Annotated in this window: 52 protein-coding genes, 1 tRNA gene and 1 pseudogene (2 of these 54 only partly in view); 26 read left to right on the plus strand and 28 right to left on the minus strand. The window is 71.1% G+C overall.

The window, feature by feature from the left end; all coding sequences use genetic code 11:
• From ASE25_RS22865 to ASE25_RS23715, 5 genes are all read left to right on the plus strand, one after another.
• Positions 1-374, plus strand: partial view of a hypothetical protein gene (locus tag ASE25_RS22865; protein WP_157623463.1) — the end only. 2284 nt of this gene lie to the left of the window's left edge; only the last 374 of its 2658 coding nucleotides appear in the window; its start codon lies beyond the left edge, outside the window; it ends in the stop codon at positions 372-374.
• 143 nt (positions 375-517) lie between these two features.
• Entirely contained in the window at positions 518-1069 is a 552-nt protein-coding gene (locus tag ASE25_RS15875) for a phage holin family protein (protein ID WP_056826560.1), read from the plus strand.
• Between the two features lie 22 nt (positions 1070-1091).
• Complete coding sequence (locus tag ASE25_RS15880; protein ID WP_056826561.1) at positions 1092-2003, plus strand: alpha/beta fold hydrolase; 912 nt, start codon at positions 1092-1094, stop codon at positions 2001-2003.
• A 1-nt stretch (position 2004) separates the two neighbouring features.
• Positions 2005-2832: a serine hydrolase gene (locus tag ASE25_RS15885; RefSeq protein WP_056826563.1), complete on the plus strand. Its 828-nt coding sequence runs from the start codon at positions 2005-2007 to the stop codon at positions 2830-2832.
• 313 nt (positions 2833-3145) lie between these two features.
• Complete coding sequence (locus tag ASE25_RS23715) at positions 3146-10048, plus strand: PxKF domain-containing protein (protein ID WP_157623464.1); 6903 nt, start codon at positions 3146-3148, stop codon at positions 10046-10048.
• Positions 10049-10136: 88 nt separating this feature from the next.
• Here the strand turns inward: ASE25_RS23715 and ASE25_RS15895 are convergent, their stop codons facing one another.
• Both ASE25_RS15895 and ASE25_RS15900 read right to left on the minus strand, forming a co-directional pair.
• Positions 10137-11324, minus strand: coding sequence for a sensor histidine kinase KdpD (locus ASE25_RS15895; RefSeq protein ID WP_235508708.1), 1188 nt, complete (start codon positions 11322-11324; stop codon positions 10137-10139).
• Between the two features lie 62 nt (positions 11325-11386).
• On the minus strand, positions 11387-12058 hold the full coding sequence (locus tag ASE25_RS15900) for a response regulator transcription factor (protein ID WP_056826568.1): 672 nt from the start codon (positions 12056-12058) through the stop codon (positions 11387-11389).
• A 61-nt stretch (positions 12059-12119) separates the two neighbouring features.
• Between ASE25_RS15900 and ASE25_RS15905 the strand changes: the two genes are divergently transcribed.
• The 3 genes from ASE25_RS15905 to ASE25_RS15915 all read left to right on the plus strand — a co-directional run bounded on the left by ASE25_RS15905 (position 12120) and on the right by ASE25_RS15915 (position 18010).
• Positions 12120-13580 carry a ferric reductase-like transmembrane domain-containing protein gene (locus ASE25_RS15905; RefSeq protein WP_056774003.1) on the plus strand — a complete coding sequence of 487 codons (1461 nt, stop codon included), beginning with the start codon at positions 12120-12122 and terminating at the stop codon, positions 13578-13580.
• A complete protein-coding gene (locus ASE25_RS15910; protein ID WP_056826570.1) occupies positions 13577-14125 on the plus strand; it encodes an FMN-binding protein in 549 nt (182 codons plus the stop codon). The genes ASE25_RS15905 and ASE25_RS15910 overlap by 4 nt, the downstream gene beginning before the upstream one ends.
• Positions 14126-14395: 270 nt before the next feature.
• Positions 14396-18010 carry a S8 family serine peptidase gene (locus tag ASE25_RS15915; protein ID WP_056826572.1) on the plus strand — a complete coding sequence of 1205 codons (3615 nt, stop codon included), beginning with the start codon at positions 14396-14398 and terminating at the stop codon, positions 18008-18010.
• A gap of 168 nt (positions 18011-18178) precedes the next feature.
• On the opposite strand, the gene ASE25_RS15920 is transcribed toward ASE25_RS15915, so the two are convergent.
• Both ASE25_RS15920 and ASE25_RS15925 read right to left on the minus strand, forming a co-directional pair.
• Positions 18179-18850 carry a response regulator gene (locus tag ASE25_RS15920; RefSeq protein WP_056826573.1) on the minus strand — a complete coding sequence of 224 codons (672 nt, stop codon included), beginning with the start codon at positions 18848-18850 and terminating at the stop codon, positions 18179-18181.
• Positions 18847-20625, minus strand: coding sequence for an ATP-binding protein (locus tag ASE25_RS15925; protein WP_157623465.1), 1779 nt, complete (start codon positions 20623-20625; stop codon positions 18847-18849). Before ASE25_RS15925 ends, ASE25_RS15920 begins: the two co-directional genes overlap by 4 nt.
• Before the next feature lie 102 nt (positions 20626-20727).
• On the opposite strand from ASE25_RS15925, the gene ASE25_RS15930 reads away from it, so the two are divergent.
• The 4 genes from ASE25_RS15930 to ASE25_RS15945 are packed head-to-tail and all read left to right on the plus strand — an operon-like array spanning position 20728 to position 24285.
• On the plus strand, positions 20728-21753 hold the full coding sequence (locus tag ASE25_RS15930; protein ID WP_056774014.1) for a tripartite tricarboxylate transporter substrate binding protein: 1026 nt from the start codon (positions 20728-20730) through the stop codon (positions 21751-21753).
• A 2-nt stretch (positions 21754-21755) separates the two neighbouring features.
• Positions 21756-22343 (plus strand): tripartite tricarboxylate transporter TctB family protein, encoded by a 588-nt coding sequence (locus ASE25_RS15935; RefSeq protein ID WP_200959135.1) that lies wholly within the window; start codon positions 21756-21758, stop codon positions 22341-22343.
• The gene (locus ASE25_RS15940; protein WP_056826575.1) at positions 22343-23896 is read left to right on the plus strand and encodes a tripartite tricarboxylate transporter permease; all 1554 of its coding nucleotides are present in this window, start codon (positions 22343-22345) and stop codon (positions 23894-23896) included. Before ASE25_RS15935 ends, ASE25_RS15940 begins: the two co-directional genes overlap by 1 nt.
• A complete protein-coding gene (locus tag ASE25_RS15945) occupies positions 23893-24285 on the plus strand; it encodes a universal stress protein (protein WP_056774018.1) in 393 nt (130 codons plus the stop codon). The genes ASE25_RS15940 and ASE25_RS15945 overlap by 4 nt, the downstream gene beginning before the upstream one ends.
• Positions 24286-24429: 144 nt before the next feature.
• Here ASE25_RS15945 and ASE25_RS15950 read toward each other — a convergent pair whose 3' ends face one another.
• The 4 genes from ASE25_RS15950 to nth form a co-directional block, all read right to left on the minus strand.
• A complete protein-coding gene (locus ASE25_RS15950) occupies positions 24430-25209 on the minus strand; it encodes a GNAT family N-acetyltransferase (protein ID WP_056774021.1) in 780 nt (259 codons plus the stop codon).
• 73 nt (positions 25210-25282) lie between these two features.
• A complete protein-coding gene (locus ASE25_RS15955; RefSeq protein WP_056826576.1) occupies positions 25283-26485 on the minus strand; it encodes a MarP family serine protease in 1203 nt (400 codons plus the stop codon).
• Entirely contained in the window at positions 26482-27225 is a 744-nt protein-coding gene (locus ASE25_RS15960) for a CoA pyrophosphatase (RefSeq protein ID WP_056774027.1), read from the minus strand. The genes ASE25_RS15955 and ASE25_RS15960 overlap by 4 nt, the downstream gene beginning before the upstream one ends.
• Positions 27222-27881 carry an endonuclease III gene (nth, locus tag ASE25_RS15965; protein WP_235508717.1) on the minus strand — a complete coding sequence of 220 codons (660 nt, stop codon included), beginning with the start codon at positions 27879-27881 and terminating at the stop codon, positions 27222-27224. Before nth ends, ASE25_RS15960 begins: the two co-directional genes overlap by 4 nt.
• A gap of 235 nt (positions 27882-28116) precedes the next feature.
• On the opposite strand from nth, the gene gntA reads away from it, so the two are divergent.
• From gntA to ASE25_RS15980, 3 genes are all read left to right on the plus strand, one after another.
• On the plus strand, positions 28117-28893 hold the full coding sequence (gntA, locus tag ASE25_RS15970; RefSeq protein ID WP_082622915.1) for a guanitoxin biosynthesis heme-dependent pre-guanitoxin N-hydroxylase GntA: 777 nt from the start codon (positions 28117-28119) through the stop codon (positions 28891-28893).
• Between the two features lie 59 nt (positions 28894-28952).
• Positions 28953-29636: a DUF1989 domain-containing protein gene (locus ASE25_RS15975; RefSeq protein WP_082619605.1), complete on the plus strand. Its 684-nt coding sequence runs from the start codon at positions 28953-28955 to the stop codon at positions 29634-29636.
• Positions 29637-29701: 65 nt separating this feature from the next.
• The gene (locus ASE25_RS15980; protein WP_020145792.1) at positions 29702-30379 is read left to right on the plus strand and encodes a Crp/Fnr family transcriptional regulator; all 678 of its coding nucleotides are present in this window, start codon (positions 29702-29704) and stop codon (positions 30377-30379) included.
• Positions 30380-30435: 56 nt separating this feature from the next.
• On the opposite strand, the gene ASE25_RS15985 is transcribed toward ASE25_RS15980, so the two are convergent.
• From ASE25_RS15985 to ASE25_RS22870, 5 genes are read right to left on the minus strand one after another with little or no spacing between them, the layout of a single operon-like run.
• Complete coding sequence (locus ASE25_RS15985) at positions 30436-31089, minus strand: nucleoside/nucleotide kinase family protein (protein ID WP_056826580.1); 654 nt, start codon at positions 31087-31089, stop codon at positions 30436-30438.
• A gap of 20 nt (positions 31090-31109) precedes the next feature.
• The gene (locus tag ASE25_RS15990) at positions 31110-31907 is read right to left on the minus strand and encodes an MBL fold metallo-hydrolase (RefSeq protein WP_056826582.1); all 798 of its coding nucleotides are present in this window, start codon (positions 31905-31907) and stop codon (positions 31110-31112) included.
• 40 nt (positions 31908-31947) lie between these two features.
• The gene (locus tag ASE25_RS15995) at positions 31948-32838 is read right to left on the minus strand and encodes an NUDIX hydrolase (RefSeq protein WP_235508709.1); all 891 of its coding nucleotides are present in this window, start codon (positions 32836-32838) and stop codon (positions 31948-31950) included.
• Positions 32839-32855: 17 nt separating this feature from the next.
• On the minus strand, positions 32856-33320 hold the full coding sequence (locus ASE25_RS16000) for a RidA family protein (protein ID WP_020145788.1): 465 nt from the start codon (positions 33318-33320) through the stop codon (positions 32856-32858).
• A 14-nt stretch (positions 33321-33334) separates the two neighbouring features.
• Entirely contained in the window at positions 33335-33490 is a 156-nt protein-coding gene (locus ASE25_RS22870) for a DUF4177 domain-containing protein (RefSeq protein ID WP_142179199.1), read from the minus strand.
• A 73-nt stretch (positions 33491-33563) separates the two neighbouring features.
• Between ASE25_RS22870 and ASE25_RS16005 the strand changes: the two genes are divergently transcribed.
• From ASE25_RS16005 to ASE25_RS16020, 4 genes are all read left to right on the plus strand, one after another.
• The gene (locus tag ASE25_RS16005; protein ID WP_056774041.1) at positions 33564-34334 is read left to right on the plus strand and encodes a S9 family peptidase; all 771 of its coding nucleotides are present in this window, start codon (positions 33564-33566) and stop codon (positions 34332-34334) included.
• A gap of 137 nt (positions 34335-34471) precedes the next feature.
• Positions 34472-35389, plus strand: a complete 918-nt coding sequence (locus ASE25_RS16010; RefSeq protein ID WP_082622924.1) for a hypothetical protein — start codon at positions 34472-34474, stop codon at positions 35387-35389.
• A 70-nt stretch (positions 35390-35459) separates the two neighbouring features.
• The gene (locus tag ASE25_RS16015) at positions 35460-36512 is read left to right on the plus strand and encodes an ArsA-related P-loop ATPase (RefSeq protein WP_056774046.1); all 1053 of its coding nucleotides are present in this window, start codon (positions 35460-35462) and stop codon (positions 36510-36512) included.
• Complete coding sequence (locus tag ASE25_RS16020; RefSeq protein ID WP_056826585.1) at positions 36509-37684, plus strand: ArsA family ATPase; 1176 nt, start codon at positions 36509-36511, stop codon at positions 37682-37684. Before ASE25_RS16015 ends, ASE25_RS16020 begins: the two co-directional genes overlap by 4 nt.
• A gap of 73 nt (positions 37685-37757) precedes the next feature.
• Here ASE25_RS16020 and ASE25_RS16025 read toward each other — a convergent pair whose 3' ends face one another.
• Positions 37758-38063: a WhiB family transcriptional regulator gene (locus ASE25_RS16025; RefSeq protein WP_056774052.1), complete on the minus strand. Its 306-nt coding sequence runs from the start codon at positions 38061-38063 to the stop codon at positions 37758-37760.
• A gap of 286 nt (positions 38064-38349) precedes the next feature.
• On the opposite strand from ASE25_RS16025, the gene ASE25_RS16030 reads away from it, so the two are divergent.
• The gene (locus ASE25_RS16030) at positions 38350-40809 is read left to right on the plus strand and encodes a penicillin-binding protein (protein ID WP_056774054.1); all 2460 of its coding nucleotides are present in this window, start codon (positions 38350-38352) and stop codon (positions 40807-40809) included.
• Between the two features lie 71 nt (positions 40810-40880).
• Here the strand turns inward: ASE25_RS16030 and ASE25_RS16035 are convergent, their stop codons facing one another.
• Positions 40881-41336: a GatB/YqeY domain-containing protein gene (locus ASE25_RS16035; protein ID WP_056774057.1), complete on the minus strand. Its 456-nt coding sequence runs from the start codon at positions 41334-41336 to the stop codon at positions 40881-40883.
• 80 nt (positions 41337-41416) lie between these two features.
• Here ASE25_RS16035 and ASE25_RS16040 point away from each other — a divergent pair, with 80 nt between their 5' ends.
• On the plus strand, positions 41417-42355 hold the full coding sequence (locus ASE25_RS16040) for a metallophosphoesterase (RefSeq protein WP_056826587.1): 939 nt from the start codon (positions 41417-41419) through the stop codon (positions 42353-42355).
• Between the two features lie 113 nt (positions 42356-42468).
• Positions 42469-42545, plus strand: a tRNA-Pro gene (locus ASE25_RS16045).
• A gap of 85 nt (positions 42546-42630) precedes the next feature.
• Here ASE25_RS16045 and ASE25_RS23540 read toward each other — a convergent pair.
• Entirely contained in the window at positions 42631-42882 is a 252-nt protein-coding gene (locus ASE25_RS23540; RefSeq protein ID WP_056826589.1) for a hypothetical protein, read from the minus strand.
• Positions 42883-42970: 88 nt separating this feature from the next.
• On the minus strand, positions 42971-43486 hold the full coding sequence (locus ASE25_RS16055) for a DinB family protein (protein WP_056774067.1): 516 nt from the start codon (positions 43484-43486) through the stop codon (positions 42971-42973).
• A gap of 150 nt (positions 43487-43636) precedes the next feature.
• On the opposite strand from ASE25_RS16055, the gene ASE25_RS16060 reads away from it, so the two are divergent.
• Positions 43637-44392, plus strand: coding sequence for a hypothetical protein (locus ASE25_RS16060; RefSeq protein WP_056826591.1), 756 nt, complete (start codon positions 43637-43639; stop codon positions 44390-44392).
• A gap of 49 nt (positions 44393-44441) precedes the next feature.
• Here ASE25_RS16060 and ASE25_RS16065 read toward each other — a convergent pair whose 3' ends face one another.
• Positions 44442-45563 carry a glutamate--cysteine ligase gene (locus ASE25_RS16065; protein WP_200959137.1) on the minus strand — a complete coding sequence of 374 codons (1122 nt, stop codon included), beginning with the start codon at positions 45561-45563 and terminating at the stop codon, positions 44442-44444.
• 292 nt (positions 45564-45855) lie between these two features.
• Here ASE25_RS16065 and ASE25_RS16070 point away from each other — a divergent pair.
• Positions 45856-47257 (plus strand): annotated as a pseudogene (locus tag ASE25_RS16070) (MDR family MFS transporter).
• 106 nt (positions 47258-47363) lie between these two features.
• Positions 47364-47852, plus strand: coding sequence for a pyridoxamine 5'-phosphate oxidase family protein (locus ASE25_RS16075; RefSeq protein ID WP_056826593.1), 489 nt, complete (start codon positions 47364-47366; stop codon positions 47850-47852).
• A gap of 92 nt (positions 47853-47944) precedes the next feature.
• Here the strand turns inward: ASE25_RS16075 and ASE25_RS16080 are convergent, their stop codons facing one another.
• The 6 genes from ASE25_RS16080 to recR all read right to left on the minus strand — a co-directional run bounded on the left by ASE25_RS16080 (position 47945) and on the right by recR (position 53423).
• On the minus strand, positions 47945-48958 hold the full coding sequence (locus ASE25_RS16080; RefSeq protein ID WP_056826595.1) for a DNA topoisomerase IB: 1014 nt from the start codon (positions 48956-48958) through the stop codon (positions 47945-47947).
• Between the two features lie 120 nt (positions 48959-49078).
• Complete coding sequence (locus tag ASE25_RS16085; protein ID WP_156415499.1) at positions 49079-49291, minus strand: hypothetical protein; 213 nt, start codon at positions 49289-49291, stop codon at positions 49079-49081.
• Positions 49292-49443: 152 nt separating this feature from the next.
• The gene (locus tag ASE25_RS16090) at positions 49444-50547 is read right to left on the minus strand and encodes a hypothetical protein (protein ID WP_056826597.1); all 1104 of its coding nucleotides are present in this window, start codon (positions 50545-50547) and stop codon (positions 49444-49446) included.
• Positions 50548-50586: 39 nt separating this feature from the next.
• Positions 50587-51858: an aspartate kinase gene (locus ASE25_RS16095; RefSeq protein WP_056774091.1), complete on the minus strand. Its 1272-nt coding sequence runs from the start codon at positions 51856-51858 to the stop codon at positions 50587-50589.
• Positions 51859-51988: 130 nt separating this feature from the next.
• Positions 51989-52576 carry a DUF5063 domain-containing protein gene (locus tag ASE25_RS16100; protein WP_056775244.1) on the minus strand — a complete coding sequence of 196 codons (588 nt, stop codon included), beginning with the start codon at positions 52574-52576 and terminating at the stop codon, positions 51989-51991.
• Between the two features lie 247 nt (positions 52577-52823).
• Entirely contained in the window at positions 52824-53423 is a 600-nt protein-coding gene (gene recR, locus ASE25_RS16105) for a recombination mediator RecR (protein ID WP_020145767.1), read from the minus strand.
• A gap of 111 nt (positions 53424-53534) precedes the next feature.
• Here recR and ASE25_RS16110 point away from each other — a divergent pair, with 111 nt between their 5' ends.
• Positions 53535-53903 (plus strand): hypothetical protein, encoded by a 369-nt coding sequence (locus ASE25_RS16110; RefSeq protein ID WP_200959139.1) that lies wholly within the window; start codon positions 53535-53537, stop codon positions 53901-53903.
• Between the two features lie 22 nt (positions 53904-53925).
• On the opposite strand, the gene ASE25_RS16115 is transcribed toward ASE25_RS16110, so the two are convergent.
• The 4 genes from ASE25_RS16115 to ASE25_RS16130 form a co-directional block, all read right to left on the minus strand.
• A complete protein-coding gene (locus tag ASE25_RS16115; RefSeq protein WP_235508710.1) occupies positions 53926-55056 on the minus strand; it encodes a HoxN/HupN/NixA family nickel/cobalt transporter in 1131 nt (376 codons plus the stop codon).
• A 45-nt stretch (positions 55057-55101) separates the two neighbouring features.
• Positions 55102-55776, minus strand: coding sequence for a 1-acyl-sn-glycerol-3-phosphate acyltransferase (locus ASE25_RS16120; protein ID WP_056774096.1), 675 nt, complete (start codon positions 55774-55776; stop codon positions 55102-55104).
• 117 nt (positions 55777-55893) lie between these two features.
• Positions 55894-56652 (minus strand): class I SAM-dependent methyltransferase, encoded by a 759-nt coding sequence (locus tag ASE25_RS16125; protein WP_056774098.1) that lies wholly within the window; start codon positions 56650-56652, stop codon positions 55894-55896.
• Positions 56653-56704: 52 nt separating this feature from the next.
• Positions 56705-57083, minus strand: partial view of a hypothetical protein gene (locus ASE25_RS16130; protein WP_056826601.1) — the final stretch only. 983 nt of this gene lie beyond the right edge of the window; the window shows 379 of its 1362 coding nt (coding positions 984-1362); its start codon lies off the right edge, out of view — the gene reads right to left on this strand; it ends in the stop codon at positions 56705-56707.

Below are 57083 nucleotides of genomic sequence, written 5' to 3' on the forward strand. Positions count from 1 at the left end.
CGCCACGCGCGAACGCCATCAGCGATGTACTGGTTGAGCCGCGCCCCGCCGCGACAAAGACTCGGCAAGTGGGACCACGCATCGATGTACATATTCCGTCACCCTCGCCAGGTGAGCAAGATGACGTACTGACGCTTGACCTGAATTGCGGTAAATGGACCAACGCCGTGCTGACTTGGTATGACCCAGCCAGCCCCACACCCCGTTTCGTCTACGTCGACTTGGGCGGGGGGCGGACAATCGTGCCCATGGGCTCGTTCCCGAGCTTCGCCCTGAGGGTGGTGCCCCTGGATGTCGTAGCTCAGGTCGATGCGCCTAAGGGATGTACCGCGGAGGCACACGCAACGTGGTCGGAGCATTACGTCGCACCATGACGACGTGAGCAGACCCCACAGATCCGACGCACCATTCAGTTCACTGGTGCCTGCCGTGCACGTTCGGGTAGGGACTGCGCAGTAGGGTTGCATCTGGTAGGCGCGACCGCGCAGTCACCGACGATCACCGAGGAAGTGAGCCGATGAGCACGGATCCCCGGCAGGAGCGGACACTCGGCCAGCTGGTCGCGTCCGCGACACAGGACATCTCGACGCTGATCCGCAGCGAGATCGCCCTGGCCAAGGCTGAGGTCTCGGTGCAGGTCAAGAAGGCGGGTGTGGGCGGCGGCCTGCTCGCCGGCGCGGCCGTCATCGCGTTCTACTCCGTCTACTTCCTCTTCACGACGCTCGCCGAAGGCATCCAGGCCCTGGGGCTGCCGCGCTGGGCGAGCTTCCTCATCGTCACCGTCTTCATGCTTCTCGTCGCGGCCGTCCTCGGCCTGCTCGGCGTGAGGAAGATGAAGACGGTCGAACCCACCCCGGCGAAGACCATCGCCGAGGCTCAGGAGACGGTCGAGGCGATCAAGTCGGCGGTAGAGCACCCGGGCACGACGGTGCCGGCCCCGCGCCCCGAGTGGGACCGCCCCGGCCTCCCGGCCACCGTGCCGGCCGACACGACTGCTCCCATCACCCCCGCCGCGCCGCCGAGCAACGGGAGCGTGCCGACCACGCCTGACCCGTCTCGCGACGCCTGACCCGGGACCACCAGCCACACCCATGTCCGTCGACGCTGCCTTCGTCAACATCGACGGTCCGTGGGAACACCGCTACGTCTCCGCTAACGGCGCCCGCTTCCACGTCGCCGAGCTGGGCGACGGCCCGCTGGTGCTGATGCTGCACGGCTTCCCGCAGTTCTGGTACGTGTGGCGCGAACAGATGGTCGCCCTGGCCGACGCCGGCTACCGCGTCGCCGCCATGGATCTCCGCGGCTACGGCGGCTCCGACAAGCCCCCGCGGGGCTATGACACCTACATGGCGACCCTCGACGCCGCCAGCGTCATCCGCGCCCTCGGGGAGAAGGACGCCGTCGTCATGGGTCAGGGCCTCGGCGGCTGGATCGCGTGGTGCATGCCGATCCTTCGACCCGACGTCACCCGCGCCATCGCATCGCTGTCGATGCCACACCCGCGGATCCTGCGGCACGCGATGTGGTCCAACGCCAAGCAACGTCGCGCCTCGTCATGGATCGCCGGCCTGCAAAAGCCGTTCGTGCCGGAGCGCGAGATGGCGAAGTCGCACGACTACGTCGAGGACCTCCTCCGCTCGTGGTCCTCACCCTTCGGCAGCTTCCCGACGCCCGAGGACGTCTCGCGCTACGGCGACGCCATGATGATCCCCTTCGTGGCCCACTCCGCCGCCGAGCACTACCGCTGGCTCGGCAGGTCGGCCGTGCGCCCCGACGGGCCGCTCTTCATGCGCCGCATCCGACACGCGATCCGAGTGCCGGTGCTCCAGCTCCAGGGCAGCGACGACGGCTGCGTCATCGCCGCCGCCACCCACGGGTCGGGCGCCTTCGTGCCCGGCGACTACCGACATGTCAAGGTCCCCGGCGCCGGCCACTTCCTCACCGAGGAAGCCCCCGACGAGGTGAACGCCGCCCTCCTCAAGTGGCTCGGAACCCTTGGCTGACATGGAGCTCGAGCTTCCCGACGCCGGCGGCGTCACGTGGTCGGTGTGCGTCCGTGACGGCTTGGGTATGCCGTTGGCTGCTTCGGGTGCCGACGCGCCGTTGCGCACGGCGTCCGTCGGCAAGGTGCTGCTCCTCGTGGAGACGGCCCGGCTCATCGCCGCCGGCGACCTCTCCCCCGACGAGCCACTCACCCGTTCGGTCGATCTCTGGGTCGGCGACTCCGGACTCTGGCACACGCTCTCGGTCGAGACGCTCCCACTGATCGACGTCGCGGCCCTCGTCGGCGCCGTCTCCGACAACCTCGCGACCAACGTCCTGCTCCGGCGGGTCGGGCTCGCCGAGGTCGCGGCCCGCGCCACCTCCCTCGGCCTGCGTGCAACCGCCCTGCACGATCGCGTCCGAGACGTCCGCGGCGCCGACCACCCCGCCACCCTGTCCACGGGCAGCGCCGCCGAGCTGAGCCGGCTCATGGCCCGACTCGCCTCCGGCACGGCCACTGGGCCAGACGCGGACCGCCTTGTGCGCCAGTGGCTATCGGCCAACGTCGACCAGTCGATGGTCGGCTCGGCTCTCGTCGAGCAGGGCGGTCTCGACCCGATCGCCCACCACGCGTCGCTGGACCTGCCGACGACGTTCTGGAACAAGACCGGGACGGACGCCGGGGTGCGGGCCGACGTCGGCGCCGTGACGTCGGGCGACCGGACGATCACCTGGGCCGCGGTCGCCAACTGGGACCCTTCTCCTGGCACGACGCTCGACCACCTCACGGTCTGGGCCGTTCTGCGCGGGATGCGCCACATCGGCGAGCAGGTCCTCACCCAGCTTTGAGCCACTCCCGCGGCTCGTCACTGCGGGAACCGAAGCAAACGTAGCCAGGCGGGGTCGTCGTGGGGCACATGTCCGCCAACCAGCGCACTGTTGAACGTGCAAGGGTGTGTTCCATTGGCGACCCCATCGCGGGCGGCTTGCCCGCCTTGTCCCGCCCCAAATCACCGCAATTCGGTCACAACGGATTCAACTGTCGGGCAACAGAACTCAGTTTCACGGATTCCGCAGACACGTCGCCAGGGCCGCCCTAGTTTGTGCCTCACGTCGAATCGCGGGGGCGGAGGGTGTCGACGCCTAAAGGGGAGGATTCACCATGTCTGCACGCCGTCATCTTGCTGCCGCGGCGGCGGCCACCACACTTCTTGCTGCCGGGGCCAACATCTCTGTGTCCTACGCCGCATCTGTCACGTCAGCCGCCTTCAGCGGGGGCGCTAACACGTTCACGGCTGCGAACGGAACGGTCTACGCCAAGCAGGGCGCAGCCCTGACGTTGACCCTGAACACCGACGGGAACACCCGCTGCGTCGACGTCATCGACGGCGACGGCAACACCATCGCGACGAAGTCCGGCTCGAACAGCGCCACGTGGAGTTTCAGCGGATCTGCCTATCCCTGGCTCACCGCCGGTTCTGGCAGCGGTGTCGTCCAGTACACGACCAAGGCATGGAGGAACGTGAACGGCCAAGGCAAGTGCGTGGCCAACCAGAACGAGAATTTCGGCACCCAGTCGGCGGCGTACACCCTGGACAACACCTCACCAACCGCCACGGGCGCCATCAGCCCCGCCCCGAACGGAGCGGGCTGGAACAAGGCCGATGTCACCGTGACCTGGTCCGGTGCGGACACGGGCGGCTCGGGCGTGAAGACCGTTTCACCGGCGACCGACACCGTCACGACGGACGGGACGGTCACCAAGAACACCACCGTCACCGACAACGTCGGTAACACGGGCACCGCCTCGGTGCAGGTCAAGCTCGACAAGACTGCTCCGACGATCACCGGCTCCCGCACCCCGGCAGCGAACGCCAACGGCTGGAACGACACCGACGTCACCGTCTCCTTCGCGCCGGCCGACGCCACGTCGGGCGTCAAGTCCTCCTCGGCCCCAACGACGTTCACGACGAGCGCGGCGAACCAGTCGGTCACCGGCACCGTCACGGACAACGCCGACAACACGGCCAGCACGACGGTCAGCGGCATCAACATCGACAAGGTCGCTCCCACCCTCTCCGGCAAGGCGACCACGGAGCCCAACGCCGCCGGTTGGTACAAGGGCGACGTCGCTGTGGCGTGGACCGCCGCCGATGCACTCTCCGGCACCACCAACCCTGCCAACAGCACGATCACGGGTGAAGGCACCGCGCTGACCGCGAGCGCCACCGCGACCGACAAGGCCGGCAACTCGACGAACGCACAGTCTGCTGCCGTGAAGATCGACCGGACCGCACCTAACACCACCGTCACCGCACCGCCCGCCTGGAACAAGAGCGACGTCACGCTGACCCTGGTCCCCAACGACGGCCTGTCCGGCTTCGACAAGACCTTCTACCAGCTCGACGGCGGCGCCCAGACCGCCGGCACGAGCGTCCCGGTAACCGCCGAGGGCAACCACACCCTCAAGTTCTGGAGCACCGACCTCGCCGGCAACACCGAGGCGGCGCACACCGTCAGCTTCGGCATCGACAAGACCTCACCGACGATCGGCCACACCCAGAACCCGGCCGCCAACGCCGACGGCTGGAACAACGCGAACGTCACCGTCACGTTCACCTGCTCAGACGCGCTGTCCGGCGTGGCGAGCTGCACCGGCCCGCAGACGGTGACCACCGAGGGCGAGGCCGAAGGAGTGACCGGCACGGTCACGGACAACGCCGGCAACTCGGCGACGGACCCGGCCGCCGTCAGCATCGACAAGACCAAGCCCGTCATCACCGTCGATTCCCTACCGGCACCGAACGCCAACGGTTGGTACAACGACGACGTCACAGCCACCTACACCGCCTCGGACGCGCTCTCCGGCATCAAGACGCAGGACAAGGCGCACACCTTCGGCGAGGGAGCTGCCCAGACCGACACCGCCACTGCGACCGACGCCGCCGGCAACACCGCCACGGTCACCACCTCCGCAGTGAATGTCGACAGGACCGCCCCCACCATCACGGGCAAGGTCGTCGGTACGCCGAACGCCAAGGGCTGGTTCACCGGCGACGTGACGGTCCACTGGAGCTGCGCGGACAACTTGTCCGGCGTCGTCGCCTGCCCGGCCGACTCAGTCGTCAAGGGCGAAGGCAGCGACCTCTCCGCCTCGGCGAGCGTCAGCGACAAGGCCGGCCACACCGCTTCCGCGACCGTGGACGGCATCAAGGTCGATCGGACCGCTCCGACGACGTCGGCGATCGACGTCCCCGGTGGCTGGGTCAACGCACCGGCCACCGTGGGCCTGTCGGCCAACGACAACCTCTCCGACGTCGACAGCACCTACTACGCCGTCGACGGGGCGACCACCCCCACCAAGGGCGACACCGTCACGGTCGGCGCCGAGGGCGTCCACACGGTCAGCTACTACTCGGTGGACAACGCCGGCAACGCCGAGGCCGCGAAGTCCTTCACCGTCAAGGTGGACCTCTCGTCGCCGAGCATCACGCCCAGCCAGTCGCCCGAGCAGAACGGCAAGGGCTGGAACAACACCGACGTGTCGGTCAGCTTCTCCTGCGCCGACCAGACGACACTGTCAGGCCTGAAGGACTGCACGGCCCCGCAGACCGTGAGCACTGACGGCAAGGCGCAGAAGGTCACGGGCGCGGCGACCGACAACGCCGGCAACAGCGTCACCGGTACCGCCACGGTCAACGTCGACAAGACTGCACCGACGATCACGGGCGGCCCCGACCGGGCGGCCAACGCAGCAGGCTGGTACTCCGACGACGTCACCGTCTCCTTCGACGGCGAGGACGTCCTGTCCGGCATCGACACCGTGACCGGGCCGCAGCACCTCGGCGAGGGCGCTGACCAGAAGGTCGACGGCACCGCCACCGACAACGCCGGCAACACCGCCAGCACGACGGTCAGCGGCATCAACGTCGACAAGACGGCGCCCAACCTGAGCGCCGCCCCGACGACGGGCCCGAACGCCAACGGCTGGTACAACACCAACGTCACGCAGACTTGGTCCGCGGACGACGCCCTGTCCGGCCTAGTTGGCGTCAAGCCCGCCGACTCCATCCTGTCGACCGAGGGCGGGGGCCAAACAGCCTCCACGTCCGTCTCGGACAAGGCCGGCAACACGACCAGCGCCACCAGCGAGCCGGTCAAGATCGACAAGACCGGCCCCAGCACGGACGTCTCCGCCCCCAGCGGCTGGGTCAACAGCAGCGTCGACGTCACCCTGACGCCGCATGACGCGCTGTCCGGCGTTGACGCCACGCACTACACCGCGGATGGCGGCGATCTCCAGACCGGCACCACGGTCAAGCTGACCAGCGAGGGGACGCACACCATCTCCTACGCCAGCATCGACAAGGCCGGCAACGTCGAAAAGTCCAAGACCCTCACGGTGCAGATCGACAAGAGCAACCCGTCCATCACGCACTTGCTGTCGCCGAGGGCAAACGCCAACGGCTGGAACAACGCGGACGTCACTGTGACGTTTACGTGCGACGACCAGGCTGACCTCTCTGGCATCGCAAGCTGCACCGCGCCCCAGACCGTCATGACCGAGGGCAAAGAGCAGCCGGTCACCGGCACCGCCACGGACAACGCCGGTAACACCGCGACCGACCCGGCCACGGTGAGCCTGGACAAGACCAAGCCGACCATCACCGGCAGCCGCAGCCCGGCCGCCAACCCGGCCGGCTGGAACAAGACCGACGTCACAGTTCACTTTGACGGGGACGACGCCCTGTCCGGCATCGACAGCGTCACCCCCGACAAGACGTTCGGTGAGGGCGACGACCAGTCGCTCGAGGGCACTGCACTCGACGCGGCCGGCAACTCGGCAAGCACCACGGTCGGTGGCATCAACGTCGACGAGACCGCACCGACCCTGTCCGGCAAGCCGACTGTCGCCGCGAACGGCAACGGTTGGTACAAGGGCGACGTCACGATCGCCTGGACTGCCACCGACGACCGCTCCGGTGTCGCATCCGCTCCCGCCAACAGCACCATCACCGGCGAGGGCAGCGGCCTCAAGGACACCGCCACGGTGACCGACAAGGCCGGAAACAGCACCACCGAAGACAGCGTCGCGGTCAACATTGACCGCACCGCCCCAACCACGGGCGCAGACGCTGCCGGTGGCTGGAACAACAGCAAGGTCACGGTCAGCCTGGACGCGTCCGACGGCCTGTCAGGGGTCGACGCAACCTACTACCAGGTCGACGACGGCGGCGTCTTCAAGGGCGCGCTGCTGACCATTGACACCGAGGGCATTCACACCCTGAAGTACTGGAGTGTCGACCTCGCAGGCAACACCGAGGCCGCTCAGACGGCCATGGTCAAGATCGACCTCAGCAAGCCGACCGTCGGTCACACCGTCTCCCCCGCCCCGAACGACAAGGGCTGGAACAAGACGCCGGTCACCGTCGCATACCAGTGCGAAGACAAGCTCTCCGGCGTGGCGACCTGCTCGCCCGACGCGAAGGTGAGCACCGACGGGCAGGACCAAGCAGTCCCCGGCACCGCCGTGGACAACGCCGGAAACGCCTTCACGGACAACGCCACCGTCAGCATCGACACCGTGGCGCCGCTGATCGGTGGTCGCCCGGACCGGGCCGCCAACACGAACGGCTGGTACGCCGGTGACGTCACGGTCGGCTTCCGTTGCCGCGACAGCCTGTCCGGCATCGCAAGCTGCCCGGTACCCACCATGCTCGGCGAAGGCGCCGCACAGTCTGTCAACGGAACCGCGACCGACACCGCCGGCAACAGCAAGGGCACCACCGTCGGCCCGGTGAACGTCGACGAGACCGCCCCCACCCTGGGTGGCGCCGCCACCACCGAACCCAACGGGGCTGGTTGGTACCGGGCGGATGTCGCCGTCAAGTGGAGCGCCGCTGACGCCCTGTCGGGCCTCGACGGCGCGGTCCCGGCGGACAGCACCATCGACGGCGAGGGCACCGGCCTAAGCGCCGGCACCTCAGTCCGCGACCTGGCCGGCAACGAGACCTCGGCGACGATCGCCCCGGTCAAGATCGACCGGACTGCGCCCAGCACGACCGTCTCCGACGTCTCGGGCTGGAGCAACAGCGCCGTCACGGTGAAGCTCACCGCCGGTGACAACCTTTCCGGGATCGCGTCGACGCACTACCAACTCGACAAGGAGATGGCCGCCACCGGCACCAGCGTCACGATCGACACCGAGGGCGTCCACACGCTCCAGGTGTGGAGCGTGGACGTCGCCGGCAACGTCGAGGCGCAGAAGAACATCCAAGTGGAGATCGACACGACGGCACCCGGAATCAGCCACAAGCAGTCGCCGGCAGCCAACACGCGGAGCTGGAACAACAGCGACGTCACCGTCACCTTCATCTGCACCGACAGTGGCTCGGGCGTCTCCAGCTGCACCGACCCAGTCACAAAGGGCGAGGGCGCGGCGCAGAAGGTCCAGGGCAACGCCACCGACAAGGCGGGCAACTCAGCGACTGACGAGACCAGCGTCAACGTCGACAAGAGCAAGCCGACCATCACGGGCAGCCTGTCTGCCGAGCCGAACGGCAACGGCTGGTTCAAGGCGGACGTCACGGCGACGTTCACCTGCGCTGACCAGGACGGCCTCTCCGGCGTCTCGTCCTGCCCCACTACCAAGACCTTGGCAGAGGGCGCCAACCAGAGCGCTGGTGGCACTGCCACCGACGCCGCGGACAACGCCAGCGACGACCTCAGTATCACCGGCGTCAACATCGACAAGACCGACCCGACCCTGACCGGCGCCCCCACGGCAGGTCCGAACGGCAACGGCTGGTACAACGGCGATGTCACCGTCAAGTGGACTGCTGCTGACCCCCTCTCCGGCATCGACGGCGCGAACCCGGCCGACAGCACGATCACCAGCGAGGGTGGCGCTCTGTCCACGACCGCCTCGGTGGAGGACAGGGCCGGCAACACTGCCAGCACGACGGTCAAGGGCATCAAGATCGACCGGCACGCCCCGAGCACCGACGCCGCTGCACCCAGCGGCTGGCAGAACAGCGACGTCACCGTGAAGCTCAGCGCGACCGACAGCCTGTCGGGCGTGGCGAGCACCTACTACACGGTCGACGGGGGGGCGCAGCAGGCCGGCACCACGTTCAGCGTCACCAGCGAGGGGACCCACAAGGTCACCTACTGGAGCGTCGACAACGCCGGCAACGTCGAGACGGCCGGCACGGCCACCGTCATGGTGGACAAGACGGCGCCCACGATCACTGGCAAAGCCACCAGCAGCCCGAACGCCGCTGGTTGGTACAACGCTCCCGTGACCGTGCAGTTCGACTGCAAGGACGCGGTCAGCGGGATCGCCAACTGCCAGCCCGATGCCACGCTCGCGGCCCAGGGCGCGAACAGCGCCACCGGCACCGCCGTGGACAACGCGGGGAACAAGGGCACGACCACCGTCGGTGGCATCAACGTCGACACCGTTGCCCCGAGCGTGACCATCGGCGGGGTCAAGGACGGCGCGGTGTACACCATCGGCGCGGTCCCCAGCGCCACGGCGAGCGCCACCGACGGCACGAGCGGACTGGCGGCTCCGGCCACCGGTACGCGGACCGGAGGCACCGCGAACGGCGTCGGCACCTTCACCTACACGGCGACGGCGGCCGACAAGGCCGGCAACGTGGGCACGTCGAAGGTGACCTACACGGTGCTCTACGGCTACGGAACGACCCTGTTCCTGCAGCCAGTCAACGACACCGCGCACCAGACGGGACTGTCCACCAGCGTGTTCAACGCCGGCCAGACCATCCCGATGAAGTTCCAGCTGAAGAACGCTGCGGGCCAGGTCATCCAGGCGGGCACGCCGCCGAAGTGGCTCGCTCCCGTCAAGGGCTCGAGCACAGCGGCGGCGGTCAACGAGACGGCCTACACGGCGGCCGAGACGGTCGGCGGGACGTACACCTGGGACGGCACGCAGTACCAGTACAACTGGAAGACCGACAAGACCCAGGCAGGCTCTTACTACAGGGTCGGCGTGACGCTTGACGACGGCCAGACGTATTTCGTCAACATCGGCCTTCGATGAGCTAGGGGAGGAAGCAGGGGGACCGGACGGGCGCACCACGACGACGTGGTGCGCCCGTTCTCTTGTTCGTGGACGACCTGCACAGCCGTCAGTCGGCGGCGGCAGCCGGGATGAGCAGGCTGAACGTCGCTCCCCCACCGGGTGTCTCGGCGACCTCGAGGCGGCCGCCGTGCGAGCGGACGATCTGGGTCACGAGCGCCAGTCCGAGCCCTACGCGCCGGCCTCCAGACCCGCCGTCACCGCGGGAGAAGCGGCGCGACAGGTTCTCGACATCCGCCGCATCGACACCGTCACCGTGGTCGACGACGTCGACGCGCACCTGACCGTCCTCGACACACGACCGCACCTCGACCTGGGTCCCCTTCTCGGAGTGGGCGATCGCGTTGTCGACGAGCGCCAGCACCGAGCGCCGGAGGCTCGGCCTCACTCCCAGCACGACGCACCCACCAGCAGCGGCCGCCTCGTTGACGAGCGTCACCCCGTGGTCCGCGGCATACGGCATGAGCGACGTGACGACCTCCGAGGCGAGGGCACCCAGGTCGACCCGCTCGGCCACCTCGTCGACGTGCTCGAGCTGCGCCGAGAGCAGCAGGTCGGAGACGACGTCGGCCATGGCCTGCGTGTCGTGGACGAGCTGGTCGACCTCGGCGAGCCGCCGCGCCGCCGCCGAGTCCCCGCCGCCAGCGACCGCAGCGTCCGCGGCGACATGTCGACGCAGCATCTGCGCCCGGGTGCTGATGACGGCCAGAGGAGTGCGCAGCTCGTGCGATGCGTCGGCGACGAACTGGCGCTGCAGCTCCATCGCCTCGCCGAGCGGGCGGACCGCGCGCCGCCCCGCCAACAGCCCGGTCAGCGCAGCCAGGAGCACCCCCACCACTCCGGCCGCCGCGGTCGACACGAGCAACCGCTGCTCCTCCCCGGTGTGCAGGCGGATGTCGTAGACAGCGACGTAGCGCACGCCCTCGCGCTGGTCGACCCACGCCGGCCACGAGCGACCTTCGGCGGCGAGGCTCGTCGCACCCGACACGTCCGGCCCCACGGCAGAGGCCGCGGCGGCCAGCTCGGGAGGCATCGACCGGGTCGCCTCGTGACCGGAGTCGGTCAGTTTGACGAGCCACGTGCCGGGCGGCGCGTCCACGACGTCGTCCGCCGTCCGGGCCGTCGTCTCGGTGCCCCCGCGGATCTCGGCGAGCTGCTGCCGGTCGAAGAGCACGGCCGTGCCGATGATGGCGAGCAGCACGACGAGGGCCGTGGTCGCACCGACGCGCAGAGCCACCGACCGCGATGCCCGTCGCAACGGGTCGCGCTCCCCCACGGCCGCCCGTGAGCGCCTCCCCATCAGGAGGCCCCGAGCCGGTAGCCGACCCCGTGCACGGTCTCGATGACGGACTTCCCGAGCTTGCGGCGCAGGTAGTAGACGTACGTGTCGACGGCGCCAAGCGTGTCGGCGTTGTCGAAGGCCGCGACGAGCAGCTCGTCCCGGGTGAAGACCCGCGTGGGCCGGCGCGCCAGCGTCTCGAGCAGGCGGGCCTCGCGGCCCGACAGCATGACCTCGCCGTCACCGCCGACGAGCCGCTGCTCGGCGACGACGAGCCGTCGCTCACCGACGGCCAGCTCCCCGGCCGCACCACCCATCGGGCGCAGCAGGGCCCGCAGCCGCGCGAGCACCTCGTCGACGTCGAAGGGCTTGACGACGTAGTCCTGCGCCCCCGCGTCGAGACCCTCGACGCGGTCGGCCACGGTCCCACGCGCCGTGAGGAAGAGCACCGGCGCCGTCAGACCCCGCGAGCGCAGGCGCGTCACGAGGTCGACCCCCTCGATGCCCGGCAGCCCGCGGTCGACGACGAGCACGTCCCAGTCGTCGACGAGGCCACGGTGCAGGCCCGCCTGTCCGTCGCGGACGGCCGTGACGGCATACCCCTCCTCGCCGAGCAGCTCGGTGAGCATCTGCGAGAGGTCGGGGTCGTCCTCGACGAGGAGCAGCCGTGGGCGGATCGGCGACGCGGTCATGGCCCGAGCCTCCCTTTCGTGTCTCATAACTTTCTGAGATCGGCTGCCCACCATCGACTGTGTGAGCACCACCATCGCACCACACCGTGGGACCCCGAGCCGGGTCCGTCGAGCCCTGCGTGCCGGCGCGGACTTCCGCCGCTGGCAGGCCCGCACCGGCGACCTCCTCGAGACCCTGGCCATCGCGAGCCTGCTCGCCGTCGTGGCGCAGTTCCTCCTCGGCGGAGGCAGCCACGACCTCGTCGCGGGCACGAGCAGCACCACCCTCATCGCCGTCGGGCGCCTCACCGGCCTCGTCGCGATGGACCTGCTGCTCATCCAGCTGCTCCTCGCCGCCCGCGTGCCGTGGATCGACCGCGTCTACGGGATGGACCGGGCGCTCAAGGCGCACCGCATCCTCGGCCGCGTCACGGTGCCGCTCGTGCTCGTCCACGTCGGCGCCATCGTCATCGGCTACGCGGCGCGCGACGACCTGCACGGCCCGTTCGCTCCGGTCGTCGAGTCGTTCCGGCTCCTCACCGGCGGCAGCGACCTCCTCTTCGCCTTCATCGCCACCGCCCTGCTCGTCGTCATCGCGGTGACGTCGGTCAGCATCGCCCGCCGGCGCCTGTCCTACGAGTGGTGGCACCTCGTGCACCTGACGGCGTATGCCGCCGTCGTCCTCGCGGTGCCGCACGAGCTGTCGATCGGCTCGGACTTCACCGCCTCGCAGTGGGTGCGCACCTACTGGTGGACCCTCTTCGTGATCGTCGCGGCCAGCGTCCTCTGGTGGCGCGTGCTCGTCCCCGTCGCCCGCAGCCTGCGCCACGACCTGCGCGTCACCGACGTCGTCGAGGAGGCCCCCGGCGTCTGGTCCGTGTGGATGAAGGGCCGTCACCTCGACCGGCTCCCGGTCCGCGCGGGGCAGTACCTCAACTGGCGCTTCGTCAGCCCGCGGCTGCTCGCGACCGCCCACCCGTGGTCGATCTCGAGCGCCCCCGACGGCCGCCGCCTGCGCATCACGGTGCGCGAGCTCGGCGACCACTCGAGCCGCCTGGCCCACCTGCGACCCGGCACGCGCGTCCTCTTCGAGGGCCCCTACGGCGCCTTCACCTCCCGCCAGCGCGTCCGCCGTCGCGTCCTGCTCCTCGCCGCCGGCATCGGCGTCACGCCGGTCCGCTCGATCCTCGAGGAGCTCGTGCGCCACGGCCACGCCGGCCCCGGCGACGTCACGGTCGTCTACCGCGCCAACGACGAGTCGCAGCTCGCGCTGCGCGACGAGCTCGAGCACCTGACTGCGGTCGGCGGCCACCAGCTGCTCCTGCTCGTCGGCCCGCCCGTCGGCGGCTCCTGGCTGCCGCCCGACCACTCCGGTGGCCGGCCGGTCCCCGATGCCGAGCGCCTCGCCGAGCTCGTCCCCGACCTGCGCCGGCACGAGGCCTACCTCTGCGGCCCCGGCGGCTGGATGAACCTCGTCCACCGCAGCCTCCTCGAGGGCGGCATCCCCAAGGCCCACATCCACGACGAAAGGTTCTCCTGGTGAGGAAGGCAACGTCTGCCCTCGTCGGCTTGGCCGGCATCGTCACGCTGAGTGCGTCCTGGGCGACCGGGCTCGCACCGAAGCACGCCGCCGTCACGGGCGTCCACATCCTGTCGTCGGCCAAGGCCGGCACGCCCGTCGCCGCTGCGCCGCCGAAGCCGTCCGGCAGCTCGAAGGCCTCCGGCTCCAAGCCGACGGGCGGCTCGAAGACGTCCAGCGGATCGAAGACGTCGGGCGCCGCGCCCAAGGCCACCACTGCGGCACCAGCGTCCGGCACCGTCGACGGCGCCGTCGTCGGGACGCAGTACGGCTCCGTGCAGGTGCGGGTCAGCTTCACGGGCAAGAAGATCACCAACGTCCACGCCCTCCAGCTGACCGACAGCTCGCGCACGTCGGTGTCCATCAGCGCCGGCGCCGCGCCGACCCTGAGGCGCGAGGCGCTGGCGGCGCAGTCGGCGCAGATCGACGTCGTGAGCGGCGCCACCTACACGAGCGAGGCCTACCAGCAGAGCCTCCAGTCGGCGATCGACGCCGCCCACCTGGGCTGACGAGCCCCCACGATCCGCACCCCGAGAGGGTGCCCGCGACGCGGCCCGCCGATCTTCCCCTGTGGTCGGCGGGCCGCACCTTTCCCCGCGTCGGACAGCACCCGGCACACACTCCCGACCGATGGCGTATGCCGGGTGCCGCGGTCCGCGTGCGACGCGGGGTTCGCGAGCCGCTGCGGGTGCGTGCAGATGTCGGTGCATTCGAGGCATCCGGGACCTCGTGCTCTGTCATGATGCGCTCGCACCACCACTTCTCACAGGGGCTCCTCCATGTTCAGACGCCGGCCGTTCGCCGCTGCCCTGACGCTTGCGCTCGTCGCGCCCGTCACGGCCTTCGCCACCTCCCCCGTCGCGTCCGCGGCTCCGACCCCGACGGCGAAGAAGGTCGTGGCCAAGCACCTGCCGCGGCTCTCCCGCACCGGCGGCCACACCCGCGCCCACGACCCGCACACGGTCCTCGTCAAGTTCAAGACGACGGCGTCCAAGGCCAGCCGGGACCTGGCGCTCACGCGTCGAGGAGGACATGCCGGCGCGCAGGTCGGGGGCACGAGCTTCGTCAAGGTCACGACGAACGGTCGCGCCGAGGAGCTCGCGAGCAGGCTCGGCGCCGACCCGTCGGTCGCCGAGGTCACGCTCGACTACGTGCGCTCCGCCGCGGCCACGCCGAACGACCCGGCCTTCGGCTACGACCAGGACTACCTCAAGACCGTCCGCGTGCCGACCGCCTGGGATCGCTCGAAGGGCTCGCTCACCCAGGTCGTCGCCGTCATCGACACCGGCGTCAACGGCAAGCACCCCGACCTCGTCGGCCGCACCGTTGCCGGCTACAACGCCATCAGGAACGTCGGCATCGCCGCCGGTGCCGCGAGCGACGACAACGGCCACGGCTCGATGGTCTCGGGCATCATCGCCGCCGCGACGAACAACGGTGTGGGCATCTCGGGCGTGGCCTGGAACGCCAAGATCATGCCGGTCAAGGTCCTTGACGGCACCGGCAACGGCACCGACTCGGACGTGGCCGAGGGCGTCAACTGGGCCGTCTCCCACGGCGCGAAGATCCTCAACCTCTCGCTCGGCGGAGACGGCGACAACCCGGCACTGCACGACGCCGTGAAGAATGCCGTCGCCAAGGGTGCCGTCGTCATCGTCGCCGCAGGCAACTGGGGTGACGACGTGCCGCAGTACCCCGCGGCCTATCCCGAGGCGATCGCCGTCGGCGCCACCGACTCGACCGGCGCCCTGACGGACTTCAGCAGCTACGGCCCGTGGATCGACGTTGCCGCCCCCGGATGGGGCATCCTGTCGACGCGCCTGGCCGACACGTACTACTTCGGAGACGGCACGTCGTTCTCCGCGCCGATCGTGGCCGGCGTCGCCACCCTGATCCGCACCCAGTCGCCGGCCCTGACGCCGGCGCAGGTGCTCTCGCGGCTCAGGTCCACAGCGCGTGACGCCGGGCCCCGCGGCATCGACCCCTACTACGGTGCCGGCGTCGTCGACGCGACGAACGCGCTCGGCGGCGGCTGGGCCGCCGACTTCGCCCAGCCCGCCCCGTGGATCGGTGAGCCCAACGATGTGCCCGTGCGCGCCAAGACGCTGGACCAGGCCAACTACGGTCTCATCGACGTCGAGGGCGACGTCGACTGGTACCGCTTCACGCCGACGGCCCTGCGGGCGGCGAGCGTCACGGTAGGCCCCTCGTACAACAACGCCGACGACGCCCAGAACCTCGACCCCGTGCTCGCCGTCTACGACAAGAACCTCCGGCTCGTCGGTCAGGTCGACGCCAAGGGACCCGGCGAGAGCGAGACGCTGACGTTCCGACCATCAGGCGACGAGTACTTCTTCACGGTGCGCAACTTCAACGGCAACCGCACCGACGCGTCCTACGTCGTCGGCGTCGACTCCGCCCCCATCGGTGAGTTCGACCCGTCCGTCCTCTTCCCGGTCGCGTCCGTGGCCGGCGGCAACGCGGCACTGGGCGCCACCGCGGTCGGCGACCTCACGGGTGACGGCAGGGTCGACGCCGTGGCCACCGCGGCCGCGCCCGGCACCGGGGCGCAGCTCTACGTCTTCGCCCAGACCAGCTCGGGGACGTTCGGGGCCGCTCGGCCGTACGGGACCGTGGACTCCTCGCTCGCCCACAACGTGGTCGTCGCCGACGTCGACCGTGACGGACGCCGGGACGTCGTCGTCGCGACGGATCTCGGCGTGCAGGTTCTCCTGCAGACGGCAGCCGGCGACCTCGCACCCGCCACCCTCGTGCCTGGTACATCCGGCGTGACCTTCGTCGAGACCGCCGACCTCGACGGCGACGGTCGCACCGACCTCGTCACCTCCTCTCCTGCGGGCGTCACAGCGCTGGTGCAGCAGGTCGACGGGTCGTGGGCCGCCACGGTCGTCTCCGACACTCACGCCACGGAGCTGGAGACCGGTGACCTCGACGGCGACGCACGCCCCGACGTGGCGGCCGTCGCGGCCGACGGCGTCCGCGTGCTGCACAACACGACCACCGGGTGGACGAGCACCACTCCCGTCGCCGTCGCCGGCGCCGTCCACCGCGGCATCGAGGTGGCCGACGTCAACGGCGACTCGCGTGCGGACCTCGTGGTCAGCACCGGCGAGGTCGCACCCTCGTCGCAGATCGTCGTGCTGACGCAGACGAGCACGGGTCAGCTGGCCGACCCCGTCGTACGCAGCACCACCGACTGGCCGACTTCGGTCGAGTCCGGAGACGTCGACGGCAACGGGCGACCTGACGTCATCGCCCTCCACGAGAAGTGGGGCCACGTCACGGTCGAGTTCCAAGGGCAGGACGGCACTCTCGGCGCCACGGGCTACGGGCAGACCGACACGGTCCAGGACTTCGGTCCCGGGGCGCTGGCCGTCGGCGACGTCACCGGCGATGGCAGCCCCGATGCGGTCGTCGCGACCGACAGCGGCCTCCGCCTCGTCCGCAACGGCGGCGCCTCCACGCCGGGGACGACTCAGCTGTGGGTGAGGAGCACGTCGCCCAACGACTTCGGGTCGGGGACGACGCAGACCTACACGCCCACCGTGACGTTCGCCCGCGACGTCGTGCCCTCGAGCGTCACGACGTCGACGGTGCGGATCCTCAACGGCCGCAACGGATCCGCAGTCCCCACCACGGTCAGCTACGACGCCGTGAAGCGCACCGCAACGGTCAGGCCGACGTCGCCGCTCTACGACAACGCCCCCTACCGGCTCACGGTCTCCGGCGTGAAGGACACGTCGGCAACGACGATGACGACGGCATACTCCTCGACGTTCCGCACGGTCGACGTGGCACCGAAGGGCGTCGGGGCGTTCAGGGCGACAGGCGCGCTGCGCGCGGCGACGCTGACCTGGACGGCGCCGGCGGTCAACGACCTCGACCGCTACATCGTCCGGATGGCCACGGGATCCACCCCGCCGGCGAACGTCACGGCCGGCACCGGCGTCTACTCGGGCACGGCGCTGAGCGCGAAGGTCAACCTCGCCCAGGGGACGACGTACAGCTTCCGCATCTGGGCCAAGGACCGCTCGGGCAGGTACAGCCCGGCATCGTCGGTCAAGCTCGTCGGCACCGCGGAGACCATCGGCTCCAGCACGACGTCGCTGACCAAGGGCCGCTTCGTCACGGTGAGCAGCAAGCTGACCCGCCGCGACACCAGTGGTCCGATCTCCGGCGTCCCGGTCCAGCTCTACTGGCGCAAGGTCGGCTCGACGACGTGGAACCTCACGGCCACGCGCACGTCGAGCTCCGTGGGCACGGTCTCCTACGCCCACGCCCCCAGCGCGTCGGTCGACTACATGTGGGTCTACCGCGGGTCGAGCGCCTACGTCGGCTCGAGCAGCGCACTGCGCCGGGTCACCGTCCGCTGACGCGCGGGAGTCCGCCCCGCCCCACTCGAGTGAGCGCCCAGCCCCACTCGAGTGAGCGCCCCGTCCCAGTCGAGTGGCCCCGTTCTCACTGCAGCTGCGTGAGAGCGGGGCCTTTCGACGGTGGGTCAGTGCACGATCGGCCTGGCGGCTCGTGGTCGGCCGGCGCGGTCAGAGCCAGCGGTAGCGGCGCTCCGGGCGACCGGTCGTGCCGTAGCGAAGGGTCACGTCGGCCTGGCCGAACGACACGAAGTGCTCGAGATAGCGACGGGCACTGACCCGCGAGATGCCCACGGCCTCAGCACATTCCGTCGCGGAAAGCGTCTCGCGCGACTCGCGGAGCGCCTTCTCGACGGCCTCCGCCGTCTCGGCGCTGAGGCCCTTCGGCAGCACGGCCACCGGACCGCGGCCGACCGGCTGCGAGGTGAACGCCGCGTCGATCTCCTCCTGCGTCAGGTCGTCGCTCAGGCCGCGGGCCCGCTCGGCGGCATACGTCCGCAGCCGTTGCTCGAGGTCGGCGAAGGCGAAGGGCTTGAGCAGGTAGCCGACGACGCCCTGCCGCACCGCGCCCCGCACCGCGTCGGCCTCCTTGGCCGCGGTGATGACGAGCACGTCGCAGGTGTGCCCGGCCGCGCGCAGGCGGGTGACGACGTCGAGCCCGAACGCGTCGGGGAGGTAGAGGTCGAGGAGCACGAGATCGGGCCGGAGCGACTCGACGAGGGCCACGGCCTCGTCGCCCGTCTGGGCCGTGCCGACGACCTCGAAGCCGTCGATCCGCTCGACGAAGCCACGGTGGATGCGAGCCACCATGAAGTCGTCGTCGACGACGAGCACCGTGGTCATCGCTTCTCCTCCGCGTGCCCGATGGCGGCCTCGACGGTGAGGCGGGCGACGAACTTCGCGCCCGTCGGGGTGTTCTCCACCTCGACCTCGCCGCCCCGACGTTGGCAGATCAGGCGCGTCAGCGCCAGCCCGATGCCACGCTCGCCCGCCCGGGCCGCCTTCGTCGTGTAGCCGTGGGTGAAGACCTCCGTCACGACCTCGGGCGCGATGCCCGGCCCCGAGTCGACGACGCTGACCTCGAGCGAGCTCGCGTCCTGGCGGATCGTCAGCTCGACCCACTTGTCCGGGCCGTCGGACGACGCCGCAGCGTCGATGGCGTTGTCGACGAGGTTGCCGACGACGGCCGCGACGTCGGCCGAGTCGCGCGGGCCGACGCGACCGAGCGACGTGTCGTCGGAGACCCGCAGCTCGACGCGCCGCTCGGTCGCCTGCGCGGCCTTGGCCATGACGAGCGCCGTCACGGCGGTGTCGCGGATGCGCCGCGAGACCGTGAGGTCGAGCTGGGCACGGTGCTCGCTCACGGCGTCGACGTAGCCGACGACCTCGTCGTACTCGCCGAGCTGGATGAGCCCCGAGATCGTGTGCAGCTGGTTGGCGAACTCGTGCGCCTGGGCCCGGAGCAGCTCGGTCGTGCTGCGGAACGAGCCGATCTCGCGCTCGAGGTCGGCGAGCTCGGTGCGGTCGCGCAGGGTCGTCACCGAGCCCAGCGGCCGGCCGTCCTTGCTGACCTCCATGCGGTTCATGACGAGGACCCGGCCGCGGCGCAGGACGACCTGGTCGCGAGGCCTCGTCCGGGCCCTGTCGCCCGCACCGTCGCCCGTGGCGTCATCCGCACCGTCGCCCGTGGCGTCATCCGCCTCGCCACCGTCGTCGGCCCCGACCACGGCATCCGAGGACTCGCTCTCGTCCGTCACCCCCCGGAGCACGTCACGCAGCCGTGGACCGATCGGGAGGTCGTCGAGACGCATCCCCACGGCGTGCTCCGGCAGATCGAGCAGACGCTGGGCGACGTTGTTGACCAAGGTGATCCGCTCGTTCGTGTCGAGCGCCACGACACCCTCGGCGAGTCCGAAGAGCATCGCCTCCCGACTCTCGGCGAGGCCCGTGATCTCGGCCGGCTCGAGCCCGAGCGTCTGCCGCTTGATGCGCCGGGCGAGCAGCCACGAGCCCACGCCTCCGAGCACGAGGGCGATGCCGAGGTAGGTCGGAAGGTACGACGACGCACCTTGGAGGCGGTCGAGGGCGGACGGCATACGCACGGCGACCATGACGGTGCCGAGCTGGGCCCCCACCGGCAGCACAGCGGGGCCAGTCGCGGGCGGGTCGTAGAGAAGTGGGCTCTGCGCGACGAGCATCCGCTCGCCCTGGACGTCCATGACGCCCGTCCAGCTAGCCCCCTCACCGACGGCCGGCGCGCCGAGCGGGATGCGGGTCTTGTCGATCGTCGGGTCCGACGACACCCGGGCGACCTCGTCGGCGTCGGCCAACGTCACCGATGTGACGTCGTACTGGGTCACGACGGACTGGGTGATGGTGGGCAGGACGTTGACGACGCCGCCTGGGCTCATCTCCGCGCGCACGATCGGGGTGCTGGCGACCTGCTCGGCGATAGCCGCGATGCGCCGGCCCTCGGTGCGCGTGAACGTCGACTCCGACTGCGCGAGGGACACCAGTGCGACGGTGACGAGCACACCGAGCAGGATGACCATCTGCACGACGAGCAGCTGCCCGGCGAGGGAGAGGCGACCGAAGCGGCCCGGTCTCTGCGTGACCAAAACGAACTCAACCTTCATTGCTGACACAAGGGCGACACGGCGTCGTGACGCAGGCCACGATCATGCCGTTCCAGCCACAGAACGCGAAAGTAGACCTCAACGATGAGCACTCGTACTCCCGCCCGCAGGTCCGTCCTGCTCGGCGTCACCGTCGGCGTCACCGCCCTGGCCCTCTCGGCCTGCGGCGCCACCGCCAAGAAGGACGACGCCGCCACCGGCGCGGCCGGTGGCTCCCCCGCCAGCAACCTCCAGATCATGGTCCCCAACGCCCCCGGCGGCGGCTACGACACGACCGCCCGCACCGCGGCGAAGGTCATGGAGGCCGCCAAGATCACCAGCGCGATCCAGGTCTTCAACCTCCCGGGCGCCGGCGGCACCGTGGGCCTGCAGCGCACGGTCAACGAGAAGGGCAACGGCAAGCTCGCCATGCAGATGGGGCTCGGCGTCGTCGGCGCGGCCTACACGCAGAAGAGCCAGGCCACGCTCAACGACACCACCCCGATCGCCAAGCTGATCGAGGAGGCCGGCGCGATCGTCGTGCCGAAGGACTCGCCCTACCAGGACGTCAACGCGCTCGTCGCGGCGTGGAAGGCCGACCCGAAGAAGGTCAACGTCGGCGGCGGCTCGTCCCCGGGCGGACCCGACCACCTGCTCCCGATGCAGCTGGCCAAGGCGGTCGGCATCGACCCCAAGACCGTCAGCTACATCGGCTTCGACGGCGGCGGCGAGCTGCTCCCGGCACTCATCGGCAACAAGATCTCCTTCGGTGCCAGCGGCTTCGGCGAGTTCCTCGACCAGGTCAAGGCCGGCCAGGTCAAGGTCCTCGCGGTCACGAGCGAGAAGCGCATCGACGCCCTGCCCGACGTGCCGACCCTCAAGGAGTCCGGCATCGACCTCGTCTTCACCAACTGGCGCGGCATCGTGGCCCCTCCCGGCATCTCCGACGCCGACAAGGCCACGTGGATCGACGCGCTGACGAAGATGCACGCCTCGCAGGGCTGGAAGGACGAGATGGAGAAGCGCGGTTGGACCGACGCCTTCGTCACCGGTGACGCGTTCGGCACCTTCCTCAAGGAGCAGGACGCCTCGGTCGCCGAGATCCTCACCACCCTCGGACTGGCCAGCTGACCATGTCGGACCACACCCCCGACCCCACGCGCGACGCGCCCGCCGGTGCTGTGACCAGCACCGGCGGCACGTCCGCCGTCATGTCCGACGGGGTGGCCGCGCAGGGCCGCGGGGATCGCGCGCAGTACGGCATGTGCGCCTTCCTCGCGGTCCTCGGCGGGCTGCTGCTCTTCGACGCGGCCCGCATCGGCCACGCGACGAGCAGCAACGACCCCGTGGGTCCCCGTCCCGTGCCGATCATCCTCGGCATCCTGCTGCTCGTGACCGCCGTCCTGTATGCCGTCGACGTCTACCGCGGCGGCGTCGGCAGCGCCGAGGAGGGCGAGGACGTCGACCTCTCGACCGGCTCGGACTGGAAGACCCTCGGCCTGCTCGCCGGCTTCTTCGTCCTCAACGCCGTGCTCATCGAGCCGCTCGGCTGGGTCATCAGCGGCACCATCCTCTTCGCCGGCTCGGCCTTCGCCCTCGGCAACCGTCACCACGTGCGCGGTCTGCTCTTCGGCCTGGGCCTCGCGCTCGCCACCTTCTACGCCTTCGCCATCGGGCTCGACGTCAACCTGCCCGCCGGCGTGCTGCAAGGAATCCTCTGATGGACAACTTCGCCAACCTGATCGACGGGTTCGGGCACGTCCTGACCCCGATGAACCTGCTCTTCGCCCTCATCGGCGTCACCATCGGCACCGCCGTCGGCGTCCTCCCCGGCATCGGCCCGGCCATGACCGTCGCGCTGCTCCTGCCCGTCACGTACGGCCTCGAGCCGACCCAGGCCCTCATCATGTTCGCCGGCATCTTCTACGGCGGTATGTACGGCGGCTCGACGACCTCGATCCTGCTCAACACGCCCGGTGAGTCCTCGTCGGTCGTCACGGCCATCGAGGGCAACAAGATGGCCAAGGCCGGCCGGGCCGCGCAGGCGCTCGCGACCGCGGCCATCGGCTCCTTCGTCGCCGGCACGATCGGCACCCTGCTGCTCGCGCTCGTCATGCCGCAGGTCGTGAAGTTCGCGGTCAGCCTCGGCGCCCCTGAGTACTTCGCGATCATGCTGCTGGCCTTCGCCGGTGCGAGCGCGGTGCTCGGCAGCTCACGCATCCGCGGCTTCGCAGCCCTGCTCATCGGCCTCGCCATCGGGCTCATCGGCATCGACAAGGTGACCGGCCAGCAGCGCATGACCTTCGGGACCGCGCAGCTCGCCGACGGCATCGACGTCGTCGTCGTCGCGGTCGGCATCTTCGCCGTCGGCGAGGCGCTCTGGGTCGCGGCCCACCTGCGGCGCAAGGCCGCCGGCGTCATTCCGGTCGGCCGCCCGTGGATGGGACGGGACGACTGGGGCCGCTCGTGGAAGCCGTGGCTGCGCGGCACCGCCTTCGGCTTCCCGTTCGGCGCCCTCCCCGCGGGTGGCGCCGAGATCCCGACCTTCCTGTCCTACATGACCGAGCGCAAGCTCTCGAAGCGACCGGAGGAGTTCGGCAAGGGCGCCATCGAGGGCGTCGCCGGACCCGAGGCCGCCAACAACGCCTCGGCCGCCGGCACCCTGGTCCCGATGCTCGCGCTCGGGCTGCCGACCAACGCGACGGCCGCGATCATGCTCGCCGCGCTGCAGGGCTGGGGCCTCGAGCCGGGGCCGCTGCTCATGGAGAAGCAGCCGGTGCTCGTCTGGACGCTCATCGCGAGCCTCTTCGTCGGCAACACGATGCTGCTGCTGCTCAACCTGCCGCTCGCCCCTGCCTGGGCCAAGCTGCTCCAGATCCCGCGTCCCTACCTCTACGCCGGCATCCTCTTCTTCGCCTCCATGGGGGCGTATGCCGTCAACGCCCAACCGTTCGACCTGCTCCTCCTGCTCGCGCTGGGCATGGTCGGCTTCGCGCTGCGCCGCTTCGGGCTGCCGGTGCTGCCGCTCATCATCGGCGTCATCCTCGGCCCGCTCGCCGAGCTGCAGGGGCGTCGCTCGCTCCAGCTCTCGGGCGGCGACCTCAGCGGTCTCGTCGGCGGCCCCGTCGCCTGGGTCTGCTACGCGATCATCGCGCTCGTCCTGCTGTGGCCGCTCGTCGGCAGGCTGATCGGCCGCGGTCGCGGACGCGGCGGCGACGGTCCCGGCACGGGCGTCGGCCCGAGCGCTCCGGAGACGACGGAGGTCATGGCATGACGATCCTCGTCGGCTACATCCCGACGTCGCAGGGCGAGGCGGCCCTCGCGGCCGCGATCGCCGAGGCGAAGGCGCACGACGAGTCGGTGCTCGTCATCAACATGTCCCGCGACGACAAGCTCGTCGACGCTCACCGCGCCGAGGGCTCGGACCTCGACCGGCTCGACGCCGACCTCGCCGAGTCCGGGGTCACGCACGAGGTGCGTCGCATCGAGCACGGCACCGACCCGGCCGACCAGCTCCTCGAGCTCGTCGACCGGGAGCAGCCCCGGATGCTCGTCATCGGCATCCGGCACCGCAGCGCCGTCGGCAAGCTGCTGCTCGGCTCGACCGCGCAGCGCCTGCTGCTCGACGCCACCTGCCCGGTCCTCGCCGTCAAGGCGAACTGAGCGAGCCGGCATACGCCCCCGTTCGAGGTGATACCGGAGGCCACGGTGCTGCCGGTATCACCTCGACGCGCGCCCGGCCCCTGACGGTTCGAGATGATGGCGGGCGCCCCCTCGGTGCCGTCATCACCTCGAACCGGGGACAGGTCAGGCGGGGGCTCGGGAGACGCCGACGTGGCGGGCGACCTCGGCGAAGCCGGCGCGCTGGTAGAGCCCGATCGCGGGCCCGCCGTCCTCGGCGACGATGACGAGCCGCCCGACGGCCGGGTCCTCGAGCGCCCACTCCCCCGCGGCACGCACGAGCGCCCCGGCGATGCCGCGCCGCCGGTGGCTCTCGAGGGTGACGACGTCCTGGTAGCGGGCGAGGTCGCCGAGCCGCACGATGCCGAGGTTCGCCACGAGCCGGTCGCCGTCGAAGGCCCCGAACCAACCCGCCCGCCCCGACTCGACGAGCCCGCGCTGCGCCGCCGCCCGCCGCCGCTCGAAGACGAGACGCCGGTCGCGCCGGTCCTCGGGGGTGTCGCTCCCGCCGACGTGGGCCGACTGCTCCCAGTCGTCGTCGGACTCGAGCGCCCGGATCCGTATGCCGTCCGGCACCTCCGCTGCCACCGGCACCGACGTCGTGGCGAGGTCGACGTCGACCTCGACGTCCCAGCCCTGGGCGGCCCAGGCCGCGGTGTCGCCGCCGTCGTGCGTGAAGGCGATCGCTCGGTGGTCGGCATCCGGGAGCTCCTCCTCGAAACGTGCGGTCCAGCGCTGGACCTCGTCCGAACGGGCCGCGGAGGGCACGAGCAGGAAGTTGCCCCACCAGAAGGTCGGGTTTGCCTCGGTGCGCACGACGAGGTGGTCGCCGTGTTCGGTCACGGTGGAGCCCTGCAGCCGCAGCAGGTCGAGGTCGGTGGTCAGCCCGGGACTGTCGATGCGCACCCCCCGATCCTTCCACCATCGACAGGCCACGCCGACGAACTTCGGCCCTTCGACGGTGGAGGGGGCAGGCGGGTCAGCCGGCGACGCAGGCGCCGGTGTCGACCTCGGCTCCCGCCGACATGGCCTCGTCGAGCACCGGTTTGGCCTCGGCGAGCGTCAGCGCGTAGCCGGTCGCGTCGTCCTCGAGCGACTTGGCAAAGATGACACCGACGACCCGACCATCGGTGTCGAGCAGGGGCCCGCCGGAGTTGCCCGGCTGCACGGTCGAGGCGAGCGAGTAGATCTCGCGGATGACGCGCTCGCTGCCGTAGATGTCGAGCCCGCGGGCCTCGAGCTGGGCCCGGACGCGGGCGGACACGACCCGGTAGGGGCCGTCGAGCGGAAAGCCGGGGACCGCGGCCGACTCGCCGCGCTTCAGCTCGCCGCCGAGCGGGAGCGCCGGCAGCGCCAGGCCCGGCACGCTGAGCACGGCGAGGTCGCGACGGGAGTCGAAGACGATGACACGCGCCCGGAGCGTCTGGTCGCCGCCCTCGACCCGCACCTCGTCGGCGCCGGCGACGACGTGGGCGTTGGTGACGATGCGGCCCGGGGAGAGCACCCAGCCGGTGCCCTCCTGGCCGCGCTGGCACGACTGGGACTGGGTCGTCACCTTGACGACGGACCGGCCGGCCGCGCGGATCGCCGCCGACTGCGCGACAGCGGGGTCGGGGTCCTGCACCGGCGTGATCGGCTCGGGTGCGAGATCGCCGAACACCTGCGGGAAGCCCTGGCTGGACAGGAAGCCGCGGAAGCTCGCGAAGACCTGGCCGGTCTGCTCGGGGACGACGGAGTTGACGACCTGCAGCACCTTCGAGTCGGCCATCGCCTTGGACAGCGCCGGGTTGCCGGCCGTGCGCAGCGCACCGCCGATGAACCAGATGATGAGGCTGGCGGCGAGCATGACGACGATGCCACCGAGGACCGAGTCGACCTGACGCAGCGAGGTCTGGCCGACGCGGCGCCGGATCCGTGCCCCGAGGAGGCTGCCGAGGTACTGGCCGAGCCACCCGAACGCGACGACACCGAGGATGAGCACGAGCACCCGGGTGCGGTCGTTGTCGGCAACCGACTGCCACCGTGCCAGCATCTCGGGCAGCTGCCACACCGCGAACATCGCGAAGGCGAAGAAGCCGACGAGCGAGAAGACGCTCTGGATCAGCCCCTGCCGGTAGCCGGAGTAGCCGTACGCCAGCAGGAGCAGGACCAGGGCGATGTCGAGCACGACACTGCCGGTCATGACCGCCTCCCTCCGAGGTAGCGCTCGGGGAGCTCGCGCCGGATCTCAGGATCCCACGGCCGGGAGAGTCCGCCGAGCTCGAGGACGCTGCTGACGAGCCCGGCGGTGAAGCCCCACAGGAGCAGGTGGTCGAGGTCGAAGCCCGGTCCGACGTAGCCCGAGGGATGCGTCACCGAGAAGCGGGTGGCCGGGTCGACGAGGTGCGAGACCGGCACCGAGAGCACGTCGTGCACCTCGGCCGGGTCGCGGACCCCGATCGGCGAGGGCTGCGCCCACCAGCCGAGCACCGGCGCGACGACGAACTGGGCCGGCGCGAGGAAGAGCGAGGGCAGCTGGGCGACGACGTCGACCCCCGCCGGGTCGATGCCCGTCTCCTCCTCGGCCTCGCGCAGCGCGGTGGCGACGAGGTCGTCGTCCCCGGGGTCGCGGGAGCCGCCCGGGAAGGCGATCTGGGCCGGCTGGGTGCGCATCGTGTGCGAGCGCTCGATGAGCACGACGTGCTCGCCGTCGTCGTCGGCGCCGGCGGGTGGGGGGCCGAAGAGGATGAGGACCGCCGACTCGCGGCCGCCCTCCTCCGGCGGCAGGAAGCGGGAGAACCACTCGGGCGCGACCTCCTCGAGGCGCACGGCGAGCTCGTCCATCCACGCCGGACGCGGCACGGTCCCCGCCCCGGGCGTCGGGGAGGGCTCGATGGAACCCGACCTGCCGGCATACGCGATCCGGCTGAGCGTGTGGGTCACTTCGGCGCCAGCTCGTACTTCAGGAGCTTCGCCGCCTTGTCGGGGTCGGTCTCGCCGGCGCCGTAGCTGGGGCACCAGCGCGCGACCGGGCACGCCCCGCAGGCCGGCTTCTTCGCGTGGCACGTGCGGCGGCCGTGGAAGATGACGACGTGGCTGAGCATCGTCCAGTCCTTGCGCATGAAGAGCGCGCCGACCTCGTGCTCGACCTTGACCGGGTCCTCCTCCTCGGTCCAGCCGAAGCGGCGTGCGAGGCGGCCGAAGTGGGTGTCGACGGTGATGCCGGGGACGCCGAAGGCGTTGCCGAGCACGACGTTGGCCGTCTTGCGGCCCACACCCGGGAGCGTCACGAGGTCCTTGAGGCGCGGCGGCACCTCGCCGTCGAAACGCTCGACGAGGGCGATCCCGAGCTTGATGAGCGAGTCGGTCTTGGCGCGGTAGAAGCCGGTCGGCTGGATGATCGTCTCGAGCTCGGTGCGGTCGGCGTTCGCGTAGTCAGCGGCCGTCGGGTACTTCGCGAAGACGATCGGCGTCACCTTGTTGACCCCGACGTCGGTGGTCTGCGCCGACAGGATCGTCGCGACGAGCAGCTCGAGGGGCGTGCTGAAGTCGAGCTCACAGTGGGCGTACGGGTAGCGCTCATGGAGGGAGCGGTACATCTTCCGGGCGCGCCGGGTCCGCGCCACAGGGGTCTCGTCGTCGATCACGAGGGCTCGGGGGGACACGGACGACACTGTATGCCGCCGCGCTGTCACCCGCTGTCCGCCTCCGTGGGGCGGTCGGTCGGGTCGCGTTCGTCCAGGGTTTGGTGCGGTTGCGTCCCGGGCGCGTCCAAGGTTGCGCAAGAAGCGAACCCGAGGTGGGTACGTCCTGCGTGCACGGGAGGAGTCCGACATGTCAACGGATACGCGCACCGCAGCACCGACCCCGACCGGAGCCTCCGCGATGGAGGTCCCCGAGGAGCACCACGGGCTCGAGACGACCCTCGACCTGCTGGCCGGGATGGACCTCGCCCACGCGTCCGACGCCGACGTCGTCCGGGCCCTCGAGCTCATGGTCACCCATGCCGAGTTCCCCTGCCTCGGGGCCAAGTCCGTCTTCCGCCGCGGCAGCGTCGCGCACGCCGTCCTCGACGACATGACCGATCCCGACGTCCCCGGCCAGCTGCTCGAGCGCCTCGAGACGTTCGCCCGGGCCATCGAGGGCGAGAGTGGCTTCCACTCCTTCATCGCGACCTTCCGTGGACCCCTGCCGAGCGACGAGTCCGCCTTCGAGTCGGCCCTCTTCGGGCTGCTCCAGCGGCTCCACGACGCCGACGACAGTTCTTGGGCCGACGGGGTGGGCTCGGACCCCAACGACCCGCACTTCGCCTTCTCCGCCGGCGGCACGGCGTACTTCATCGTCGGGCTGCACCCGGCCGCCTCCCGGGTGGCCCGCCGCGCGCCGCTGCCCACGCTCGTCTTCAACCCGCACGCCCAGTTCGAGGAGCTGCGCACCGAGGGCCGCTTCGACGGGATGCGCACGACGATCCGGCGGCGCGACGAGGACCTCCAGGGCTTCGTCAACCCGATGGTCGCCGACCACGGCGACAGCAGCGAGGCCATGCAGTACTCCGGGCGGCATCACCAGGCCGGCTGGGAGCCGCCCCTCGACGTCCACGACGCCGACTAGACGCACGCACGCACGACCCGACGACCCGACACACGACCGAGGACCACAGGGGAGCAAGGATGACGATCTCGCAGGACACCCGACTCATGACCGACCGACTCTTCGGCCCCGGCGGCCCGGTGCTGCAACCGGCCGGCGACTACCGTGACGGCATGGACCTGACCCGGCTCGCCCCCCAGACCGGAGCCGCCTTCGTCCTCAGGGCCGGGCAGCGACTCACCGTCATCGACCCGACCGGCGAGCAGGTCAGCGACTTCTTTGCCGTCATGGACGACGACCGCGACGAGTGGTTCAGCTCGGGCCGCACCATCGACTACGCCAACTCGACCGCCGTGACGACCGGCAGCGTGCTCTACAGCAACCGGAGCCGGCCGATGGCGACCGTCGTCGAGGACACGTGCGGTCACCACGACATCCTGCTGACCCCGTGCTCCCAGCAGACCTTCGACCTGCTCTACCCCGAGTTCGAAGGCGCCTACCACCCGAGCTGCTTCGAGAACCTCGCGACGACCATGGCGGAGTTCGACGTCGAGCCCGACCGCATCTCGACCACGCTCAACATCTTCATGAACGTGTGGACCGAGCGCGACGGCGAGCTGCACATCGACCCGCCGACGTCCACGGCCGGTGACCGTTTCGTCCTGCGGGCCGAGGCCGACCTCGTCGTCGGCCTGACCGCCTGCTCGGCCGAGAAGTCCAACAACGGGGTCTGCAAGCCGATCGACTACCGCATCGACGACTGAGACGCGCGGCCCGAAACCCCTGTGGTGGCAGGGCAACGGTGGAGGCGACGTGGCACACTGACCCCGTGGATCTCGACGTGGTGAGGCGTGCGCCCCTGTTCAAGGCTCTGGACGACGAGGCGGCCTCCGCGCTGCAGTCGGAGATGAGCCGGTCGCACATGGAGCGCGGCGACGTGCTCTTCCACGAGGGAGACCGGGGCGACACGCTCTACGTCATCGCCGAGGGCAAGATCAAGCTCGGCCGCACGAGCCCCGACGGACGCGAGAACCTCGTCGCCATCCTCGGCCCGGGCGAGATGTTCGGCGAGCTCAGCCTCTTCGACCCGGGCCCGCGCACCATGACGGCCACGGCCGTCGCCGAGACGCAGCTCCTCGGCCTCGGCAACGACTCCCTCACGGCGATCCTCACCGGCCGCCCCGAGGTCTCCAAGGCCCTGCTCGCGGCGCTCGCGCAGCGCCTGCGCCGCACCAATGCCCACCTCGCCGACCTCGTCTTCACCGACGTCCCCGGTCGCGTCGCCAAGGCCCTGCTCGACCTGTCCGAGCGCTTCGGCCGCCCCGTCGAGGGCGGCATCATGGTCTCCCACGACCTCACCCAGGAGGAGCTCGCGCAGCTCGTCGGCGCCTCCCGCGAGACGGTCAACAAGGCGCTCGCGGACTTCGCGACGCGTGGCTGGCTGCGGCTCGAGGCGCGCGCCGTGCTCCTGCAGGACGTCGAGCGGCTCAAGCGCCGCGCTCGCTGACTCGCGCCCCCCGCCGGTTGAGGTGGACACGCGGGCAGATCGCCTCGCCGAAAACCTCAACCGCTGAGGGACCAGCCGTGCGGACCGTTGAGCACGACGCGGTCGGCCTCGCCGGTGGCCAGGACGAGCGCTGCGTTGACGTCGTCGTTGCGTGCCACCCAGGCCTCGGCCTCGCCCGGCGCCTTGCCGAACCGGACGTGGCGATCGACGAGCCGCGACCGTCGCAGGTCGTCGTCCCCCGACACGAACCAGACCTCGGCGAGCTGTGCCCTGGCCCGCGCCCACCGCTCCTCGGGGAGCAGCAGGTAGTTGCCCTCGGTGACGACGAGACGGGCGGCCGGGGGCACGACCATGGCCGCCGCGATCGGCTGCTCGAGCGTCCGCTCGAAGCCGGGCGCGTAGACCCACGAGTCGGGCTGCTCGGCGAGACGACGCAACAGGGCGGCATACCCGTCGGCGTCGAAGGTGTCCGGCGCACCCTTGCGCGACCGCGAGCCCAGCCGGTCGAGCTGGGCGTCAGCGAGGTGGAAGCCGTCCATCGGCACGTGGGCGACCCAGTCCGCACCCTTGCGAGCCGCGACGGCCTCGAGCAGCGCCTCCGCGAGGGTCGACTTGCCCGCCCCCGGCGCGCCGGCGATGCCGAGCACGAGCCGGCGGCGGTCGCCCACGAGCGCCACCGCGGCAGCCGCGAGCTCCTCGATGCCGTGCACGGTCGGAGTCTCCCACCTCGTCACGGGTGGGTGCGGAGGTACTCCAGCTGCGCCTGCACCGACAGCTCGGCCGCCGGCCAGACGCTTCGCGGCACGTCGGCGTAGACCTCCTCGACGACCGCGTATGCCGTCTGCGCACCTCGGGCGACCGCGTCGCGCACCTGCCCCAACCGTTCGGCGCGGTGCCTGAGGTAGAAGGTCACGGTGGCGGCCGCGTCGGCGACGAACGGCCCGTGGCCCGGGAGCAGGCTCGTGACGTCCCCGGCCCGGGTCAGCGCCTCGATGCGGTCGAGCGAGGCGAGGTAGGCCTCGAGGCTGCCGTCGGGCCAGGCGACGACGGTCGTGCCGCGCCCGAGGATCGTGTCGCCGGTGAGCAGGGTGTTGTCGGCGGGGAGGACGAACGAGAACGAGTCGCTCGTGTGTCCGGGCGTCTCCACGGCCAGGATCTCGAGCCCGCCGACCGTGATGGTCTCGCCGGCCCACAGGTCGTCGTGCCCGCGCCCGAACGCGCGCACTGGCGCACCGGTCAGCTCGTGGAACCGGTCCGCGCTCTCGGCGTGGTCGTCGTGCCCGTGGGTGAGGAGGGTCAGCGCGACCCGGCGCCCCGTCTCGGCGACCCGCGTCAGCACGTGCTGGAGGTGGCCCTCGTCGAGCGGGCCCGGGTCGACGACGACGACCTCGTCGGAGCCCGGCTCGGCGAGCAACCACGTGTTCGTGCCGTCGAGGGTCATCGGCGACGGGTTGGGGCAGAGCACGCACTCGGCGCGCTCGCTCGTGACGCCGCCGTGCCAGCCGGGGTCGGCCGCGGTGCCGATCACCGCGACACGTCCCGGGGCCGGCCCGACGACGCCACCCGGCTCATCGTTCGACGATCTCCATGGCCGGTCCGCCGGGGCCGTCGACGACCTCCGGCATGATGAGCGGAAGGTGCTCACTGTGCACGACCACGTCTGCGGCAGAAGGCGCGTCGCGGATCTCCTCCACGCACACGACCGTCGGGGGCAGCATGAGAGCCGACCCGGCGGCATACGCCCTCAGCAGCTCGGAAGGCACCACCCACGTGGCCTCGTCGGCCTCGGTCGTCTCACCGTCGGCCACCTGGAGCGGCGGCATGAGAGCGGCGAAGAACCACGTGTCGTAGCGGCGCGGCTCGAAGACCGGGGTCAGCCAGTGCGCCTTGGCGACGATGAGGTCCGAGCGCAGGACGAGGCCCTTGTCGCGGAGCACGTCGCCCAAGGAGAGCCGGCGGTCGACGAGCGCGAGGCGGATGTCGAGCCAGTCGGGGCCGTCGACCATGGCCAGCGGTCCGCTCGCCGACGGGCTCGCGAGGAGCACGCCGCACTCCTCGAAGACCTCGCGGATCGCGGCCGCGACGTACATCTGGGCCTCCGAGGGCGAGCAGCCGAGCCGGTCGGCCCACTCGGACGGAGAGGGACCCGCCCACGGCAGGCCGATCTCGCCGTCGCGGTCGTCGACGGAACCGCCGGGGAAGACCATCATGCTCGGCGCGAACTCCATCTCGGAGACGCGCCGCAGCATGAAGACCTCGGGTCCGTCGACGCCGCCGACACCGCCGACACCGCCGACGCCGTCGCGCACGAGCATCACGGTGCTGGCCCGGCGGGGTTCGGCCTCGTCCCAGCGCTCCCCCGCGAGCCAGCGGGTGGCGGTGTCGGAGATGCCGGGCGTCGTGGTCAGGGGGAACTGGCGCCCCCCGCTGCCGGTCACCTGGCGCTCAGCTGCCGTCATCGTGACGTCACCCGCACTCACCGGGCGACGGAGACGATGACCTCGACCTCGACGGGTGCGTCCAACGGGAGCGCAGCGACACCGACGGCCGAACGGGCATGGATTCCCTTGTCACCAAACGCCTTGACGAGCAGCTCGCTCGCGCCGTTGATGACCCCGGGCTGGCCGGTGAAGCCCGGGTCGGAGGCGACGAAACCGACGACCTTGACGACACGGGTCACCGTGTCGAGGTCGCCGATCTCGGACTTGATGGCCGCGATCGCGTTGAGGGCACACGTCTCGGCGAGGGACTTGGCGGTCTCGGCGTCGACCTCGGCGCCGACCTTGCCGGTCGCGGCGAGGGAACCGTCGACCATGGGCAGCTGACCCGAGGTGAACACGAGGTCGCCCTCACGGACGACGGGGACGTAGGCGGCGACGGGCGGCACGACCTCGGGCACGGTGAGGCCGAGCTCGGACAGGCGGTCTTCGACTGCAGACATGGTGCGGTGACTCCTCAGGACTTCGGGCGCTTAAAGTAGGCGACGAGGCTCGTGCCGTCGGGACCGTTGACGATCTGGACGAGCTCCCACCCGTCCGCCCCGAAGTTGTCGAGGATCTGCTTGGTGTTGTGGATCAGAAGCGGTGCGGTGAGGTATTCCCACTGGGTCATGGCCATCACCCTACTCAGTGTCACCACGGCTCTCTCGGGGTGCGTCGGTGGCGCGGGTGGCACCATGACGCCCATGACGAGCAGCCCCTCGACGACGTCCCCCGCGAGCGCCTCGACGCGCTCCTACGGCAGCGACCCTGCGCAGGTCTACGACGTCATCCCGCCGGCGTCAGGCACGCCTGCGGCGAGGGGCACGGTCGTCGTCGTCCACGGCGGCTTCTGGCGGGCGCAGTACGACCGCGAGCACGCGCTCCCCGAGGCCCGCGCCTTCGCGGCGGCGGGCAACCACGTGGTGCTGGCGGAGTACCGCCGAGTCGGTATGCCGGGTGGCGGCGTCCCCGGGACCCTCGACGACGTGCGCGACCTCGTCGCGTCGGTCGCGTCCCAGCCGGACCTGCCGAAGCCGCTCGTCCTCGTCGGCCACTCCGCCGGCGGGCACCTCGTCGCGTGGGCGGCGGGCCAGCCGTGGGCGTCGGAGCGCGGCATCGCCGGCGTGGTCTCGCTGGCCGGGGTCGTCGACCTCGGCGCGGCGGATCGGCTGCACCTCGGGTCCGACGCCACGCGTGACTTCGTCGGGTCGGGACCGGGCACGGCGGCGTGGACCTCGGCCGACCCGATGTCGACGCTGCCTCCGAAGGTGCCGGTGCGGCTCGTCAACGGGGCCGACGACGACACCGTGCCGCTGGGCGTGGCCGATGACTACGTCGCGAAGGCGAAGGCCGCCGGCGGCGACGTGACGGAGCAGGTCGTGCCCGGAGCCGACCACTTCGCCGTCATCGACCCGACGACGCCGGCCTTCAAGGCCGTCCAGGCGGCAGTAGCCGCCCTCCTCCCACCCGGTTGAGGTAGACCCGCCGCCGTTTCCGCGGCGTGGATACCTCAAACGCGGCGTCGTCCACATCCGGTCGCACCGGCTCGGCGTTGTCCCCAGGCCGGTTCGCCGACCGCCCCCGGCGACCGGCGCGGCTGCAGGGTCGGGTGATGAGATCCACCCGGCGCCGTGAGAGGGCCCGCGTCGTAGACGCCGCAGACCTCGGCGTGGTCTCTCGCGCCTCGCTGCGAGCGCACGGGATCAGTGCCGCCGACGTGCGGGCAGAGGTCAGGGCCGACCGCTGGACGACGCACGGCCTGCAGACGGTGGCCCTGCACACCCGACCACTCGGTCAGGAGGAGCTGCAGTGGCGCGCGGTCTGGGAGACCGGTGCCGACGTCGCGGCCCTCGATGGCGTGACCGCTCTACTCGCGGCCGGGATGAAGGGCTACTGCGACGATCGCATCCATCTCTCCGTCGTCCACTCCCACACGGTCAAGCGACTACCGGGGGTTCGAGTGCACAAGATCACGCGCCGCCACGACCGCGAGCTCGAGCCACACGGCATACCCCGAGTGCGGCCGGCCGTGGCCGCGATCCGGGCCGCTCACTGGGCCGACTCCGATCGGCAGGCCGCCTTGCTGCTGGTCCTGCCGACGCAGCAGGGGCTCGTTCGGGCGTCAGATCTGCTGGAGACGGCGCGGACGATCCGCGGGCGTCGACGGCGCGCCTTCGTGGGTGGAGTCGTCAAGGACATCGCGCTCGGTGCGCAGTCGTTGGGCGAGCTCGACTTCGCCCGACTCTGCCGTGCCCGGGGGCTCCCCGCGCCGGACCGGCAGGTCGTATGCCGAGGACCGAAGGGCCGGATCTACCTCGACGTCCGCTGGCGCTGCGGGGTCGTCGTCGAGATCGACGGCATCCAGCACACGTGGGGCCTGGCACCCGTCCTCGATGCTCTGCGCCAGAACGGCGTGACGCTCTCGCGCGACACGGTGCTGCGCATCCCCAACATCGGGCTGCGCCTGCACGAGAACGCCTTCATGGACCAGGTGGCGCAGGCGTTGCAGCAACGCGGCGCTTTGAGGTGATGCGGTCGACGCGTCTGCGGCGTGTTCACCTCGGACGGGCCTTGGTTGGGGCGCCACCTAAGGTGGAGGGGTGACGACCGGCCCCACCGACCCCTCCTGGGCGCGAGCGCGGCTGCACGTCGTCACCGGCAAGGGCGGCACGGGCAAGACGACCGTCGCCTCGGCCATCGCGCTGGCCCTCGCGTCGGCCCACGCCCACGTGCTGCTCACCGAGGTCGAGGGCCGGCAGGGCATCAGCCAGACCTTCGACGTGCCCCCGCTCGGCACCGACGAGACCCGCATCGTCCGGCTGCCGGGGGGTGGGGAGGTCGTCGGCCTGGCCATCGAGCCCAAGGCCGCGCTCCTCGAGTACCTCCAGCTCTTCTACAAGCTCGGCCGCGCCGGCAAGCTCCTCGAGAAGTTCGGCGCCATCGACTTCGCGACGACCATCGCCCCCGGCGTCCGGGACGTCCTGCTCATCGGCAAGATCTACGAGGCCAACCGCCGCCGCCGGGACGGCAAGCACAAGGGCGACGCACCCCCTGTCTACGACGGCATCGTCCTCGACGCGCCGCCGACCGGACGCATCGGACGCTTCCTCTCGGTCAACTCCGAGGTGGCCGACCTCGCCCGCGTCGGACCGATCGCCTCGCAGGCCGGCTCGATCACCCGCCTGCTCGAGTCCGAGCAGACCGTCGTCCACCTCGTGACCCTCCTCGAGGAGATGCCTGTGCAGGAGACCCTAGAGGCCATCGCCGACCTCAGGGCCAAGGGCCTGCACCCGGGTGCGATCATCGTCAACATGGTGCGCGAGCCGCTCCTCGACGACACGGCGCTCGAGCAGGCGCGCGCGGGCCGGCTGCACAAGCCGTCGATCCGCACCCAGCTCGGCGAGGCCGGCGTCAAGGCCACACCGGAGCTCGTCGACGGCCTGCTCGAGGAGGCCCGCGACCACGCGCAGCGGATCGACCTCGAGCGCGAGCAGCTCGCACTCCTCGAGGCCACCGGCCTGCCGATCGCCGAGCTGCCCGCACTCCCGGGCGGCGTCGACTCGGGCTCGGTCCGCGAGCTCGCCGACCTCCTCGTCCCGCTCTTCGTCCACCGCGCCGGCGCCCCCACCGGGAACGAGCAGGCCCACGCATGAGCCCCGGACCCGTCTCGACCAAGGCGCCCCTCCTCAACATCGACGCCCTCATCGACGACCCGGCGACGCAGATCGTCGTGTGCTGCGGTTCAGGCGGCGTCGGCAAGACCACGACCGCCGCCGCCCTCGGCCTGCGCGCCGCGGAGTCGGGCCGCAAGGTCGTCGTCCTGACGATCGACCCCGCCCGCCGCCTGGCCCAGTCGCTCGGGCTCACCGAGCTCGACAACACCCCTCGGCCGGTCACCGACATCGACACGGCGGCCGGCGGCAGCCTCCACGCGATGATGCTCGACATGAAGCGGACCTTCGACGAGGTCGTCATCGCCCACTCCGAGCCGGGCAAGGCCGAGCAGATCCTCGCCAACCCCTTCTACCAGGCCGTGAGCAGCTCCTTCGCCGGCACGCAGGAGTACATGGCGATGGAGAAGCTCGGCCAGCTCAAGGCGAGCGCCGGCACCGAGGACGCCCCGTGGGACCTCATCGTCGTCGACACCCCGCCGTCCCGCTCCGCCCTCGACTTCCTCGACGCCCCGAACCGCCTCGGCAGCTTCCTCGACGGACGCTTCATCCGTCTGCTCACCGCGCCGGCCAAGGCGGGCGGCCGCGCCGGCCTCAAGGTCTTCGGCGTCGGGGTGCAGATCGTCACCTCGACGATGACCAAGATCCTCGGCGGCCAGATGCTCAGCGACGTGCAGACGTTCGTCAACGCGCTCGACACGATGTTCGGCGGCTTCCGCGAGCGTGCGGACGAGACCTACCGCCTGCTCTCCGAGGACGGCACGGCCTTCCTCGTCGTCGCCGCACCGGAGCGCGACGCGCTCCGCGAGGCGTCCTACTTCGTCGACCGCCTCGAAGCGGACGGTATGCCGCTCGCCGGGCTCGTCGTCAACCGCATCGGTCGCGTCTCGGCGACCGGGGTCACCCCGTCGCGCGCGCTCGCCGCCGCGGAGTCGCTCGAGGAGAGCGGCGGACCGAAGTCGGCATCCAACGCCGCCGGCCTGCTGCGGTTGCACGCATCGCTCGTGCGCACGGCCGAGCGACAGCGCGAGCTCGCGGACCGCTTCTCACGGTCACACCCCGGCATACCCGTCGTGCACGTGCCGGCGCTGGGACGCGACGTCCACGACCTCGACGGCCTGCGTGAGATCGGGCATGCGTTAGCGGGGTCGTGACCCACCCTCAGGTGGCCACGGCCCCGCTCACGTACGACGTGGACCGACCGGAGACCGGTCGGCGCAAGCCGGCTCAGTCGTGCTTGACCTGTGAGGCCATGCCCGCACGGAGCGCCGACTTCCAGGACGTGATGTCCGGACGCTTGCGAAGCAGGGCCCGGCGCTCGCGCTCGGTCATGCCTCCCCAGACGCCGAACTCGGTCCGGTTGTCGAGAGCCTCGGCCAGGCACTGCGCGAGAACAGGACACGTCTTGCAGACGGCCTTCGCGTCGTGCTGGGCCTTGCCTCGGACGAACAGAGCATCCGGGTCCACGCCTGAACAGCTGGCCTGACTGGCCCACTCGTTCACCCACGGATCCACGATTGCGACAGCACTCATTTTGTTTCCCCTCCCCGCCCGGCGCCTCCCATGACATCCGGACTGACCGCGGACCGTCCCACCGATCCTGATCATGTGGACCCCCCTAAGGCCCAAACGAGACATTACGAGCGCTGGGCCGCGCCGGACATAGCCTCTATGGACCATTTAGTTGAGGCGGTGACTAGTCACCTGGACCTCGGCCCCCTGGTCATCCAGAGGCGCGGGCGGGTGGTTTGAGACACCTGCAGACCCGGGTGTGCGCACAAATCCAGTGGCCATAGGGTGAGCGGTTACCCTTGGGCCCATGTCTTCACGCACTACCTCGATCGGTGGCGTCATCAGCCTGCTCGGCGCGTTTCTCGCGTCCGCGCTCGTGCTCGGACTGCTCGCCGCCGGCCTGGTGATGCCCGCGGTGGGCGCCACCGGCGCGCTCGCGCGCAGCGGCGTCGACGTCTTCAACGAGCTCCCGAGCGAGTTCACGACCGACCCGCTGGCCCAGACCTCCCGCATCCTCGCCGCTGACGGCACCGTCATCGCGACGCCGCAGGAGCAGAACCGCACCATCGTGCCGCTCAACAAGATCGCGCCGATCATGCGTGAGGCCCAGGTCGCGATCGAGGACCACCGCTTCTACGACCACGGTGGCATCGACATCCAGGGCACGGCCCGCGCCGTCATCTCCAACCTGCGCAACGGCTCGTCGGTCGGCGCCTCGTCGCTCACCCAGCAGTACGTCAAGATCTCGCTCCAGTACTCCGCCCTCAGCTCCGGCAACGAGGAGGCGGCCGCCGAGGCCGTCAAGAAGGACTACATGCGCAAGCTCAAGGAGCTGAAGTACGCCATCACGCTGGAGAAGAAGCTGACGAAGGACGAGATCCTCGAGGGCTACCTCAACCTCGTCTACTACGGCGACCGCGCCTACGGCGTCGAGGCCGCGGCCCAGCACTACTTCAGCGTCCACGCCGACAAGCTCTCCCTGTCGCAGGCCGCGCTCCTCGCCGGGCTGACGCAGAACCCCGGCACCACCGACCCGGTGAACTTCCCGAAGAAGGCCCTGGCCCGACGCAACGTCGTGCTCGACCGCATGCACGAGCTCGACCGCATCACCGACAAGCAGTGGCAGGCCGCCAAGAAGCGCACGCTCAAGCAGGACATGCGCGTGACGCAGCCGAAGAGCACGTGCCTCGCCTCGCCGTACCCCTACTGGTGCGACTTCATCGTCAACTACGCCCTGACGATGCCGCAGCTCGGCAAGACGCTCGAGGAGCGCAAGCGCACCCTCTACCGCGGCGGCGTCACGATCACGACGACCCTCGACCCGAAGCTGCAGGACTACGCGCAGAAGGAGATCACCAAGAAGGTGCCGATCGGCAACAAGGCCCGGATCGGCTCCGCGGCCTACGTCGCCGACCCCAACACCGGCAAGGTGCTCGCCTTCGCCCAGAACACCGCCTACTCCGTCACCAAGGACGCCGGCGGCGAGACGGGCATCAACTGGGCCCTCGACAAGAAGTACGGCGGGTCCGGCGGGTTCCAGTTCGGCTCGACCGCCAAGGCGTTCGCCCTCGTGACGGCCATGCAGTCCGGCATGACGACGAAGTCGTCGGTCAACGCCAAGGCGGCCGGCGGCGAGAGCAAGGCGACGTACACGCCCAAGGAGTGGCCCGGCGGCACCGCCAACTGCGGTCCGGGCGACACGTGGAAGGTCCGCAACGACACCCCGTTCAAGGGCGGCAACATCTCGCTCATGGAGGCCACGGCGCTGTCGACCAACACCGCGTTCGTCGCCCTCGTCGAGCAGCTCGGCGGCTGCAAGGTCCGCGACACGATGATCCGCCTCGGTCTGCACCGCTCCGACGGCCAGACGATCGGCAGGTACGCCCCGCAGTACATCCTCGGTGGCGACGACGTCTCCCCGCAGGGTGTGGCGCACGCCTACGGCGTCCTCGCCGCGGACGGCAAGAAGTGCCCGATGGTGGCCATCACGAAGATCACGCAGGGCGGCAAGAACGTCGCCCTGCCGGCGTCGAAGTGCGACCAGGTCGTCGAGCCGGACGTCGCCAAGGCGACCGACAAGTTCCTCGAGTACAACATGACCCACGGCTCGGGCATCCGGAACCAGCTCAACGACGGCACCCGTGAGTCGGCCGGCAAGACCGGTACCGCCAACAACAACAACGAGTCGTGGTTCGTCGGCTACACGCCGCAGCTCGTGACGGCCGTCTGGGTCGGCACGCCCTACGACCCGGTGACCCGCGTCATGAAGAACGTCCGCGTGGGCGGCGAGTTCTACCCGGTCATGCACGGAGCGGCCATCGCGGCGCCGATCTGGAAGGCCATCATGAACAAGGCCCTCGACGGCCAGCCCGAGGTCAAGTTCGGCGATCCGGCCGACAAGTACCTCGGCACCGACACCGCCAACCAGACGGTGACTCCCGGCCAGCTGCCCGCCGTCGTCGGGCGGTCCGTCGCCGAGGCCGAGTCGCTGCTCCAGGCGGCGGGCTTCCAGACGCAGGTCGGCGGGACGATGTCCTCGCAGGTGCCGCAAGGCCTCGTGGCCGGCATCTCGCCCTACCAGTCGCCGCCGCCCGGCAGCATGATCACGATCTACACCTCGCGCGGCGGGTCCCGACAGGCGCTCCCCACCCCGCAGACCACCGTCTTCAACCCCGGCGGCACCGGTGGCGGTGGCGGTGGCGGTGGCGGAGGGAACGGCAACGGCAACGGAGGCGGCAAACCGACCAAGCCGCCAGGCCGCGGTTGACCCAGCGATGACGAAGGCCCGACGCGATCCGCGTCGGGCCTTCGTCGTCCGTCTGCGACGTGGATGGGGCCTCAGCCCGCGAGCACCCGGCGCACGATGGAGGCGACGCGTCCACCCTCGGCGCGGCCGGCCACGGCAGCGTTGGCGGCCTTCATCGCGAGGCCCATCTGCGGCATACCCGTGGCGCCGGAGGCGGTGACCGCATCGCGGACGATCGCCTCGAGCTCGTCGTCGCCGAGCTGCTTCGGCAGGTAGGCCTCGAGGACGGCGAGCTCCGCGTCCTCCTTGGCCGCGAGCTCCGGGCGTCCCGCGCCGACGTATGCCGTCGCCGCCTCACGACGCTTCTTGGCTTCCTTGGTCAGGACCTTGAGGACGTCGTCGTCCGTCAGCTCGCGGTGCTCGGTGCCGGCGACCTCCTCGTTGGTGACGGCGGTGAGGGCCATCCGCAGCGAACCGGCCCGGACCTGGTCGCGCTCGCGCATCGCGGACGTCAGGTCGGACTTCAGCTGCTCCTTGAGGGTGCTCATGGGGCCAGTCTGTCAGGTCGGCCACGCGGGCCCCGACCGGTTCGTCGGGGGTCGCGGCCCCGGGTGCGAGGATGGGCCCCATGCGTGCCGTGACCAAGACCGTCCTGGGCCTGGGGATCGCCGGCGCCGGGGTGCTCGGCTGGGCCTCGCTCGTCGAGCGCAACGCCTTCGTGCTGCGTCGCTTCGACGTGCCGGTGCTGCCCGACGGCGCCGGGCCGCTTCGGGTGCTGCACCTGTCCGACCTGCACCTGCTGCCGCGCCAGCGCGCGAAGCGCTCCTGGGTGCACAGCCTCGCCTCGCTCGACCCCGACCTCGTCATCACGACGGGCGACAACATCGCGGCCCCCGATGCCGTGCCCGCGCTGCTCGACGCGTACGACCGGCTCCTCGGCATCCCCGGCGTCTTCGTCCTCGGGTCCAACGACTACTTCGCCCCGAAGCTGAAGAACCCCCTCGGCTACCTGACCCGCAACTTCGCCAAGGGCGTGGGCACGACCCAGCGGCTGCCCACGGCCGACCTCGTGCGCGGGCTCGGATCCCGTGGCTGGGTCGACCTGACGAACCGTCGGGACTCGCTCACCGTGCGCGGCCTGCGGATCGACGTACGTGGCGTCGACGACCCGCACCTCGGCTACGACCGCCTCGACCTCGTGCGCGGGCCGGCGTCGCCCGAGGCCGACCTGACGCTCGGCGTGACGCACGCGCCCTACCAGCGGGTGCTCGACGCGTACGCCTCCGACGGCGCCGAACTCGTCATCGCCGGACACACGCACGGCGGCCAGGTCTGCGTGCCCGGCTACGGCGCGCTCGTGACGAACTGCGACCTCGACACGGGCCGCGTCAAGGGCCTGTCGCGCTGGTGGCCGGGAGCCGGCTCCACGCCGTCGTCAGAGGCTCCTGAGGGCGCTGCGTGGCTCGAGGTGTCCGCCGGTCTGGGCACCGCGCCCACCGCTCCCGTACGCCTCGCCTGCCGCCCCGAGGCGACCCTCCTGACGCTCGTCCCCCGCTCGCAGGCCTGAACCGGCACGGTCCGTCGCGGCGGACGACGAGCCCGATTCGGAGATGGGCCGGGGGCTGCGCTAGCATCTCTGCTTGCTGCCTCCGGTCGACGGATCAGGGGTAGATGCAGCACCGGGGTGTGGCGCAGCTTGGTAGCGCGCTTCGTTCGGGACGAAGAGGTCGCAGGTTCAAATCCTGTCACCCCGACCATCCGCGAAGGGCCTGCTGGAAACGACGAAGTCGTTCCAGCAGGCCCTTCGGCGTCTGTCGGGGGACAGGATGCAGACGCGGAGTCTCAGTGTTCGACGACGTGGTCGCCGTGCTGGTAGTGGCGGTGCCCATCGTGCAGGTGATCCACGTGGTTGCCGTGCTGGACCGTCTCGCACCCGTCGCCCTCGGTGTGGGCATCGCTGTGGTCGGTGTGCACGGGCTGCTCGGCGTGACGTTCGGAGTCATGGACGTGGTCGAGGTGGTCGCCATGCTCGACGGTCTCGCAGCCGTCGTCAGGAAGGTGCTCGTGGTCGGACGCGATCGTGTGATCGGACATCTTTCCTCCAGTGACAGGTCGGTTCACCCGAATCTTCCTCCAGCCAACCCGGGGGGCGTCAAGGGTGGGTCGCGAGCGGTGTCGACCCCTACCGGTCGGTGCGGCCGTCGATGCACTCGCGCAGCAGGTCGGCGTGCCCGCTGTGCTGGGCGTACTCCGAGATCATGTGGCCCACCACGGCCCGCACGGACATCTGTCCGCTGCCGGTCGCGAGGACGTCGTCCAACGAGACCCTCGCGAGCGCCGCCTCGGCCAGCCGGCACTCCTCGAGCAGCCGGTCGTAGTCGGCCTGCGCCCGGGCCGGGTCGAGGTCCTCGAAGTCGGCGTCGGGTCCCAGCGCCGGGTCGTACATCGGCTCGAGCGCCTCCCCGCCGATGAACTCGCGGAACCACCCGCGCTCGACCTTGGCCATGTGCCGGACCAGCCCGAGCAACGACAGGTTCGACGGCGGGACCGAGCGCTGCCCGAGCTGCTCTCCGGTCAGACCCGCGCACTTGTCGCGCAGCACGGCGCGACGCCAGGCGAGCCTGGCCTCGAGCAGGGTCCGCTCGTCCCCCACCGGCTCGAACTGCGGCAACGACACCTCAGGCGCGGTCCACGTCATCCGGACATCCTGACAGCCCGCCCCCACGCCGTCCGGGTGGCGTGCCGACCCGGCCGACCGAAAACCCCGGGTGTCGAGCCCGGCGCGGCGCGACACTGGTGCGGAGGTGCCGGCCGGGCGGCCGGCCCCCGAGCAGGGACGGAGACCGCGATGAGCGACGTGCCCCCTTCGGCAGGCCGGTCCGTCGACCCCGAAGGAGCCACCGAGGGAGCCACCGAGGGAGCCACCGAGGGAGCAGCAGAGGGAGCCGCCGACCCGCCCCGCCTGCGCGACTCGACGACACCCGGCCTCCCCGTCTACCTGTCGACGGAGCACTGGAGCCTGCTCGGCACCCGCTCCATGACGTGGTCGGAGATCATGAGCCGGATCACGATCTACCTCACCGTCGTGTCGGCGTTCCTCGTCGTCCTGGCCCTGACCGCGCAGGCCACCGGCTTCGGCACGCCGTTCCGGGTCATGGCCGTCGGCTTCGCGTCGGCCGCCCTCGTCATGGGCTCGCTCACGGCGATCCGGGTCAACCTCGCGAGCCGGGAGGACGCCGACCTCATCCGGGCGATGAACCGGCTCCGGCACGCCTACGTCGAGCTGGCGCCCGAGCTCGCGCCCTACCTGACGGCCTCGATCCACGACGACACCCGCGGACTCCTGCAGACGTACTCGCTGGGCCACCGACGCCACCTCGTGCTGCACGTCGTGGGCAGCACCGCGTTCTTCCTCATGGTCGTCAACGGGATCGTGGCCGGCACCCTGGGCGCCCTCATCGCCGACATCGCCGGTGCGAGCACCGCGGTCATCGCCGTCGTCGGGGGCCTGTCCGGCGTCTCCTACCTCGCCGGCCACCTGGCGATCGAACGTCGGGTCTTCGCGGGACCGAACGACGACGAGCGCTTCCCGACGCCCGACTGACGCCCGACCGATGCCCGCTTGGACGCCCGGCTGACGCCCGGCGGGAGCGCTACGGCTCGTCCGCCAGTGCCGTCTCGCGGACCGCCTCGGCGACGACGTCGACGAGCCGACCCGTGTGCGCCAGCATCGCGCGCTGCCGGACGGCCCCGTTGCCCTCCTCCCGCACCCGCGCGAGCCCCTCCTGCACGACCGCGAGGTCGCCCGCCGCCTGAAGTGCGGGTCCGACGTGGTCGAGCAGCGACTCGAGGACCGTCCAGCACGGCACGGGCAGACCGGTGCGCCAGTCGAGGAGCCGACCCTCGAGACCCTCGCGCCCGGCCTGCCAGGTCGCGAGCCGGAGCATCGCCGTCGCCACGTCGGGCACCGGACGGCCGAGAGCCCACTCCTGCGCGGCCGTCTCGACGAGCCCCCGGCACAGGGCGGCGACGACGACGGCCTCGTCGACCGTGAAGCAGACGTCGGCGGCCCGGACCTCGACGGTCGGGTAGTGCTGGGCCAGGCGGGCGACGAAGTAGACCATCCCCTCGTCGAGGACCACGGACGACAGGACCATGTCGCGGACGAGCCGGCGGTACGCCTCCGCCGACCCGAAGGGCCCCGTCGGACCCCACGACGGCCACCGGGCGAGCTCCTGGCTCCGGTAGCTCGCGAAGCCCGAGTCCTCCCCGTTCCAGTAGGGCGAGTTCGCGCTGAGCGCGAGCAGCGCCGGGAGCCAGACCCGGATCCGGTCGAGGACGCCGACTCCCTCCTCGTCGCCCTCGACGGACACGTGCACGTGGCAGCCGCAGATGAGGTGCTCGCGGGCGGTCAGCTGGTAGCGCTCCTGCAACCACGCGTACCTCGGCGACGTCACGGCGACCGGGCGGACGGGCAGCGGCGAGGTGGCGAGCGCAGCCACGCTCGACCCGGTCCCCCGGGCTGCCGCGACGGCCTCTGTGCGCCAGTGCCGCACCTCGTGGCGCAGCGCGTCGAGGTCGGCGGTGGGCGGCGTGTGCGTCTCGATCTGCTGCTGCTGGAACTCCCCCTCGACGGCCCCCCGCACGCCGGCGCCCGACTCCTCGGGATGCCGCCGCGCGGCCCGTACGAGCAGCTGGCCCGACACCGACCGTGGCCGTCCGTCGTGGACGTCGACGAGCAGCATCTCCTCCTCGACACCGAGGGTCCGCACCATGGTGCTCCTTCCGGAGCACGACCGCGGACGTATGCCGTGTGGCCCGGTGACGCGCCACGGCACCGTGTGGCGCCCGGCGCGCCGGACGGCATACGCCCGTTGCTCCGCGTGACCAGTGTGGCCCGTGGTGGGCTCCGGCGGGAGGGACGAAGGGCCCGGATGTCGGACCTGCGGGAATGAACGGCGGGCGCGTGCGTTGTCCCTCTTTGTCGCCCCAACCGGCAGGAGCATCGTGTCGACCTCGTCCACCCTCGGATTTCGCTCGGAACGCGGGCCCATCCTCATCGCCCTCATGCTGTCGACGTCGCTCATCGCGCTCGACTCCACGATCCTCGCCACGGCGGTCCCCTCCATCGTCGCGGACCTCGGCGGCCTCACCCAGTTCCCGTGGCTCTTCTCGGTCTACCTCCTCGCGCAGGCGGTGTCGGTCCCCGTCTACGCCAAGCTCGCCGACACGGTCGGGCGCAAGCCGGTCATCCTCGTCGGCATCGGGCTCTTCCTGATCGGCAGCATCCTCTGCGGGTTCGCCTGGGACATGGGCTCGCTCATCGTCATGCGAGCACTGCAGGGGCTCGGCGCCGGTGCGGTCCTGCCGATGACGACGACTATCGCCGCTGACATCTACACCGTGGCCGAGCGGGCCAAGACGCAGGGCTACATCGCGAGCGTCTGGGCCGTGTCGTCCGTCGTCGGCCCGACGCTCGGTGGCGTCTTCTCCCAGTTCGCCTCATGGCGCTGGATCTTCTTCGTCAACATCCCGTTCTGCCTGCTCGCCGCCGGCATGATCTGGCGCAAGTACGACGAGTCCGTCGAGCGTCGCCGGCACCGCATCGACTACGCCGGGGCCACCGTCCTCACGGTCGCCCTGACCCTGCTCATCCTCGCCGTCCTCGAGGGCGGCCAGGCCTGGGCGTGGAGCTCGTGGCAGAGCATCGGCTCCTTCGCCGTCGGCGGCGTGCTCCTCCTCGCCTTCGGTCTCATCGAGCGCCGGGCGGCCGAGCCGATCCTGCCGCTCGAGGTGCTGACCCGGCGGCTCATCGTCGCGACGTGCCTCATCGGCATCGGCGTCGGTGCGGTGCTCGTCGGGCTCACCTCCTACGTGCCGACCTTCCTCGAGCGCTCGACCGGCGCCACCCCCATCGTGGCGGGGCTCGCGGTCGCCGCCCTCACGATCGGCTGGCCCATCTCGGCCTCGCAGTCGGGTCGGCTCTACATGCGCATCGGCTTCCGCCCGACGGCTCTCATCGGCCTGGTCGTCGCGACCGTGGGCGCCCTAGCGCTGTGGCTCACCTCGGCCACCCCGAACGTCTTCGCCACGGCCGCATCGTGCCTCGTCGTCGGCTTCGGCCTCGGCCACGCCGACGCTCATCGCGGCGCAGGCCTCGGTGCCGTGGAACGAGCGTGCCGTCGTCACGGGCACCAACATGTTCATGCGCTCGGTCGGCAGCGCCGTCGGGGTCGCGATCTTCGGCGCCATCGCGAACGCCGTCATCGCGTCCCATGGTGGCGAGGCGTCGAGCGAGGCGGTGCAGGCCGGCTCGACGGCCGTCTTCCTCGCCGTCCTCGTGGTCGCGCTCGTCACCGTCGCCGCCGGGCTGCTCATGCCCCACACGCGGGCTGAGGACGTCGCCCACGGCGGCTCGTCGGACAACGAGTCCACCGACGTCGCGCAGACCGAGCCCTCCACCGCCTGACCCGTGGCCACCGGCCGGCCAACCCTCGACAGGAACGAGTAGCGCTCGAAGGCATCGGGTACGTCGCGAGGGACAGCGTCACCGACCCGACGACGAGGAGAACGCGATGAGCGAGCACGACGACGGCACCCAGAAGGTCGCCGACCTGATCAAGGACATCCGGATCGCGATGCTGACGCACGCGGACTCGAACGGCATCCTCGTGAGCCACCCGATGGCGACGCAGGAGGTCGAGTTCGACGGCGACGTGCTCTTCCTCGCCGAGCGCGACAGCCACAAGGCGCGCGACATCGCCACGCAGTCGCCGGCGCGGGTCAACGTCGCCTACAGCTCGAACAGCTCGTGGGTCTCGCTGTCGGGCACGGCTACCATCGTCGACGACAACGCCAAGCTCGCCGAGCTGTGGAGCTCCTTCACGGGAGCCTGGCTCGAGGGCGGCCCGGAGAACCCGAACAACATCATCATCAAGGTGAGCGCCGACTCGGCCGAGTACTGGGACTCCCCCGGCGCCAAGGTCACGCAGATCGCCAACTTCGTCAAGGCGAAGGTCACCGGCGAGCGCATCGAGGGTGACAACGAGGTCGTCGACCTCTGACCGCCTGAGACAAGGCCGTATGCCGTCGGGCCCCCTTCGCATTGAAGGGAACCCGGCGGCATACGTGCTTTCAGGCGTGCCGCAGACGAGCCTCAGGCAGCGCCCTTGACGAGCCGCATGACGGCCCGCTCGAGCGCGTCGCGGTCGCGCACCCGCACGAGCTCGCCCAGCTCGAGTCGGGTGCGGTCGGCCTTGGTCAGGCGCGACAGGCTGCGTGCGATGGTGCGGCCGACGGCGTACTCGTCGAGGACGCGGGGGTCGACGTACGAGCTGCGGGCGACCGCGGGCGTGTTGCCGAGGTGCTCGGAGACGACCTTCATCGCATCCTTCTCGGCGCGCTTGAGCTCGCGCTCGGAGTCGACGGGGCCGGTCCGCGCGAGCGCGACGGCGGCCGTCACGGTGGCCGCCCAGGTGCGCAGGTCCTTGACGGTGTACTCCTCGCCGACGAGCTCCTTGAAGGCGACGTTGAGGTCGCTCGAGCGCAACTCGTGCCAGCCGTTCGTGTCGCGGTAGGCCAGCAGGCGCTCACCCGGATAGCCACTTCGCTTGAGGGACAACACGATCCGCGCCAACAGCTGGTCGGTCATGACGGCCTCGCGGGTGACGCCCGACTTCGCCGGGAACTCGAAGGTGACGTCCTCACCGCTCACCGTGACGTGGGAGCGGAGCAGCGTCGCGACGCCGTGCGAGCCGTGCTCGGCCTCGTACTCCTCCCCGCCGCTGCGGAAGAGCCCGGCGTCGAGCATCCGCAGGCCGGCGGCGGTGACGCGCTTCCGCGTCAGGCCGTTGGTGCGCAGGTCGGCCGCGATCTGCTTGCGGGCGGCCGGCAGCTTGCGGGCCAGCACGATGACGCGGTCGTGCTTCTCGCGGCCGCGCGCCTCGTGCCAGGCGTCGTGGTAGAGGTACTGACGCCGCCCCGCGTCGTCGGTGCCGACGGCCTGGATGTGGCCGTTCGGGTGCGGGCTGATCCAGACGTCCTGCCAGGCCGGCGGGATGACGAGTGCGGTGACCCGTTCACGCGTCTCGGCATCGACGGCCCTGCCGTCGGCGTCGACGTAGCTGAAGCCCTTGCCCCGTCGCACGCGACGGATCCCGGGCTTGTCCATGGTGCTCCGGCGCAGTCTCACACCGAGGAGATACCCGCACCGGGTCGAGCCCCAACCGCACCCCCACCGCACCGCGCCGCGGTGCTGCGCGGCTCGGCGTGGTGGGCGGACGGGTGGTGCTCAGTCAGCGGGGTCGGGGCGCACGCCCCCGACCTCGGACGTCGCGTCCGTGGTCTCGCGGGTCGACGCCTCGGTGTCGGGACCGTCCGGGGAGGCGACCGGCACGATGTCGGGCACCTTGATCTCCGCCTGACCGGGTGGCGGAGGGGGGTCGGGCGTGACGGGCGGGAAGACCGAGCCGTCGCTCTGCAGATGTGATTCGTGAGGGGTCACGTCAGTCATTACCTATCGCCCCGAGTAGGTGGTAGTCGTGCTTCCTCTTCGACCATACCCGCGGCTCACTGAGGCGAACCTGTGCCTTTCGGCGCCGCCCCGGGGCGCCGGACCATCCCGACGAGAGTCAGGTGATGGCCCGGCGCGTCCCGTCAGCGGGTGAGGACGCCGACCCGGCCCTGCTCGCCGGACGCCCAGCAGGCACCGTCGTGCGTGCACTCGACGGAGTCGAAGCTCCCGGTGTCGAACGTCGACCACGTGCGGCCGCCGTCGGTCGAGACGTCGGACCCCGACGGGCCCACGGCCAGCACCGTGCGCGCCGTCCGCGGCACCCAGGCCGACCCGGACCGGTAGCCCGACGGGTTGGTCGTCGACTTCGTCCACGTGCGCCCGCCGTCGGCGGTCCACGCGGCGTTGTCGACCGCTCCGGTCGGAGCCGCGAAGTCGCCGCCGACGATGACGCCGCGCCGGGCGTCCCGGAAGCTCACCGAGAAGATGCCGGCCGACGCACCACCGGCGACGGGGCTGTCGGCGACGGTCCACGTGCGGCCGTGGTCGGTCGAGGTGAAGACGCGGGCCGGGTCGACGCCCCCGCTCACGAGGTAGGTGCGGCCGTCGACACCCGACGAGAGGCAGGTGCCCGACGCCGCGAAGGCGAACTCGCCCGCCTGGGCGGCCGGCATCCCGGCCGGGTCGACGGGGGTCCACGAGCGGCCGCCGTCGGAGGTCTGGACGAGCCGGAACCTCCCGTCGACCGGGTCGCTCATCGCGAGCCCGCGCCGCGGCGAGCTGAACGCCATGCAGTCGTAGAAGGCGGCCGGGTCGGTGTTGCGGAAGCTCTCGGTCCAGGTCGCGCCACCGTCGTCGGTGACGAGGATCCGCGAGTCCTCCCCCTCCCCGATCGAGAGGAGGACGGCGTGCCGCGCGTCGAAGGCCTCGATGTCGCGGAACTCCAGCGCTGCGGTGCCGAGCCCCTGCGGGCTGACGTCGCCCCAGGTGCGGCCGCCGTCGGTCGTCCGCAGCACGGTGCCCTTCGTCCCGCTCACCCACGCCACGTCGCGTGAGACGGGCGCGAGGCCGCGGAAGCGCTCGGTGGTCCCGGTCGGCGTGACCGTCCAGCCGTATGCCGTCACCCCGGCCTTCGCGGGAGCGTCACGTCCCACGGCACCGGGCGACACGGCATACGCAGTCGTCGCGGAGGCGACGAGCGCGGTGGTGGCGGCTGCGAGCAGGACGGATCGCGTCGGGAGTCTCATGCCTCCCGAAACTAGCCGCGATCGGGCCGGTCGGCGCGCTCAGCGGCCGGTGCCGCCGTAGACGATGGCGTCCTCGGTCGAGTCGAGACCGAAGGCGGTGTGCACGGCGCGGACGGCGTCGTCGAGGTCCTCGGCCCGGGTCACGGCCGAGACGCGGATCTCGGACGTCGAGATCATCTCGATGTTGATGCCGGCCTCGGCGAGCGCGCCGAAGAACTTCGCCGAGACGCCGGGGTGGCTCTTCATGCCGGCGCCGACGAGGGCGATCTTGCCGACGCCGTCGTCGAAGCGGAGGTCGGCGTACTCGACCTCGTGCTTGATCGACTGGAGCACCGACATCGCCTTGGGGCCGTCGGCCTTGGGCAGTGTGAATGAGATGTCGGTCTTGGCCGTCTCGGCGGCCGACACGTTCTGCACGATCATGTCGATGTTGAGGCCGGCTTCGGCGATGGCCCCGAAGATCTTGGCCGCGATGCCGACCCGGTCGGGCACGCCGACGATCGTGATCTTGGCCTCGCTGCGGTCGTGGGCGATGCCGGCGATGATCGGTGCCTCCACGGCGCCTTCTCCTTCGTAGGGGTTGTCCTTGATCCACGTACCGGGCTTTCGCGACCACGACGAGCGGACGTGGATCGGGATGCCGTAGCGGCGGGCGTACTCGACGCAGCGCAGGTGCAGGATCTTGCTGCCGTTGGCGGCGAGGTCGAGCATCTCCTCCATCGAGAGGACGTCGAGCTTGCGGGCGTTGGGCAGCACGCGCGGGTCGGCGGTGAAGACGCCGTCGACGTCGGTGTAGATCTCGCAGACGTCGGCGCCGAGCGCCGCGGCGAGGGCGACGGCGGTCGTGTCGGAGCCGCCGCGGCCGAGAGTCGTGATGTCCTTCGTCGTCTGGCTGACGCCCTGGAAGCCGGCGACGATCGCGATGTGACCGGCGTCGAGCGCGCTCTGGATGCGGCCCGGCGTCACGTCGATGATGCGGGCGGCGCCGTGGGCGTCGTCGGTGATGACGCCCGCCTGGCTGCCGGTGAAGGAGCGCGCCTCGGCGCCGAGCTGGGCGATGGCCATCGCGACGAGCGCCATCGAGATCCGCTCGCCCGACGTGAGCAGCATGTCGAGCTCGCGGGCCGGCGGAGCCGGCGTGACCTGCTCGGCGAGATCCATCAGCTCGTCGGTCGTGTCACCCATCGCGGAGACGACGACGCAGACCGAGTGGCCCGCCCGCTGCGTCTCGACGATGCGCCGGGCCACCCGCTTGATGGCCTCGGCGTCGGCAACGGACGACCCGCCGTACTTCTGGACGACGATGCTCACACTGGCTCCGGATCTCCTCGGTGGTCTGCGGCGGCTCCGAGTCTAGGCGCGCGCACGGGACGTCCACCGGGACGTCGCGATGGTGAGATGTGCGCCGATTCGTCCCCGGCGCCGCACGTTCTTGCGCGGGCTACGGGTGCAGCGCGTCGAACTCCGCCTCGCCCACGGCCTCCTCGTCGGCGTCGAGCCGCAGGTGGGCGAGGATCGAGTGGAGTGACCGGAGCGCCATCATCCCCCGGTCGCCCCAGTTGGACAGGTAGCCGAACTGCCACCACCACAGCGCCTCGAGCCTCCGACCGGCGGCGTAGTGCTTGAGCCCATGGCTCAGCGACACCGCCACGTCGACGAGGTCGTTGGTGATCGACCCGTCGGCGCGGTCGGAGGAGGTGATCGGGTCGATGACGTAGACGTAGTCGTCGATGCCGACGAAGACGTTGGCGAGGCCCGTGCGCAGCGGGTCCGAGTCGTCGTCGGCCGCATCCGGCTCGAAGCGCTCCTCGGGCACGACGTCCTGGATGGCGCCGAGTCGTGCCCCGGCGACGAGCACCTGCGACAGGGCGAGGGTCAGCAGCGGCAGCGCCGTCTCGGGGGAGCTGCCTGACGCGACCTCCGTGACGGACGTGAGGAAGGCGCTCGCCTCCGCGGCGGTCAGGTCGGCGAGACCCGACAGGTCGTCGATCTCGCCCGTGTGGCCCTCGTCCAGCGGCTCGTCAGTCATGGCCCCCAGCATGCCGTATGCCGTGTCGCCCAGTCGCGCCCGGAGCCACCCGGAGCCGTCGGAGCCGTCCGCACGCCCCCTAACCCACTCGAGTGAGCGCCCAGTCCCACTCGAGTGAGCGCCCAGCCCCAGCCACCACGCGTCCGTGTTGCGAAGCGCTCACCCGAGTGTTGCGGAGCGCTCACTCGACGGGAGGGCGGCGGGACGGCATACGTCCTCGGTGGGCCTGGGCCCCCCGGGCGGTGGGTCAGGCGTCGACGCGGCGGCGGCCCTCGAAGGCCCGCCCGAGGGTCACCTCGTCGGCGTACTCGAGGTCGCCGCCGACGGGCAGGCCCGACGCGAGACGCGTCACGGTGAGGCCGACGTCGCGCAGCAGCCGGCTGAGGTAGGTGGCCGTGGCCTCGCCCTCGAGGTTGGGGTCGGTCGCGATGATGACCTCCTGCACCTCACCGGAGGCGAGGCGCACCATGAGCTCGCGCACCCGCAGGTCGTCGGGACCGATGCCGTCGATGGGGCTGATCGCGCCCCCGAGCACGTGGTAGGTGCCACGGAACTCACGGGTGCGCTCGATGGCGACGACGTCCTTGGGCTCCTCGACGACACAGATCGCCGTCTGGTCGCGGCGCGGGTCGGCGCAGATGCGGCACCGCTCGGCCTCGGCGACGTTGCCGCACTGCTCGCAGAAGCGGACCCGGGCCTTGACCTCGGTCAGCGCCGTGACGAGCCGCGTCACGTCGTCGGAGTCGGTCTGGAGCAGGTGGAACGCGATGCGCTGGGCGCTCTTGGGACCGACTCCGGGGAGTCGTCCGAGCTCGTCGATCAGGTCCTGCACCGCGCCTTCGTACACACCGCAACACTAAGCCCCGCAATCACCTGCTGCGCACCGCCGCACCGGACTAGCGTGGTGAAGCAGAGTCAGGGGCGACGGGTCGAGCGGGGTGTCGGAGTGGGTGACCAGATGGACGACCGGACGGTGTCCCGGCGCAGCGAACGCATCCAGGGCGCCGTGCCCTTCCGGACGATGTTCGGCTTCCGGATGCACTCCGGGTACGCCGAGCGCCGGCTCGAGCCCGGAGTGCTCGACTTCACGTTCGGCGACCCCCACGAGCTGCAGGTGCCGGCCCACGCCGATGCCCTCCGCGAGGCCGCGGTGCCCCGCGACGCGCTGTGGTTCGCCTACAAGCAGAGCGAGGTCGCGGCACAGGCAGCGGCCGCGGCCTCGCTCGAACGGGTCGTGCCGATCGGCTGGGGCGACACCGCGACGGCCGAGTCGGTCGAGGCGGCCCTGCCGCACTTCCGCGACGCGTTCGAGGCCGCCCGCACCTGACCGCGCGCGGCTCGCGCCACGATCAGTCGGCGAGCGTCGCCGACCACCGCTCCTCGATGCGCCCGAGCCGCCACACGGCGAGCGCCACGGCCCAGGTGAGGACGAAGAGCCCGACGATCCAGAAGCCGACGTCGCCGAGGTCGATCGAGCCGACCCACGCGACCGGTCCCGACGTGACGTCGAGCTTGTCGGCGAGCAGCCCGACGAGCTCGATGACGCCGATGAGGAGGGCGACGGCCACCGACAGCGACGTGACGGTGATGTTGTAGAAGATCTTGCGCACCGGCCGGTTGAACGCCCAGCCGTAGGCGACGCTCATGAACGACCCGTCGAGACTGTCGAGGAGGGACATGCCCGCGGCGAAGAGCACGGGAAGGGTGAGGACGGCATACCAGGGCAGGGCGGCCGCGGCGGCGCCGCCGGCGATGACGAGCAGCCCCACCTCGGTCACCGTGTCGAAGCCGAGGCCGAAGAGCAGCCCGACCGGGTACATGTGCCAGGGCTTGCGCACGGCCCGCGTGACGCGCCCGAGGATGCGGTTGAGGAAGCCGCGCTTGTCGAGCTGCCGCTCGAGCTCGGCCTCGTCGTAGTGCCCCGAGCGCATCCGGCGGAAGACCTTGAGGATGCCGACGAGTGCCGCGAGGTTGATGAGACCGATGAGGACGAGGAAGACGCCCGAGACGGTCGTGCCCCAGACGCCGGTGGCCTGCTGCAGCGCGGAGCCGTCGTCCTCGAGGGCGCCGGCGAGCGCACGGATGCCGAGGGCCACGAGCATGACCATGACGAAGACGACCGACGAGTGCCCGAGGCTGAACCAGAAGCCCACGCTCATCGCCTGCCGGCCGTCGGCGAGCAGCTTGCGGGTCGTGTTGTCGATGGCGGCGATGTGGTCCGCGTCGAAGGCGTGGCGCATCCCGAGGGTGTAGGCCGTGACGCCGAGCCCGACCCCGAAGAGCTGGCCGGCGACGCGGTACTCCGCCGGGGCCACGACGAGGACGAGCAGTCCCCAGCCGACGACGTGCAGCAGGGCCACGAAGGCCGCCATCCCGACGAGGCTGCGTCGCTCGTCCCGGGAGAGCCGCCGACGCACGGCCGAGCGCGGGCCCGAGCCCGAGCGCGGGCCCGAGCGCGGGCGGGGGGACGTCAGGGTCACGGCCCCACGCTAGATGCGACTGGGTCGCATCTGCAACGCCCGCCCTCAGATGGCGGGCTCGCCGCCCGGCACCTCGTTGTACGTGTCGACGCGCTCCTGGCCACTCAGCTCCGCGATGGCCTCCATGACCCGGTCGGTCAGCAGGCGCCGCGCCTTGCCCGCGGGCATGCCGGCGTACTCCTCGACCCCGATCGGCTCACCGAAGCGCACCGTGACCTTCGCGAGCCGCGGGAAGCTCGCCCCGACAGGCTGGATGTCCTCGGTCCCGATGAGCCCGACCGGCACGACGGGGACCTGCGCGGTGAGCGCGAGCCACGCCACGCCCGTACGCCCGCGGTAGAGCCGGCCGTCCCGCGAGCGCGTGCCCTCCGGGTAGATGCCGAACGCGTCGCCCGCCTTGAGCACCTCTAGCGCGGCGTCGAGGCTCTCCTGCGCGGCGGTCGGCGAGTGCCGGTTGACCGGCACCATCCCGACGGCGCTGAAGAAGCCCTTGCGCACGAAACCGCCGACACCCGTGCCCGTCCAGTACTCCTCCTTGGCGAGGAAGCGCACCTGCCGCGGCGAGGCGAGCGGGATGGCGAAGGAGTCGATGAACGACCGGTGGTTGCTCGCCACGACCACGCCGCCTTCGCGCGGGATGTTCTCCTTGCCCTCGATGGTGGGCCGGTACAGCGCATGGGACAGCGGGTACAGGAGGTTGCGCCCGAGGCTGTAGAACATGGGCCACAGCCTAGGGCCGTCCACCGGCCGTCCGGTGTGGGGCGTGCGTCGCAGCGGCCCGGTGTTCACCCCTTGGTATGCCGGGTGGCGGACCCGAGCACGTCGGGCGCAGACGCGTCAGGCGTGGGCGCGAACGGCCCAGGCGGTGGCCATGATGTAGAAGGGCGGCGCGGGCAGCAGTTCGCGGCAGTGCTCGCGCAGGCGGACGCGTCCGACCTCGTCGAGGCTCTGCACGTGCGCCCCCGCCGGGCCGACGCCGAGCGTGTAGGGGTCCCACCAGTCCTCGAAGGTCGGGTGCCGCACGGTGACCGTGAGCGCGGTGTCCTCGATCTGGTTGAGACCGGCCCGGTCGCAGAGGTGGGCCAGCTCGCCCTCGCGGACCCCGCTCATCCCCGACTCGTCGTCGACGCCGGGGTCGAGGTCGCGGGCCGCCTGCCAGAAGACGGTGAGCGGCGCTCCCCCACCGGCGAGGTCCCACACGCACGCCGAGACGGTCCCGCCCGGCCGCGTGACCCGAGCCATCTCGTGGAGGCCGAGCACCGGATCGGCCATGAAGCTGACGACGAGCTGGGCGAGCGCGTGGTCGAAGAGGTCGTCGGGAAAGGGCAGCGCCTCGGCCGTTCCGGTCTGCACGTCGAGGGTCGGGAACGACTGGCGCAGGGCGGCGAGCAGCTGTTGCGACGGGTCGACCGCCGAGACCCCGTCGACGCCCAGCCGGTCGATGAGGACTCGGGTCAGGGCGCCGGTCCCACAGCCCACGTCGATGGCCCGACCCGGTCCGGCCACACCGGACCAGTCGGCAAATCGTGTGGCGAGCGGCCCCGAGTAACGCCCCATGAAGCGGTTGTAGGCGTCCGCCGCAACCTCGAAGGTCACCTTGCGACGCTACTCCCGGGAGGCGTACGCCCACGGGTGAATGAACATTCTCCTAACCCCGAGTCAGCAGCTGCCGCAGGCGTCCCCGGCCGAGGTGACCGGCGGGGGGACTCCTCAGGTCGGAGGGCGCGGCCGCCTCGCCGGCCGTGAGACCGGCGACGAGCGCGACGGCCGCCGTGACCAGCCCGGTCAGGGCGAGGGTCGGGCGAGGACCCGCATGGTCGATCACGAAGCCACCGGCGAGCATCCCGACGGAGACGGTCACGTCGACGAGGATCGACTGGCCGGCGAGGGCCGCTCGCCGGGCGGGGCCGTGGGTCCGGGTCAGCAGAACCTGCATCATCGCGCGGATGCCCACGACGGTCACGGCGCCGGCGGCGGCCGCGCACACCCCGACGGTGACCGGCGTCGTCCACACCGCCATCGCAGCG

It is taken from the genome of Terrabacter sp. Root85, from assembly GCF_001429185.1.
Lineage (GTDB): Bacteria > Actinomycetota > Actinomycetes > Actinomycetales > Dermatophilaceae > Terrabacter.

What these genes read in the sequence shown, in the direction of transcription:
- ASE25_RS15875 (WP_056826560.1), top strand. Translation starts at nt 518, where the DNA reads ATGAGCACGGATCCCCGGCAGGAGCGGACACTCGGCCAGCTGGTCGCG.
- ASE25_RS15880 (WP_056826561.1), top strand. Translation starts at nt 1,092, where the DNA reads ATGTCCGTCGACGCTGCCTTCGTCAACATCGACGGTCCGTGGGAACAC.
- ASE25_RS15885 (WP_056826563.1), top strand. Translation starts at nt 2,005, where the DNA reads ATGGAGCTCGAGCTTCCCGACGCCGGCGGCGTCACGTGGTCGGTGTGC.
- ASE25_RS23715 (WP_157623464.1), top strand. Translation starts at nt 3,146, where the DNA reads ATGTCTGCACGCCGTCATCTTGCTGCCGCGGCGGCGGCCACCACACTT.
- ASE25_RS15900 (WP_056826568.1), bottom strand. Translation starts at nt 12,058, where the DNA reads ATGACCGCGTCGCCGATCCGCCCACGGCTGCTCCTCGTCGAGGACGAC.
- ASE25_RS15915 (WP_056826572.1), top strand. Translation starts at nt 14,396, where the DNA reads ATGTTCAGACGCCGGCCGTTCGCCGCTGCCCTGACGCTTGCGCTCGTC.
- ASE25_RS15920 (WP_056826573.1), bottom strand. Translation starts at nt 18,850, where the DNA reads ATGACCACGGTGCTCGTCGTCGACGACGACTTCATGGTGGCTCGCATC.
- ASE25_RS15930 (WP_056774014.1), top strand. Translation starts at nt 20,728, where the DNA reads ATGAGCACTCGTACTCCCGCCCGCAGGTCCGTCCTGCTCGGCGTCACC.
- ASE25_RS15935 (WP_200959135.1), top strand. Translation starts at nt 21,756, where the DNA reads ATGTCGGACCACACCCCCGACCCCACGCGCGACGCGCCCGCCGGTGCT.
- ASE25_RS15940 (WP_056826575.1), top strand. Translation starts at nt 22,343, where the DNA reads ATGGACAACTTCGCCAACCTGATCGACGGGTTCGGGCACGTCCTGACC.
- ASE25_RS15945 (WP_056774018.1), top strand. Translation starts at nt 23,893, where the DNA reads ATGACGATCCTCGTCGGCTACATCCCGACGTCGCAGGGCGAGGCGGCC.
- ASE25_RS15955 (WP_056826576.1), bottom strand. Translation starts at nt 26,485, where the DNA reads ATGACCGGCAGTGTCGTGCTCGACATCGCCCTGGTCCTGCTCCTGCTG.
- nth (WP_235508717.1), bottom strand. Translation starts at nt 27,881, where the DNA reads ATGTACCGCTCCCTCCATGAGCGCTACCCGTACGCCCACTGTGAGCTC.
- gntA (WP_082622915.1), top strand. Translation starts at nt 28,117, where the DNA reads ATGTCAACGGATACGCGCACCGCAGCACCGACCCCGACCGGAGCCTCC.
- ASE25_RS15975 (WP_082619605.1), top strand. Translation starts at nt 28,953, where the DNA reads ATGACGATCTCGCAGGACACCCGACTCATGACCGACCGACTCTTCGGC.
- ASE25_RS15995 (WP_235508709.1), bottom strand. Translation starts at nt 32,838, where the DNA reads ATGACGGCAGCTGAGCGCCAGGTGACCGGCAGCGGGGGGCGCCAGTTC.
- ASE25_RS16000 (WP_020145788.1), bottom strand. Translation starts at nt 33,320, where the DNA reads ATGTCTGCAGTCGAAGACCGCCTGTCCGAGCTCGGCCTCACCGTGCCC.
- ASE25_RS22870 (WP_142179199.1), bottom strand. Translation starts at nt 33,490, where the DNA reads ATGACCCAGTGGGAATACCTCACCGCACCGCTTCTGATCCACAACACC.
- ASE25_RS16005 (WP_056774041.1), top strand. Translation starts at nt 33,564, where the DNA reads ATGACGAGCAGCCCCTCGACGACGTCCCCCGCGAGCGCCTCGACGCGC.
- ASE25_RS16010 (WP_082622924.1), top strand. Translation starts at nt 34,472, where the DNA reads ATGAGATCCACCCGGCGCCGTGAGAGGGCCCGCGTCGTAGACGCCGCA.
- ASE25_RS16020 (WP_056826585.1), top strand. Translation starts at nt 36,509, where the DNA reads ATGAGCCCCGGACCCGTCTCGACCAAGGCGCCCCTCCTCAACATCGAC.
- ASE25_RS16025 (WP_056774052.1), bottom strand. Translation starts at nt 38,063, where the DNA reads ATGAGTGCTGTCGCAATCGTGGATCCGTGGGTGAACGAGTGGGCCAGT.
- ASE25_RS16030 (WP_056774054.1), top strand. Translation starts at nt 38,350, where the DNA reads ATGTCTTCACGCACTACCTCGATCGGTGGCGTCATCAGCCTGCTCGGC.
- ASE25_RS16035 (WP_056774057.1), bottom strand. Translation starts at nt 41,336, where the DNA reads ATGAGCACCCTCAAGGAGCAGCTGAAGTCCGACCTGACGTCCGCGATG.
- ASE25_RS16040 (WP_056826587.1), top strand. Translation starts at nt 41,417, where the DNA reads ATGCGTGCCGTGACCAAGACCGTCCTGGGCCTGGGGATCGCCGGCGCC.
- ASE25_RS23540 (WP_056826589.1), bottom strand. Translation starts at nt 42,882, where the DNA reads ATGTCCGATCACACGATCGCGTCCGACCACGAGCACCTTCCTGACGAC.
- ASE25_RS16055 (WP_056774067.1), bottom strand. Translation starts at nt 43,486, where the DNA reads ATGACGTGGACCGCGCCTGAGGTGTCGTTGCCGCAGTTCGAGCCGGTG.
- ASE25_RS16060 (WP_056826591.1), top strand. Translation starts at nt 43,637, where the DNA reads ATGAGCGACGTGCCCCCTTCGGCAGGCCGGTCCGTCGACCCCGAAGGA.
- ASE25_RS16065 (WP_200959137.1), bottom strand. Translation starts at nt 45,563, where the DNA reads ATGGTGCGGACCCTCGGTGTCGAGGAGGAGATGCTGCTCGTCGACGTC.
- ASE25_RS16075 (WP_056826593.1), top strand. Translation starts at nt 47,364, where the DNA reads ATGAGCGAGCACGACGACGGCACCCAGAAGGTCGCCGACCTGATCAAG.
- ASE25_RS16080 (WP_056826595.1), bottom strand. Translation starts at nt 48,958, where the DNA reads ATGGACAAGCCCGGGATCCGTCGCGTGCGACGGGGCAAGGGCTTCAGC.
- ASE25_RS16090 (WP_056826597.1), bottom strand. Translation starts at nt 50,547, where the DNA reads ATGAGACTCCCGACGCGATCCGTCCTGCTCGCAGCCGCCACCACCGCG.
- ASE25_RS16100 (WP_056775244.1), bottom strand. Translation starts at nt 52,576, where the DNA reads ATGACTGACGAGCCGCTGGACGAGGGCCACACGGGCGAGATCGACGAC.
- ASE25_RS16110 (WP_200959139.1), top strand. Translation starts at nt 53,535, where the DNA reads ATGGACGACCGGACGGTGTCCCGGCGCAGCGAACGCATCCAGGGCGCC.
- ASE25_RS16120 (WP_056774096.1), bottom strand. Translation starts at nt 55,776, where the DNA reads ATGTTCTACAGCCTCGGGCGCAACCTCCTGTACCCGCTGTCCCATGCG.